This window comes from Ruegeria sp. HKCCA6837, from assembly GCF_013034475.1.
GTDB lineage: Bacteria > Pseudomonadota > Alphaproteobacteria > Rhodobacterales > Rhodobacteraceae > Ruegeria.
In genome coordinates, this window is the sequence record NZ_WQGD01000003.1 from 1 (window position 1) to 57671 (window position 57671).

At 57.4% G+C, this 57671-nt stretch carries 52 protein-coding genes and 1 tRNA gene (1 of these 53 running past the window's edge); 25 read left to right on the top strand and 28 right to left on the bottom strand.

The genetic code is table 11. From position 1 onward, the window contains the following. Positions 1-431: 431 nt before the first annotated feature. The 3 genes from GOV91_RS06200 to GOV91_RS06210 are packed head-to-tail and all read left to right on the top strand — an operon-like array spanning position 432 to position 2950. Complete coding sequence (locus GOV91_RS06200; protein ID WP_171234846.1) at positions 432-1181, top strand: allophanate hydrolase subunit 1; 750 nt, start codon at positions 432-434, stop codon at positions 1179-1181. Continuing rightward, the gene (locus GOV91_RS06205) at positions 1178-2176 is read left to right on the top strand and encodes a biotin-dependent carboxyltransferase family protein (protein ID WP_171234847.1); all 999 of its coding nucleotides are present in this window, start codon (positions 1178-1180) and stop codon (positions 2174-2176) included. Before GOV91_RS06200 ends, GOV91_RS06205 begins: the two co-directional genes overlap by 4 nt. 12 nt (positions 2177-2188) lie before the next feature. Then, the gene (locus GOV91_RS06210) at positions 2189-2950 is read left to right on the top strand and encodes a LamB/YcsF family protein (RefSeq protein ID WP_171179412.1); all 762 of its coding nucleotides are present in this window, start codon (positions 2189-2191) and stop codon (positions 2948-2950) included. An 89-nt stretch (positions 2951-3039) separates the two neighbouring features. Here the strand turns inward: GOV91_RS06210 and GOV91_RS06215 are convergent, their stop codons facing one another. Further along, a complete protein-coding gene (locus GOV91_RS06215) occupies positions 3040-4407 on the bottom strand; it encodes a D-alanyl-D-alanine carboxypeptidase family protein (RefSeq protein ID WP_171179459.1) in 1368 nt (455 codons plus the stop codon). 299 nt (positions 4408-4706) lie between these two features. After that, on the bottom strand, positions 4707-5408 hold the full coding sequence (locus GOV91_RS06220; protein WP_171234848.1) for an HAD family hydrolase: 702 nt from the start codon (positions 5406-5408) through the stop codon (positions 4707-4709). A 93-nt stretch (positions 5409-5501) separates the two neighbouring features. Here GOV91_RS06220 and clpS point away from each other — a divergent pair, with 93 nt between their 5' ends. From clpS to hemF, 4 genes are read left to right on the top strand one after another with little or no spacing between them, the layout of a single operon-like run. After that, positions 5502-5843, top strand: coding sequence for an ATP-dependent Clp protease adapter ClpS (gene clpS / locus GOV91_RS06225; RefSeq protein WP_171179408.1), 342 nt, complete (start codon positions 5502-5504; stop codon positions 5841-5843). Between the two features lie 47 nt (positions 5844-5890). Then, complete coding sequence (locus GOV91_RS06230; protein WP_171234849.1) at positions 5891-6856, top strand: class I SAM-dependent methyltransferase; 966 nt, start codon at positions 5891-5893, stop codon at positions 6854-6856. Between the two features lie 36 nt (positions 6857-6892). Then, positions 6893-7693, top strand: coding sequence for an SDR family NAD(P)-dependent oxidoreductase (locus tag GOV91_RS06235; RefSeq protein ID WP_171234850.1), 801 nt, complete (start codon positions 6893-6895; stop codon positions 7691-7693). A gap of 5 nt (positions 7694-7698) precedes the next feature. Next, positions 7699-8583 carry an oxygen-dependent coproporphyrinogen oxidase gene (gene hemF, locus GOV91_RS06240; protein WP_171234851.1) on the top strand — a complete coding sequence of 295 codons (885 nt, stop codon included), beginning with the start codon at positions 7699-7701 and terminating at the stop codon, positions 8581-8583. Positions 8584-8586: 3 nt separating this feature from the next. Here the strand turns inward: hemF and GOV91_RS06245 are convergent, their stop codons facing one another. Beyond that, positions 8587-8994 (bottom strand): hypothetical protein, encoded by a 408-nt coding sequence (locus GOV91_RS06245; protein WP_171234852.1) that lies wholly within the window; start codon positions 8992-8994, stop codon positions 8587-8589. 185 nt (positions 8995-9179) lie between these two features. Between GOV91_RS06245 and GOV91_RS06250 the strand changes: the two genes are divergently transcribed. Both GOV91_RS06250 and GOV91_RS06255 read left to right on the top strand, forming a co-directional pair. Continuing rightward, entirely contained in the window at positions 9180-9692 is a 513-nt protein-coding gene (locus GOV91_RS06250; RefSeq protein ID WP_171179397.1) for a toxin-activating lysine-acyltransferase, read from the top strand. Continuing rightward, positions 9693-10619, top strand: a complete 927-nt coding sequence (locus GOV91_RS06255; protein ID WP_348540169.1) for a Hint domain-containing protein — start codon at positions 9693-9695, stop codon at positions 10617-10619. Positions 10620-10621: 2 nt separating this feature from the next. Here the strand turns inward: GOV91_RS06255 and modC are convergent, their stop codons facing one another. The 3 genes from modC to modA are packed head-to-tail and all read right to left on the bottom strand — an operon-like array spanning position 10622 to position 13196. Then, positions 10622-11722, bottom strand: a complete 1101-nt coding sequence (gene modC, locus GOV91_RS06260) for a molybdenum ABC transporter ATP-binding protein (protein WP_171179396.1) — start codon at positions 11720-11722, stop codon at positions 10622-10624. Then, complete coding sequence (gene modB, locus GOV91_RS06265; RefSeq protein WP_171179394.1) at positions 11719-12411, bottom strand: molybdate ABC transporter permease subunit; 693 nt, start codon at positions 12409-12411, stop codon at positions 11719-11721. The genes modC and modB overlap by 4 nt, the downstream gene beginning before the upstream one ends. A 5-nt stretch (positions 12412-12416) precedes the next feature. Next, positions 12417-13196, bottom strand: a complete 780-nt coding sequence (modA, locus tag GOV91_RS06270) for a molybdate ABC transporter substrate-binding protein (protein WP_254440607.1) — start codon at positions 13194-13196, stop codon at positions 12417-12419. 307 nt (positions 13197-13503) lie between these two features. Here modA and GOV91_RS06275 point away from each other — a divergent pair. Next, a tRNA-Val gene (locus tag GOV91_RS06275) sits at positions 13504-13579 on the top strand. Between the two features lie 62 nt (positions 13580-13641). Continuing rightward, positions 13642-14601, top strand: coding sequence for a DUF6538 domain-containing protein (locus tag GOV91_RS22860; RefSeq protein WP_371732283.1), 960 nt, complete (start codon positions 13642-13644; stop codon positions 14599-14601). Positions 14602-15212: 611 nt separating this feature from the next. Here GOV91_RS22860 and GOV91_RS06285 read toward each other — a convergent pair. Genes GOV91_RS06285 through GOV91_RS06300 form a run of 4 tightly spaced genes read right to left on the bottom strand, consistent with a single transcriptional unit; the run spans position 15213 to position 19777 of the window. Then, on the bottom strand, positions 15213-16454 hold the full coding sequence (locus GOV91_RS06285; protein ID WP_171234854.1) for a membrane dipeptidase: 1242 nt from the start codon (positions 16452-16454) through the stop codon (positions 15213-15215). Positions 16455-16501: 47 nt separating this feature from the next. Beyond that, positions 16502-17680 (bottom strand): carbohydrate porin, encoded by a 1179-nt coding sequence (locus tag GOV91_RS06290; protein ID WP_171234855.1) that lies wholly within the window; start codon positions 17678-17680, stop codon positions 16502-16504. Further along, a complete protein-coding gene (locus GOV91_RS06295) occupies positions 17677-18441 on the bottom strand; it encodes a DUF3299 domain-containing protein (RefSeq protein WP_171234856.1) in 765 nt (254 codons plus the stop codon). The genes GOV91_RS06290 and GOV91_RS06295 overlap by 4 nt, the downstream gene beginning before the upstream one ends. 25 nt (positions 18442-18466) lie before the next feature. Beyond that, positions 18467-19777, bottom strand: a complete 1311-nt coding sequence (locus GOV91_RS06300) for an amidohydrolase family protein (protein ID WP_371732271.1) — start codon at positions 19775-19777, stop codon at positions 18467-18469. A 231-nt stretch (positions 19778-20008) separates the two neighbouring features. On the opposite strand from GOV91_RS06300, the gene GOV91_RS06305 reads away from it, so the two are divergent. Further along, the gene (locus GOV91_RS06305; RefSeq protein WP_171234858.1) at positions 20009-21022 is read left to right on the top strand and encodes an AraC family transcriptional regulator; all 1014 of its coding nucleotides are present in this window, start codon (positions 20009-20011) and stop codon (positions 21020-21022) included. Positions 21023-21289: 267 nt separating this feature from the next. On the opposite strand, the gene GOV91_RS06310 is transcribed toward GOV91_RS06305, so the two are convergent. Continuing rightward, complete coding sequence (locus GOV91_RS06310; protein ID WP_171234859.1) at positions 21290-23572, bottom strand: adenosylcobalamin-dependent ribonucleoside-diphosphate reductase; 2283 nt, start codon at positions 23570-23572, stop codon at positions 21290-21292. Between the two features lie 129 nt (positions 23573-23701). Between GOV91_RS06310 and GOV91_RS06315 the strand changes: the two genes are divergently transcribed. Then, positions 23702-24133, top strand: coding sequence for a DUF1489 domain-containing protein (locus tag GOV91_RS06315; RefSeq protein ID WP_171234860.1), 432 nt, complete (start codon positions 23702-23704; stop codon positions 24131-24133). Here GOV91_RS06315 and hisG read toward each other — a convergent pair. Genes hisG through hisS form a run of 3 tightly spaced genes read right to left on the bottom strand, consistent with a single transcriptional unit; the run spans position 24130 to position 27395 of the window. Further along, the gene (hisG, locus tag GOV91_RS06320; protein ID WP_171234861.1) at positions 24130-24819 is read right to left on the bottom strand and encodes an ATP phosphoribosyltransferase; all 690 of its coding nucleotides are present in this window, start codon (positions 24817-24819) and stop codon (positions 24130-24132) included. The genes GOV91_RS06315 and hisG overlap by 4 nt on opposite strands. Then, complete coding sequence (locus tag GOV91_RS06325; protein ID WP_171234862.1) at positions 24816-25904, bottom strand: ATP phosphoribosyltransferase regulatory subunit; 1089 nt, start codon at positions 25902-25904, stop codon at positions 24816-24818. Before GOV91_RS06325 ends, hisG begins: the two co-directional genes overlap by 4 nt. Before the next feature lie 3 nt (positions 25905-25907). Then, positions 25908-27395: a histidine--tRNA ligase gene (hisS, locus tag GOV91_RS06330; protein WP_171234863.1), complete on the bottom strand. Its 1488-nt coding sequence runs from the start codon at positions 27393-27395 to the stop codon at positions 25908-25910. 128 nt (positions 27396-27523) lie between these two features. On the opposite strand from hisS, the gene GOV91_RS06335 reads away from it, so the two are divergent. Further along, complete coding sequence (locus GOV91_RS06335; protein ID WP_171235041.1) at positions 27524-27718, top strand: SlyX family protein; 195 nt, start codon at positions 27524-27526, stop codon at positions 27716-27718. A 4-nt stretch (positions 27719-27722) separates the two neighbouring features. Here GOV91_RS06335 and GOV91_RS06340 read toward each other — a convergent pair whose 3' ends face one another. The 3 genes from GOV91_RS06340 to dnaE all read right to left on the bottom strand — a co-directional run bounded on the left by GOV91_RS06340 (position 27723) and on the right by dnaE (position 31942). After that, on the bottom strand, positions 27723-28091 hold the full coding sequence (locus GOV91_RS06340; RefSeq protein WP_171179368.1) for a hypothetical protein: 369 nt from the start codon (positions 28089-28091) through the stop codon (positions 27723-27725). 16 nt (positions 28092-28107) lie between these two features. Then, positions 28108-28326 carry a hypothetical protein gene (locus GOV91_RS06345; RefSeq protein ID WP_171179453.1) on the bottom strand — a complete coding sequence of 73 codons (219 nt, stop codon included), beginning with the start codon at positions 28324-28326 and terminating at the stop codon, positions 28108-28110. An 85-nt stretch (positions 28327-28411) separates the two neighbouring features. Beyond that, the gene (gene dnaE, locus GOV91_RS06350; protein WP_171234864.1) at positions 28412-31942 is read right to left on the bottom strand and encodes a DNA polymerase III subunit alpha; all 3531 of its coding nucleotides are present in this window, start codon (positions 31940-31942) and stop codon (positions 28412-28414) included. Positions 31943-32285: 343 nt separating this feature from the next. On the opposite strand from dnaE, the gene xdhA reads away from it, so the two are divergent. The 8 genes from xdhA (at position 32286) to GOV91_RS06390 (ending at position 43321) form a co-directional block, all read left to right on the top strand. Further along, entirely contained in the window at positions 32286-33647 is a 1362-nt protein-coding gene (gene xdhA / locus GOV91_RS06355) for a xanthine dehydrogenase small subunit (RefSeq protein WP_171234865.1), read from the top strand. Continuing rightward, positions 33644-36046: a xanthine dehydrogenase molybdopterin binding subunit gene (xdhB, locus tag GOV91_RS06360; RefSeq protein ID WP_171234866.1), complete on the top strand. Its 2403-nt coding sequence runs from the start codon at positions 33644-33646 to the stop codon at positions 36044-36046. Before xdhA ends, xdhB begins: the two co-directional genes overlap by 4 nt. After that, entirely contained in the window at positions 36046-36981 is a 936-nt protein-coding gene (xdhC, locus tag GOV91_RS06365; protein WP_171234867.1) for a xanthine dehydrogenase accessory protein XdhC, read from the top strand. The genes xdhB and xdhC overlap by 1 nt, the downstream gene beginning before the upstream one ends. Next, positions 36978-38495 (top strand): ABC transporter ATP-binding protein, encoded by a 1518-nt coding sequence (locus GOV91_RS06370; protein WP_171234868.1) that lies wholly within the window; start codon positions 36978-36980, stop codon positions 38493-38495. Before xdhC ends, GOV91_RS06370 begins: the two co-directional genes overlap by 4 nt. A gap of 62 nt (positions 38496-38557) precedes the next feature. Beyond that, a complete protein-coding gene (locus GOV91_RS06375; RefSeq protein WP_171234869.1) occupies positions 38558-39640 on the top strand; it encodes an ABC transporter permease in 1083 nt (360 codons plus the stop codon). After that, positions 39640-40560, top strand: a complete 921-nt coding sequence (locus tag GOV91_RS06380) for an ABC transporter permease (RefSeq protein WP_171093445.1) — start codon at positions 39640-39642, stop codon at positions 40558-40560. Before GOV91_RS06375 ends, GOV91_RS06380 begins: the two co-directional genes overlap by 1 nt. 31 nt (positions 40561-40591) lie before the next feature. Then, complete coding sequence (locus tag GOV91_RS06385) at positions 40592-41665, top strand: BMP family ABC transporter substrate-binding protein (RefSeq protein ID WP_171234870.1); 1074 nt, start codon at positions 40592-40594, stop codon at positions 41663-41665. A 657-nt stretch (positions 41666-42322) separates the two neighbouring features. Continuing rightward, the gene (locus GOV91_RS06390; protein ID WP_171234871.1) at positions 42323-43321 is read left to right on the top strand and encodes a LacI family DNA-binding transcriptional regulator; all 999 of its coding nucleotides are present in this window, start codon (positions 42323-42325) and stop codon (positions 43319-43321) included. Here GOV91_RS06390 and GOV91_RS06395 read toward each other — a convergent pair whose 3' ends face one another. Continuing rightward, positions 43322-44455, bottom strand: a complete 1134-nt coding sequence (locus GOV91_RS06395; protein ID WP_171234872.1) for a Gfo/Idh/MocA family protein — start codon at positions 44453-44455, stop codon at positions 43322-43324. It abuts the gene before it with no gap. Between the two features lie 38 nt (positions 44456-44493). Then, positions 44494-45597, bottom strand: a complete 1104-nt coding sequence (locus tag GOV91_RS06400) for a Gfo/Idh/MocA family protein (RefSeq protein WP_171234873.1) — start codon at positions 45595-45597, stop codon at positions 44494-44496. Between the two features lie 111 nt (positions 45598-45708). Between GOV91_RS06400 and iolC the strand changes: the two genes are divergently transcribed. From iolC to GOV91_RS06415, 3 genes are read left to right on the top strand one after another with little or no spacing between them, the layout of a single operon-like run. Then, entirely contained in the window at positions 45709-46689 is a 981-nt protein-coding gene (iolC, locus tag GOV91_RS06405; RefSeq protein ID WP_171234874.1) for a 5-dehydro-2-deoxygluconokinase, read from the top strand. Between the two features lie 9 nt (positions 46690-46698). After that, a complete protein-coding gene (locus GOV91_RS06410; protein ID WP_171234875.1) occupies positions 46699-47535 on the top strand; it encodes a 5-deoxy-glucuronate isomerase in 837 nt (278 codons plus the stop codon). Further along, the gene (locus GOV91_RS06415) at positions 47532-48371 is read left to right on the top strand and encodes a class II fructose-bisphosphate aldolase (RefSeq protein ID WP_171234876.1); all 840 of its coding nucleotides are present in this window, start codon (positions 47532-47534) and stop codon (positions 48369-48371) included. The genes GOV91_RS06410 and GOV91_RS06415 overlap by 4 nt, the downstream gene beginning before the upstream one ends. A gap of 15 nt (positions 48372-48386) precedes the next feature. On the opposite strand, the gene GOV91_RS06420 is transcribed toward GOV91_RS06415, so the two are convergent. From GOV91_RS06420 to GOV91_RS06460, 9 genes are all read right to left on the bottom strand, one after another. Further along, on the bottom strand, positions 48387-49166 hold the full coding sequence (locus GOV91_RS06420; protein ID WP_171234877.1) for a TIM barrel protein: 780 nt from the start codon (positions 49164-49166) through the stop codon (positions 48387-48389). Positions 49167-49192: 26 nt separating this feature from the next. Next, positions 49193-49951, bottom strand: a complete 759-nt coding sequence (locus GOV91_RS06425; RefSeq protein WP_171234878.1) for an SDR family NAD(P)-dependent oxidoreductase — start codon at positions 49949-49951, stop codon at positions 49193-49195. Continuing rightward, entirely contained in the window at positions 49948-50754 is an 807-nt protein-coding gene (iolB, locus tag GOV91_RS06430; protein WP_171234879.1) for a 5-deoxy-glucuronate isomerase, read from the bottom strand. The genes GOV91_RS06425 and iolB overlap by 4 nt, the downstream gene beginning before the upstream one ends. A gap of 48 nt (positions 50755-50802) precedes the next feature. Continuing rightward, on the bottom strand, positions 50803-51984 hold the full coding sequence (locus GOV91_RS06435) for a phytanoyl-CoA dioxygenase family protein (RefSeq protein WP_171179332.1): 1182 nt from the start codon (positions 51982-51984) through the stop codon (positions 50803-50805). A gap of 48 nt (positions 51985-52032) precedes the next feature. Next, positions 52033-52932: a myo-inosose-2 dehydratase gene (gene iolE, locus GOV91_RS06440; protein WP_171179331.1), complete on the bottom strand. Its 900-nt coding sequence runs from the start codon at positions 52930-52932 to the stop codon at positions 52033-52035. Beyond that, positions 52929-54761 (bottom strand): 3D-(3,5/4)-trihydroxycyclohexane-1,2-dione acylhydrolase (decyclizing), encoded by a 1833-nt coding sequence (iolD, locus tag GOV91_RS06445; RefSeq protein WP_171234880.1) that lies wholly within the window; start codon positions 54759-54761, stop codon positions 52929-52931. The genes iolE and iolD overlap by 4 nt, the downstream gene beginning before the upstream one ends. Before the next feature lie 153 nt (positions 54762-54914). Next, entirely contained in the window at positions 54915-55736 is an 822-nt protein-coding gene (locus GOV91_RS06450; RefSeq protein ID WP_171179327.1) for an ATP-binding cassette domain-containing protein, read from the bottom strand. Between the two features lies 1 nt (position 55737). Then, positions 55738-56844: an ABC transporter permease gene (locus GOV91_RS06455; RefSeq protein WP_171234881.1), complete on the bottom strand. Its 1107-nt coding sequence runs from the start codon at positions 56842-56844 to the stop codon at positions 55738-55740. Positions 56845-56912: 68 nt separating this feature from the next. Continuing rightward, positions 56913-57671, bottom strand: partial view of a sugar ABC transporter substrate-binding protein gene (locus GOV91_RS06460; protein ID WP_171234882.1) — the 3' portion only. Its footprint extends 162 nt past the window's final position; the window shows 759 of its 921 coding nt (coding positions 163-921); the start codon falls outside the window, past its right edge; the stop codon is at positions 56913-56915.

Here is a 57671-nt window from a genome sequence, read left to right on the forward strand (position 1 = left end):
CTAAGGTTTACTCCCAAAACCCGCAACCCAAAAAAACAAAAAATCAAAAGTTTTTTGATGCACGCCTTAAAATTATTTAAATTCAAATACTTAATGCACTCAACATGCCGTCAAATCAGAGCTGAAAAGCTATACACGTTAACAAACCCTTTCTTCGAAAGCCTCGGCCAAACCACACCGCCACTACATCTAGAGCGCCAACAGAGCGCAGGCACAAGTCGGAGCGACTCGAGCCCACGATCCGACTCGAGGATTTCACCAAATCCCGAGCCAGCTGACGAGTAAGAATCGAAGAACAGCCAAACTAACCCTGATCTTTTGACCTTACCCAAACCTCGTTCGTCTACCGCCATACCCCTCAAGACCTGTCTTGCACATCTCTTTTGGATGGGGTCTGGTTCCCGTACTTTGTTGTCACACGCAGGATCAGTATGGCCCGTCACGTTCAGTTTCCTTTGGTCAGAACCGTTGGGTTTGACGGAGCGCTCGTCACATTTGCGGATAGCATGTCAGAGAAGGCAAATTGTGCAGCGCTGGCATTCCGGTCCGAAGTAGACGGTCTGCAATGGGATGAAGTCACAGAGTCTTCAGCGTCTTTGGGCTCGACCTTTGTGCGTTTCGACACACAGCTCATTTCTCATCAGCAAATGCTTGAAAGACTTCAGCATCTTCTGGACCAAAAGGACTGGTACAACACACCCCTTCCCACAGGTCGCAAGCTGTGGCGCGTTCCAACAGTCTACGGAACCGAACTGGCGCCACAGCTGGACGACGCTGCCGCTGCCGCTGGCTTAACGCCGGAAGAGGCAATACGACGCCTTGGACAGTCGCGGGTGAGGGTTTTGACCATAGGGTTCGCGCCCGGACAGCCCTACCTTGGGCCACTGGGGGCCGAATTCAATATTCCCCGACTGCAAAACCTGACCCCGATGGTGCCAGAGGGCGCGTTGGTTCTGGCGATCTCGCAATTCGTCTTGTTTTCCGGCCCAACACCAACCGGATGGCGGCATGTCGGACAAACCGCCTTTAGATGCTTTCGCCCGGAGAGGTCCGATACATTCCCGTTGAGCCCCGGTGACGAATTGCTGTTCACGCCAGTATCCCGTGAAGAGTTGGAGCATATCCGCGCCACCAATACAGACGGTACCGGTGGTGCCATCTGTGAGGAGATCGCACCATGAGTCTGATCGTCCATCGGATCGGCCCTTCATGTACAATCCAGGATAAGGGGCGCACCGGGTATCTGGACCAGGGTTTGTCGCGTTCTGGTGCCGCCGATATATTGGCCTTGCATGAAGGGGCTGCTTTACTGGGGCAGAGCCCGAACCTCGCAGCGCTCGAAATGGCCGGACTGGGCGGTGAGTTTGAGGTCACGCAAGACGTGCGCATTGCACTAACCGGTGCGCGGATGCAAACCAGCATCGACGGCAGCCCAGTGGCCTGGAATGCGTCACATCAATTGACTGCCGGGCAACGACTGAACATTGTGGCAGCCGTACAGGGCAACTATGGCTATCTTCATCTGGGTGGCGGAATAGAGTCCGATGTTTTTCTGGGTTCGCGCTCGGCACATCTGACGGCGCGGATCGGTCGTGCGTTAGAACAGGGCGACAAGCTGACATGCGGACCAGATGCAGGCCAGACCGGGTTGAAACTGACGCCTGATGAACGGTTCGCGGGCGGAGAACTGCGTGTGGTGGCAAGCTTTCAGACCACACTGTTTGATCGCTCGACATTGGATCGCTTTGCCGCGACCACTTTCCGGCGCGGAACGCGCGCCAACCGGATGGGGATGCAAGTGGATAGCGACGGAGACGGTTTTGCGGCGTCCGGTCAGCTGAACATTTTGTCCGAGGTGATCACCCCCGGCGATATTCAAATGACCGGCACAGGGGATCCGTTCATCCTGTTGCCGGAGTGCCAGACCACCGGGGGTTACCCTCGTATTGCAACCGTTTTGCCCTGCGATATGCCGCGCGCTGCACAAACGCCTGCCGGTGGTAAAATCCTTTTCAGATTTGTCAGCATGGACGAGGCAAGCGCGTTGCACACTGCCTTCCTGTCAGAACTTGCGCGCCTGCCCTCACGGGTCGAACCTCTGATCCGTGACCCGCATGACATACCGGACCTGTTGTCCTACCAATTGATCGGCGGAGTGATCTCTGCCACCGACTAAGGAGAATTGCCGATGCCCAGCGTCGATCTGAATGCCGATATGGGGGAGAGTTTTGGCCCCTGGAAGATGGGCGATGACGAAAGCCTGTTGAAAATCATCACCTCCGCCAACATCGCCTGTGGTTTTCATGCAGGCGACCCGGATGTGATGGCGGCTACAATGCAACTTGCGACCGACAACAATGTGGGCATAGGTGCGCATCCCGGCTTTCCCGATCTGCAGGGCTTTGGCCGTAGGAACATGAAAGTGCCCCATAATGCGTTGCGCAATTTGGTGCGGTATCAGTTGGGCGCAGCAATGGGCATGGCCAAGGCGGTCGGCACCAAAGTTCGGCACCTCAAGCTGCACGGCGCGCTGGCCAATATGTGCTCGGTCGATATTGATATGGCGCGGGCCTGCTATCAGGGCGCTTTGGATGTGGACCCCGACATTATTGTCATGGTGCTTGCTGTGACAAAACAGGAAGATGCCGTGCGCGAGCTTGGGTGTAAATGGGTGGGCGAGATCTTTGCCGACCGCGCCTACAACGACGATGGCACCTTGGTGGACCGCAGCCTGCCCGGTGCCGTGATCCACGACGCTGATGTGGCTGGTCCACGCATTCTGAACATGGTCCGCGAAGGCGCTATCATCACTGAAAGCGGTAAGAGGCTAGAGACCTCCATCGACACGATTTGTCTGCATGGGGACGGACCAACTGCGGTTCAGATCGCCCGTTCCGTGAGGGAAAGCCTGATCGGCGGCGGCGTCGAGGTGACGAAGTTCGTCCGATAACCCTACACGCCTTTAATACTGCGCTGTCATGAAAAAAGGGCTGTGGAAAACCACAGCCCAGACCCAACAGGAGAGTATTTTGCCGAACCTTATGATGGTCCGATCATGAAACAGGTCACATTGCGGGCCTGTAACCGGCGGCACGCCAGATCGGCCTGCTCGCGGGTCATGCCTTGAAAAGTTGCATCGAAGCCGCGCGAGCTTTGGTTCACCTTGCGCAGCGTGCCCTCTAGCGTCGTCATTTCTGACAAAGCGGTTTTCAGCAGCACCTTCTCGGCCTCATATCGTGTGGTGTAACGCCCCACATTGACGCCCCACAGATGCCCGCCAGACGAAGAAAGTCGGGTGACCACCTCCTGCTCGGGCTCGGGCTGTTTGGCCGTTTCGGTCGACGCCAGTACCAGACCGGTCGGGCGCTGTGTCGGGCGGGTGCCCGGTGTTTGTTCAGACGTATTGGTCGGTGCGATATCCGCTTGGGCGATGGCAGCCGCAATGCCATTTGTGATCCGGTCGCGGTTCTGATCCGCAGTCGCCGCAACGGCACTTGCAACCTGCGTTGTCGCGCTTGGACGTACAACTGGGCGCAGACTTGTTTTGGGCGGTCCGCTTACACCCGCGACCTGTACGCCCAGTCCGGCATTTCCAGCATAAGCCGGGCGCGCCGGCTTGCGGATAGGCGCTCGCGATGGGGCGCGGCGGAAACCCAAATCCAACAGCTCGGCAACTTTGGCATTGCGCGATGCGCCCGACTTTCCGCCAAAGACGGTTGCGATGATCCGTTCATTTTTGCGCTTGGCCGACGCCACCAGGTTGAACCCCGCAGCGCGTGTATACCCGGTTTTGATTCCATCTGCCCCTTTGTACGCGGCCAACAGGCGACGGTTGGTATTCGGTACAGTCTTGATCCCTGCATGTGTCGATTGACGCGAGAACAGGTTATAATACTGCGGATAATCGTACAGCAGATGCCGTCCCAGCGTGGTCATGTCGCGCGCGGTGGACAAATGCCCCGACTCGGTCAGACCATGCGCGTTCTTGAAAGTCGTACGGCTCATGCCCATGGCCTTGGCAGTGCGTGTCATACGGCGCGCAAACGCGGCTTCGGACCCGCTGATGGCGATGCCGATAGCGGTTGCCGCGTCATTGGCTGATTTCACCGCTGCCGCGCGGATCAGATACCGGAAAGCAATCGTCTGCCCCGTTCGTAGACCCAACTTGGAAGGCGGCTCGGCCGCAGCCTTCTTGGTGATCCGTACAGGCGTATCCAGTGTAATCTCGCCATTTCGCACCGCTTCAAACGCGATGTACAGCGTCATCATCTTGGTCAGCGATGCCGGATGCAACCGCGTGTCAGCATTGCGCGAATGCAAAACCTCTCCGGTACGAGCGTCAATTACCATTGCCGCATAAGGTGCCGCGATGGATTTGAGTGGCGCAAACGCCAGCACACATAGCATCGCTATAAGGAATAAGCCCGTTCGGGCCGGAACTGTCCGCCGAATCTGCACGATCTTTGCCTCTGTCTGCCTCGCGCCGCCGGGTTTTCCCAGTCAGCAAAATTATTTTGATACCGACTAAGCTAACACAGACGGGCCATGAAATAAACTGAAAGCTGCGCATTTCGCGGTTTCGTCATGCGCCCGCACAAGGCTATATGTTGATGACGTTCCAGCCCTGGCCCACCAGATGCGCGATTGTGGCAATGCTTTGCCGCCGCGCGGCTCGAAATTTGCAGAACTGCGGCCAATAGGCAACATTACCTCAGGCTGCTCACCAGATCAGCCAGATCACCCAAATCGCGCAGCTCGCGGAATCGGGGGCTTTCAACCGGGGCTTCGGCGTACTCAACCTCCCACTCCAGACCGTGGGGCACGTAAACGCCCCAGCATCCGGCCTGAATCGGAGCCACCACATCCGAGCGCATGGAATTGCCAACCATCATTGCAGACGCCGGACCATCCCCGTGGGATTCAAAAATCGTCCGATAGGTATCCGAAGTCTTTTCCGAGACGATCTCGACCCCGTCGAACAAATCGCCCAGCCCTGACTGGGCCAATTTCCGTTCCTGATCGATTAGATCGCCCTTGGTGATGAGAATGACGCGATAAGCGTCAGTCACGTTCTCGACCGCTTCGCGCGCATGAGGCAGCAGCTCGATCGGATGCGCCAGCATCTCTTGCCCGGCTTCGATCAATTGCCGAATGACCGAGGCCGGAACACGGTCTTCTGTCACCTCGATGGCGGTTTCGATCATCGACAGAACAAACCCCTTTATCCCATATCCATAATGCCTGATGTTGCGTTTTTCGGCGGCCAGAAGACGCTCCATCAGGTGATCGCGGTCGGTGTGATCAGCCAGCAATTCGGCAAAATGGGCCTGTGTCAGCTGAAAAAACCGTTCGTTGTGCCAAAGGGTATCATCCGCATCAAACCCGATTGTGGTCAGTTTCTTCGTCATCTGATTTACGTTCGCTTGCTCTTTTCACCGGCTATCCCCACGTTATATAAGCGCCAAGATAAACCCCAAGCCTGAATCGGACAGTTGCACACGATGCTGGAAAAGACCTGGATGATGTCTGAGACCCCGGACGACGACGGTGACGCGTCTGTCCTGCTTCAGACGCGCCCAAAAACCAAGCGTCCGCCCTTGTATAAGGTGCTGTTGCTGAACGACGATTACACGCCAATGGAGTTTGTCGTGCACGTGCTAGAGCGTTTCTTTGGTATGACCCACGCTCAGGCGTTTGAAATCATGCTGACCGTTCACAAAAAGGGCGTGGCCGTTGTCGGCGTCTTCAGCCACGAGATTGCTGAGACCAAAGTTGGCCAGGTGATGGACTTTGCCCGCAGGCACCAACACCCGCTGCAATGCACCATGGAACGCGAAGAATAAGGCATCTCGCCTGACGCACCCTTCTCTTTTTTTTGCCGGAATTGCCCATGTCCCCACGTCTGGAACTCGCTTTGCAAAACGGCCTGTCGCTGTCGCAGCCTTTGACGGTGATTTGCCCGGTGCCAGAGCATGACCTTTCGACGCTTCCCCCCGGTGCGCAGGTGGTGCAACCGTTCAAACCCTTTCACGACTGTTTTGCCGCGCAAGGTTTTGACACAGTGCCCGAAGCAAAAAACCCCTGTCAGGATGCCATCGTGTTTTTGCCACGTGCCAAGGCGCTGGCGCGCGCGATGATCCAGCGGGCGTGTTCACGGGCTGCTGGGGTTGTCGTGGTCGATGGGGCCAAGACCGATGGGGTGGACAGCATATTGAAAGATGTGCGCAAGCGGGTTGAAGTCGAAGGCCCCCTGTCGAAAGCACACGGCAAAGTTTTTTGGCTTCAATCCGATGCCTCTGCATTTGAGGATTGGGCCGCGCCCACGGCACAGAAGGTCGGTGATTTTCACACCGCGCCAGGCGTGTTTTCGGCAGATGGAGTCGATCTGGCTTCGGCTATGTTGTCAAATGTATTGCCTTCCAAACTTGGCGCACGTGTAGCCGACCTTGGTGCAGGTTGGGGATATTTGTCAGCAGACATCCTCAAACGTGACGACGTCAAGTCATTGCATCTGGTCGAGGCAGATCACGCCGCTCTGACCTGCGCACGCAGAAACATCTTGGATTCAAGAGCACAGTTCTATTGGGCAGATGCAGTCAAATGGACCGCACCCGAGCCCATCGACACCGTCGTCATGAACCCCCCGTTTCACACCTCGCGCAGCGCGGACCCCGCGCTGGGTCAGGGATTTATCGTCGCTGCCGCACGCAATCTGACCCGCAACGGAACTCTGTGGATGGTCGCCAATCGCCACCTTCCCTACGAAGCCACGCTGAACGAACATTTCGCTCAGGTCACTGAAATTGCCGGAGACAACCGGTTCAAGGTGCTTCAGGCCTCTCGCCCTCGGCGCTAAGGCTCGCTAACCTGCCCCCAATTCAGGAGGATTCGGATGTCCTTTTCCATCGCTGGCAAGACAGCAATCGTAACGGGCGGTGCCAACGGCATCGGTCTGGCTATTGGACGCCATTTCGCTGATGCAGGGGCAAATGTCATGTTCGCCGACATGGACGAAAAGCGCCTGATCGATGAGTTAGGCGGTCAGGCCGAGGACGGCAATATCCGCTATTTCGCGGGCGATTTGCGCGAAAAGCTGACCATAGCAAACCTGCTTTCTGCTACACTGGACGCTTTTGATCAGGTGGATATTCTGATCAACGGCGCGCGGCAGGTGATCCCATCTGATCCTCTGGACCCAGATGACGACTCGGTGCGTACTCTGCTGAACCAGAACCTGATGCCCGCCCTGCGGCTAAGCCAATTGGTTTCCAAGCGCATGATCAAACAGGCGGACGGGGATGAAGAAAACCCCGCCGGGTCGATCATCAACCTATCTTCTATCGCAGCCCGCCGGACGCATCCCGACCTGATGGCCTATTCCGTGTCGACCGCGGCGCTGGATCAGATGACCCGATCCCTTGCAGTTGCGCTTGCTCCGAACCGTATTCGGGTCAATTCGATCGCACTGGGCTCGGTCATGAGCGCTTCGTTACAATCGACCCTCAAGGAAAACCGGGACTTCCGGGACGATATTGAAAAGCACACGCCGCTGGCCCGCATCGCTTCGGCGACAGAGCTGACCGAAACCGCGCAGTTCCTGGCGTCCGACGCAGCCGGTTTCATCACAGGTCAGATTCTGACAATCGACGGCGGGCGTACATTGCTTGACCCCGTAGCTGCCCCAGCCCACTAAGACACATGTTCGATACAGAAAAATCCACTGCCTCCGCCTGGTTCCGACAACTGCGCGACGATATTGTCTCTGCGTTCGAAGCCCTTGAAGACAGCCACGACACTGGTCCGTTTTCCGATGCAAAACCCAGTCGGTTCGAGGTCAAAGAAACCAAGCGCCAATCTGAGGATGGCTCGGATGCAGGTGGCGGGCTGATGTCTGTGATGCGTGGCGGTCGCGTGTTCGAGAAAGTTGGCGTCAATGTCTCGACCGTCTACGGCACATTGGGTGAACGCGCACAGCACGCGATGGCGGCGCGCAAAGGTATCCCCGGCATGACCGAGGATCCCCGCTTCTGGGCTTCGGGGATCAGTCTCGTGGCCCATATGCAAAATCCCCATGTCCCTGCGGTGCACATGAACACACGCATGTTCTGGACGCCGCACGCCTGGTGGTTTGGTGGGGGCTCGGACCTGAACCCCTGTATCGAATATGACGAAGACACACGCCATTTCCACTCCACCCAAAAAGCTCATCTGGACCCGCACGGCGTCGCACACTATCCGCGCCTGAAAGACTGGGCGGACGAGTATTTCTATATTCCTCATCGCAAGCGTGCACGAGGCGTGGGTGGGATTTTCATGGATGACTACTGCACCGGGGAATGGCAGGCCGATTTTGCCCTGACCCAGGATATCGGTCGTGCATTCCTGCCCGCCTTCTTGCCATTGGTTGAAAAGCGTCGCTTGCAGGGTTTCACAGACGCGGACAAGAACACCCAACTCGTGCATCGCGGTCTGTATGCGGAATACAACCTGGTCTACGACCGCGGCACAAAATTTGGGCTGGAAACCGGGCATGACCCGGATGCGGTTCTGATGAGCCTGCCGCCGATGGCGAAATGGGTCTGACGCTCAGAACGTGTCCATGATGAAGTTGTCGTAACAGTAGTTCTGTGCCGACGATGCCGACATGTTGGCACCGACCTTTCGAACAGTTATTGAGTATCCCGGCTTGGTATCCGCGCCGGGTGGCGGTGACAGAGAAAACTGAACTGTCCGGACACCGGGTTCATAAGCACGATAAATATAGATCCGTTGATTATTCGGCACGCCCAAAGTTCGGATCGCATAGTCGCCGATACCGCACCAGTAATTCACGGGCGCTGACGAGCCTACAGCCTTGACCTCATAAACCCCATCCGGCAGCGCCGTGATCTCTGTGCGAAATTGAGGGCGGACATACAGGCCAAAACCGACAGCCTCGGCAATTGCAGGTGCCAACACCAGAGCAGTTGAGGCAAAAACCTTAAGAAAACGCATAATCCAGCATCCCGTAAAAATGCTCCCTTCTCATTAACATAGCCAGGTCAGCGCCCGAGTAAAGCGCTGCACCCTCGAGATGAGGACGGCGTGGGCGCGGTTAAGAAATTCTTCTACCCATATCGCTGGAAAAGGGTACACTGTGATTAAGGTTTTGGTTCACATCGCAAAGTTGGCCTGTCCCGTTGAGCAAGAGCTTCCCCAAAGACTGGTTTGATTTTCCGCCCGAGAAATATGCCGATCTGGGCGCGATGTTCTATCTTGCCGGGCTGACGAAGACCCATCAAAAACGCAATCTGGCACAGGTTCTTTATGCGTTCGAAACTCCATTTCGCCTCGGCCAGTATCATATCTTCCGGCAAGACGGTTTTCCCCGTGGCTTTGTTACCTTTGCCGGGCTCAGCCCCGAGGCCGAGTACCGCTATGCGGTACAGGAAAAACCACTGAAGGATACCGATTTTACCAGTGGTCCTTCCTTCTGGATCGTCGATCTGGTGGCCCCGTTTGGACAAACAAGCCAGATTGTTGATATCCTTAAACAAGAGATCCCACATCCACGTGTGCGAACAAACCGGATGGACAGCGACATGACACGCAACCGGATCGTCGAATGGACGCGGGATCAGGCGGGCGAGGTCCATATGCGCCTGTATCGGAAACGAGAATTTGAACAGGTGTTGCAGCAAGGCGAAGGTTAAGTGGTCTCGGTAACAATCACAGGCGAATTGACCGGAAACGTGACCGGATCCCCGCCGAATGTGGCGATGGGACAGCCGACGCTGGACAATGGCACATTCACACCAACGACCCAGACCTGGACGATTGCAACACCCCCCGCCAACGGTACTGCCTCGATTGATCCAAACACTGGCGAGTGGACCTATGCGGTCGACCCGACCTTTTTTGACAGCTTGGACAACGGTGAAGTCGTTTTCGATACCTTCTTCATCAGCGTTACTGGCACCACACAAGTGGGGCCCTTTACCCTGCCGTTTTCCAACAACCCGGACCCGGTTGCAGTCACGATCAGGATCGAAGGTGTGTGCTTTGCAGCCGGGACTTTGATCGAGACCGAAGACGGTCCAAAGGTCATCGAAACGCTGGACGTAGGTCACAAGGTTGCTACCGCGGATCACGGGCTGCAACCCATTCGCTGGATCGAAAGCAGTGTGATACCTCGCGAACGATTATGCGCCGAGCCTGCGATGCGGCCTGTGCGCATTTCAGCAGGAAGTCTGGGGTCGAACTCACCCCGTCGGGATCTTCTGGTTTCGCAACAGCACCGCATTCTGGTGAAGGGCCCGAAAGTGGAACTGCTGTTCGGTGCCGCCGAGGCGCTGGTGGCTGCAAAGCATCTATGCGACTGGCCGGGTATTTATGTGGATACCTCGGTAGAGGCGATTGAGTACCTGCATATATTGTTGGATCGTCATGAAATTCTGAATGCAGAAGGGCTGCAAGCTGAAAGCCTGTTTCTGGGGGAAGAAGCGCTTTACACGCTGTCTTCCGACGCGCTTCGGGAACTGGCTGCAATCTTTCCAGACCGGCCAGCTTCGGGTCACACCGGGTTTGGCCGCGCCGCGCGTTTGATACTGCGCGAACATGAGGCGCGCGCGCTTACCTGAGATTACTGGCCCGGCGCGATACGCCCGCCGACATCCTGAGGAGCCAGGGCAACCGTCTTAATAATCGCGTGACATGGGCTGCCCACCTGCAAGTTTAATGCCGCCACTGATCGACGTGTGACGCGCGCCAGAACACTACCTGCAGGGGTCGTGACGGACACAATTGCGCCAGGCCCCTCGCCCGATCGGATCGAGGCCACCGTACCGCTGAGCACGTTCAGTGCAGACAATCCCTCGGGCTTTTGGTTTGACAAGATCACCTCTTGCGCCGGGATGCGGATGCGCAATTGCGCCCCTACGTCATGCGCAATGCGTGGCAGGAACAATCTTGCGCCGTTGGCATTCAACTCTGTCAGCCCGTCAGTGTGATGCTGCACGACCTGAACTTCCAAAACGGCCCCAACTGCGCGAACCCCGGCCGGGGCAACCGAAGGATCGGCTAAAACCTCGGAAGCGGGCCCATGGCGCACGGCTTTTCCGTCTTGAAGTGCAACAACCGAGGTCGCCAGACGCGCGACCTCGGCCGCCGAGTGGGTTACATAGAGAATAGGAACAGATACCTCATCCCTGAGACGTTCGAAATACGGCAGAATCTCTGCTTTCCGCGCCTCGTCCAACGCGGCCAGAGGTTCATCTGCAAGGATCAGACGCGGGCTCGCCAGCAGCGCACGCCCAATGGCAACGCGTTGTTTTTCGCCCCCTGACAACCCGGCTGGTCGGCGATCCAGCAGGTGGCCAATGCCCAGCATTTCGATGACCTTTTCGGGGTCTTCCCGCTGCGCCCTTTTGGGAGCAAACCAGCGACCATAGGCCAGATTTTGGCGTACGGTCAGATGAGGGAATAGCCGCCCTTCCTGAAAGATATACCCTAACCGCCGCCGGTGTGGCGGCAGCCATTGCCCGTGACCCGTGTCGAAAAGAACCCAATCCTCGACCGCAACGCGACCCGCCTGAGGTCGCAGCAGCCCGGCCACCGCATTGACGATGGTCGTCTTGCCCGACCCGGACCGCCCGAACAAGACAGTCACTCCGGGCGGTGCGTCAAAGCTGACATCCAGATCCAGATCCGACAAATGATGATGCACCCGAACGGAAAGACTCATGATCCGGCCACCCGTGCGGCAGCGCGCCGTCCTACGTATTCTGACAAAAGAAGGGCGCTCATCGCGATAACGATTGAGATAAGGACCAACCGCGTTGCAGCCGACTCGCCGCCCGGAACCTGCAAGAATGCATAGACTGCTGACGGAAGCGTTTGGGTCTGGCCCGGAATGTTAGATACAAACGTGATGGTTGCACCAAATTCACCCATTGCCTTGGCAAAAGCCAGAATGGCCCCGGCTATGACCCCAGGAAGGATCATCGGCAAAGTCACGGTCACAAAAACCATCGGGCGCGACGCCCCCAGCGTGGCCCCGGCTTGCTCTAGTTTTGGATCCACAGCCTCGATCGACAACCGTATGGCCCGGACCATTAAGGGGAATGCCATGATCCCAGCAGCCAGCGCCGCCCCGGTCCAGCGAAACGCGACAACGATCCCGAACTCTGCCAGAACACGCCCAAGAGGTCCCTGAACTCCAAAGGTCAGCAATAACAGATAGCCCGTGACAACGGGTGGCAGGATTAACGGCAAATGCACCAGACCATTTAGGACCTGCCGGCCGGGAAACCTCCAGCGGGCCAGCGCGTAGGCTACGAAAATCCCAAACGGCAACGTCGCCAGCGTCGCCCAGAACGACACGCGCAAAGACAGCTTTAACGCTTCAATTTCGGCAGGGCCCAACCAGTCCACGTGGATCACCCGCCCGGCAGGGAAAACCCCTGCTCCTGAAAAACGGACAACGCCGCAGCGCTGCGCAGATGGTCCAAAAAGGCTTGTGCTCCACCCTGTGCAGATGATGTGACGGCCGCAGGATATATTATCTCAGGATGCAGGTCGTCGGGAATGGTCGCCAAAACACTGACCCGCGTTTCCACCTGTGCGTCCGATCGATACACAATACCCAAGGGCGCAGCCCCTGCGGCCACAAGTGCCAGAGCTGCGCGCACGTTGTCGGTCTGCGCAACATGGTCCTGTAATGCGTCCCATTGGTTCAGGCCTTGCAACGCGGCTTTGCCGTAGATACCTGCTGGCACGGCATCAACCAAGGCCATCGCCAAAAATCCGCCTTTCAATTCGGCCTTTAGGTCGTGACCAGGTTGGATCTCTCCCCAACTTGCTCGGCCTGTCGAACCAATCACAACCAGCCCATTGCCCAGCAAATCCACCCGCGAATTCGCCCGGATCAAATCGTCCTGCTCCAATATGTCCATCCAATCAGGATTCGCCGAGATGAACACGTCGGCAGGCGCGCCCTGCTGAATTTGGCGCGCTAGCACCGACGAGGCCGCGTAAGAGACCGTGACACGGTGCCCCGTTTCCGTTTCATAGCTTGCAGCAATCTCGTCCAGCGCTGTCTTCAGACTCGCCGCTGCAAAAACCAAAACACCCTCGGCCCCGGCTCGGACCGGTGCCAACGCCAATACACCTAAGACCAGTGCCACCATCCAGAAACGGCGGGTGAAGGTTAGGGTCATGTACACTCCCGACCGGAAAATTGCAGTCCCTTCGGGAATATCGGAGGGTACAGTCCCCGCGCAAGCGCCTTTGAGAAATTACCGAGATCGGTGCTGCTGCGTTGCAGAAAGTCCAAAAGGGTCAAGGCGTCCATTGGACATGACCATCATCACGCCGCACATATCCGGATTTGCAACGGCACAGGATTAAACCGTGTTCAGATATCCAGACGGGCAAGGCAACACGGGATGGCCAAAGAATAGAATTCAAGAAAATCACTCAGACCCTCTTGCACCCGCCCGCAGGCTTGGCTACATGCAGCGTCACGGGTGATTAGCTCAGTTGGTAGAGCGCTTCGTTTACACCGAAGATGTCGGGAGTTCGAGTCTCTCATCACCCACCATTCCCTTCATTTTCAATGGTTTAATCAGGGTCTTGTAACGAGAACTTGGAGACCATTTGAGGATGAATGTAAGGGAATCGAAACCTCAAAACCGTGTTGGACTGCCCAGAGGATTGTTCCTTAGAGGCAAAGGGTACGCACTCAGGGTGGCTGTACCGACTGAATACCAAGACATTGTTGGCAAACGAGAGATCGTCCGAGGATTGGGAACTCAGGACCTAGCCGAAGCCTTGAAACGACGTCCAAAAGTCCTTAAGGAAATCCTTAAAGCGATCACCGAAGGGCAAATACCGTCTCAAGCAGTTCGCCCAAACATCCCGAAACAGGAGAATACTTTGAGAAATACCGCCGACAGGTGGTTAGCTGAATCGGACGGGATAAATAACAGTACAAAGGTTAGATATCGCCAACACCTAAGGACCTTTGAGGCGTACTCAGGAAACATACAGGTTGCAGACATTAACCGCTCTTTAGCGCTGGGTTTCATTGAGCACCTCAAGGCAACTCCCTCTGAACGAACTGGGCAGCCACTCTCGGGCCGCTCTCTTCAATCATGCCAATCCTGCTTGGCTTCTTATTGGCGTGTGTTAGATCACTGGGGCTTGGTTGAGCCGGACATGCGGAACCCATTTAGCTCTCTTCTAAGGCGTGTGGCAGGTCAAAGAAAGAAAAAGGACCCACGTGTCAAGAAACTGAGGCCGGTCACCAGAGATGAAGCTCAAACGCTGCTGCAATACATAGCTGACAACAGTGGCCTCAAATACCAATTCGAGATGTATGTCACAGTAAGACTGCTTTGGGTTACTGGATGTAGACTCAATGAAATTTGTTCGAGATACTTGAAGGACATTGATGACAGAGGAGATCACATCAGAATCAGCATCCCTCAGAGTAAGACAGAAGCCGGAATAAGAGACGTAATGATCGTTGAGGTTATAATCAGAGAGCTTTCAGAACTTCTTCGAAAACGTCATCTAGTTGGTAAACGAGTGACACCTAGCGTTTGGCATAGTGTTGGCTGAGAATACATTTTTAAAGCAGATTCTTAGATCACACTTCAATCCGCTAACCTTGAGTAAGCCGAGGGTTCATAGCTTAGGTCTATCTGCCCAAAACGGATTCCCTCAGCATCACTCAATAATGTTGAAGATTACTCTATAGGAGCAGCTATTTACTTCTTCTTCTCAAAATTCTTCATAGGCCACAACGCGTAATCATGAGGCTAAACATTTTGCTGGGTTTAGAGGGTCTCATGAGAAAAATAAATGCCTCTCGGAATAGGCCTGCAAGGATCGTTTCCAGCGATAATGACCGTTTATGGGCAGTTCAACTGTAGATGCCTTTAACCCCTAGGTGAAGCGCCACGTTAGTTGCTGATGCAGATAGGTTTCGGTGCATCTTTCGATAGTCGACTCAACGGCAACACACGTATTTCATGTGATTGAACGCGCTTAGTAGCAGTGGAATTCAGTGCTTTGATTAGTCGAATTGGTGGTGCAAAGCGCTGCGTTTGCACCACAGATGTGTCGGGAGTTCGAAACTCTCATCGCCCGTCATCTACCCTTCAAACTCAAGCAGAAATGCCAGCCTGACCAAACCCGGCCTAAAGAAAGTTGGCAATTACCCAGCGCATCTATCGCGAATAAAACCCTTCACGAAGCTCTTGCCGCAAGCGCAAACGCTCGGGGTATTCCTTCAAAAACTGTTCGGGTGGTTTGCCTTCCCAAACTTGCGCGTAAACCCGCATCTTGTTTCCGCCGTAGATCTTTGCAAGATCTTCATTTGAATAGCCGCGCGCCCAAAGATCGTCCGTTATCGCCGCAAGGATTTTGGCAAGTTCACCGTTACCAGTTGCCCCTTTGTTGAAGGCGTCGATCATATAGCCGCCGTCATCGTACATGCTCGCGTTTGCAGTTGCGAACTGTACGACTAATTCCAGCGAAAACATGTCGTCCGTTGCGATTCCAACATGGTCGACGCCGACAAGCTGGACATAGTAATCAATCATATCAGCGGCCTGCTCGGGTGAGATATCCTCGGGCCAAACGCCGTCCATCATCCATTCTGTGAACGTCGGGGAAACGTAGCCACCAGACTTGGCCGCGCGCAGCGCCTCATCATCGGGAATGGCGCGATAACACCCTTTTGGCGTCGCATTGGGCCCATTCGCATACAACCCTGCAGGAACCGAGTGCGTGTAGACATAGGGCACCCCGGGGTAGTTCTCATCCATGTAATCCATGGCGTCATTGGCCGTTTTCGAACCCGTATGGCTTAGGTCGAGCAGTATGCCAAACCTGACCATTTCATCAATAACTGACTTCCCCCACGGGGTCAGACCAATGTCGCGACCGTTATAGGCCGCCAACTGCCCAGAACCAGTCCGGAAAATGTCATTGTAAGCCAGGATCATACTTTTGATCCCCATATCCTTGAGCACTGCCATCTTCCTCAGGTCGCCGTCCAGAATCGTGGCCGTTTGGCTGTTCCAAATGACCGCTGTTTTGCCCTGTATGTGGGCAGCTTCAATGTCGCGGGTTTCATTCACGATGAGGTAGTTTTCCGGTTGCTGGGCCATTGCAGCACGGAAGTGGTAATGTTGATCAAGAAAGGTGTCGAAAGACATATCCGCAGCAGCCAGCGTCATCTCATGCCCAGTGATGCCGTTTTCCCGCGCACGCGCGAAGTAAGTGTGAAGCTGCTCGTCTTCAGTCCAGCCAGTGCCATAGGGGCTGGCCAACATGCCGAGGACAATTGTGTTCTGCACAAACTGCTTCGCCTCTTCTGTCGCCTCCCACGTCTTGCTTTCCTCGCTCGCATGTAACGCGCCGGCAAAAGTGATCGCTATGGCGCTTACGGCCAACAGGGTCTTCATGACAGAGCCTCCTCAGTTGATTTGTTTTGCCGCCGCATGAACCCCCCTCAGAAAACGATCCGGGTTCTGAGGCCGAACAGCGTAATGCTGTCCTGAGTGGGGTTCAGCAGCGGGTTGGAAATGAACTGCACCGATGGTGTGATCTGAAACCCCGGTGAGATTGAAAAACGGTAGAAAGCTTCAAGCGTGAACTGCGTCCCGTCGATGCCCCTGGCTTCGGCCCAGTTCAGGCCAACACCAGCCAAATCGGTATTGCGACCATAGTAGCCCAGTCCAGCAGATATCGACCGATCGTAAAGAGCTGCGGTCCCTTTTGAGGCCCCCGCCCGAAAGAACGGCATCCACTTGTTGTCGACAAACCATGCCGCAGAAAACGCCGCGCCATAGTCTTCCGCTCGGCTGCCATCGTCAGCCGCATCTGCATGCCAGAGGGTCAGATGGACATTGTCGAAATAGATACGATCAAAGCCGGAAGTGTACCCAAGTTCGAGTGATTTGAAGAGATTGCCGTCGCTGAACACATCGAAATTAGGGTCAGACGGGTCGGCGTTTGCGTCTGAAACGCTCGCTACGGCATAGACAGTCTCGCTAAGCTTCAAACCACCCGCAATTCCCAATCCTTGATTGGGTGTATTGATCGTCGGGTTGGTGTTGAATGACAGGTTCTGGAATCCGCTGTAGGGACTGACCAGCCCATAGATGTCCACGAAGTCCGTGACGTCAATCTGCCCGACTTGCAGCGTCCACGCGCCGTTCGCAGCCCTTTGGGTCCAGAACAGGTTTGTCAGCAGTAGTCCATTATCATTAAAGGCTGTGCCCGTGATCGAAAGCGCTCCACCATCCAGCCCAAGGAACTGCGGGGTCACGTCGGTATAGCTGTGCCGGTCTTCAATCTTGAATGTCAGAGAACCCAGTTCAGTTGCCTGCCAATTCCCGTAGAAACGCGCAATTCCGCTGGCCGCTTCGCCGGTTCCCAGATCAGCATTCGTGGTTTGGCCCAACGCCAAGTAATCAATGTTGAAACGAAACCCGCCCTCAGCCAGTCGGTCTTTCCACCGGAACCAACCTGGCGCGATGTTACGCGGAAAATCTGATCTGTATTGCGGATCGGTCAGGCCGTCGCCGGGCTCAAGATCAGCCCCAACAGAAGAAGGTCCGGAAAGCCCTTGCGCCGATACCGCGCCAGCAGATGCAATTACCAATGCAGCAAGCAGGTATCTGATCATTCGGACGCTCTTGCCCCGCCCGTCTTGCGATTGCCCGCCGCGCGAATGCGATCAGCTGCACGCTGTTTCCACTCCAGCCGGTCCGCCTCGGATTCAAGAGTTTCGACACTGTCCGTTTCCAGCAGGAAGGTCGCGTTCATGGGCATAACGCCGTCCACGACCATCATGTTTTGCACCGAGGGGTCAATTGTCAACGTTCCCGTCAGTCGTACGGGTTCATGGAAATAGCTGGGGGCCCAATCCTCATTTAAACGCACGCGGATCATCTGGTTGGGAGGCGGCGGAGGCATGTGACTGCACATCCCGCGTTCCGGCACCAGATACGCCACAGGTCGCCCGTCGGGATCGCTGGGGGCTGGAATAGCAAAGCCCGCGACAGTGATTGTCTGGCCGTCTAACTGCGGATTTCCGTTCGTCCCAGCCTTTCTTCGACGCTCCATCACAACTTCACGCTGATCGAGCAGCCAGTCGATATCAATGTCCTGTGCCGCCAAAGCGTCCTCAGTCTCAGCCAGCAGTTCTTGCCATTTCTGCCGTTCTTCTTCGCTGCCATGATCCTGCTGCAGCCTGCCGCGCAGTCGGACAACAAACAGAACATCGTCGAACTGTTCAGGGCTGAGATCGCGATAAGGGTCTTCAAAGATCTGCGCGGACGGGTCTGGAAGATCCGCCCAATCCAACGCGACCCCAGGCGCTGCAAAAGTGGGCGGGGCACACCACACCAACCCTGCGATGACCGCGATGCAAAACCAATGACGCATGAATACTCTCCGGCTGCGCTTTTAACTATTCCAGCGTGTTCTTGTATATCACACCATCCTTCATAATCAGGCGGATCGTTTCAGGGCTGTCCGGCCTCGGGTCTGCTCCAAACCACTGATCACCGGTTCCAACGACCGAAAAATCCTCTAGCGGGTTTCCGTCGATCAACAAAATGTCGGCATAAGCGCCTTCTTCAATCACTCCAAGCTTTCCAGCCGAATAAGGATTCATGAAATCGCCCGACAAAGCAACGACTTCGCCACCTGTCGATGTCAGCGTGACCATCGAAGTGTAGGGCCCGAAGAATTCATTGTTCAGGTGCTTTTTTTCGTAGGCAATCTGGATATTGCACGCCTCAACCGAACCAACACAGTCGGTCTGGAACCCCCTTTTCACCGGGCATTCCTTCATGTTGTCGATATAGCCCGCGAATGTGGCCGAGGCGGATTTTGCCTTGGCAAGGCTCGACGGGACGTTTGCCACCGCCGGAATATCAAGCAATCCGGGATCGAAGGCCGTCAGGTTGGTGGTGATGTATGCCCCTTTTTCGTTCATGACCTGAGCGATTTCACAGTCGAACGAGAAGCCATGTTCGATCGACATCACACCTGCCTCAAGCGCACTCAGTATCGCTTCCTTGCGATAGGAATGCGCCATGACGTAGCTACCATACTCATTGGCCACTTGCACGGCGGCCCTGATTTCCTCGGGCGATCCGGCCAATAGTTGCCATGGGTCGAAAGCTGAAACGACACCCCCGGATTGCATGAATTTCAACTGGGTTGCTCCCATACGGAAATTGTTGCGTGCAAACTTGTAAACATCATCCACACCGCTAATTTCCTGCGCCAAGTTCAGACGGCTCATGTTGGTCTCTGAACCCGGTGGAGCGGTGAAATTCGCGAAGTCAGCATGACCGCCGCGCGTTCCGATAAATGCACCGGACGGAAAGTAACGCGGGCCGTCAATTTGGCCTGCGTCAATTGCGCGGCGCAAACCACCATTGGCCCCTCCCGCGTCTCTGACTGTGGTGAAGCCCTGCATCAGATACATCTCGGCCATCCGCGCACCATGTATGGCAAAGTCCTCCCACGTTGTGTTGGCCTCCATCGCGGGCAAAGTCGGCCCCATAAGCATGAGATGCGCATGCAGCTCAATAAATCCGGGCGTCAGTGTCCGCCCTCCACCGTCAATAACCGTAGCATTAGGAGCATCGATCGCGTCGGTTGAAACGGACTTGATCAGGTTACCTTCGACCAGAACACTGGCGTTTTCCATGCGCTGCTCATTCACGCCATCGAAGACATGAACGTTGGTAAATAACGTTTGTGGCACTTCTTGATCCTGAGCCTGCGTAGCCGCCGAAAAAGTAAGGACTGACGCGACAATTGCCGTCGAGAAAAGCGACATTCGTAGACCGGACATAAGCACTCCCTTCATATTCATGTTTCCCTAACTGTAGAACGGAAATCTTTGCTCCGGTTGCCATTTTTGCATTAAGATGTTCGAATATGATTGATAAAGTGGCCACTGCTTGAACATGACTTCCGCGAAAGGAGGATGAGCTTGCCTCTCAACTCCACCTCTCAAGAGCACAACGAGGGCTTTATCCGCCTCGCCTTGGCAGCCCCGTTCTTGCAATATCTCACTGACCGCGGGATCAATCCTCAACCCGCGCTGGATCAGGTCGGGCTGAAAGCCGAGTTGCTGTCTGACCCATCTGTCTATGTCCATTCAGATTTGGTCTATGGATTGTTGAATGCCTTCTCCGAATTGTCCGGAGACCGGTATCTTGGGCTGAATGTCGGCGAAACATTTGACCTGCAAGGGTGGCCCCCTTTCGCGCAGTCCCTGCAATCAACCACGACATTGTTCGAGTTCTTTGCCCGTTTCGTTGGGCTTGTACCACAGGAAACAAACTCGGTACGACACAGCCTTGTCGTTGAAGCCAACAAGGCCACGTATCGGATCGAAAGGCAACAGGAACCCGCTGTTCCGCCCGTTCAAGTCACCGGTTTTGGGGCCGCCATCTACGTGCGCTTGTTGCAAACCGTAGTTGGAAACGCCTGGGACCCAACGCGGGTACGGTGGGAAAGCAGATATATCAATGGCCTGCCGCTTGGCTACAAGGGGATCGAGGTCAGCCTTGGAACTGATCCCGGAATGCAAGTAAGTTTTCCAGTGGACTGGTTGTTCCTGAACCATGTCTCAGTCCAGACTGCCGCGCCGGCACCCTCGGCCCGCCATGACGAAGAAGTAACGGTAGTGGCTGCATTAAGATCCGTCTTACGCGACAAGCTGGACGAAACCGACTTAGGGCCACAGGTTGTCGCTGGACTGCTGGGTATACCGCCGGAACGGTTTCTAAAAGCCCTTCAGCAGCAAAGTACAACGCTGCCGCGCGAGATTAAACGGTTGCGCATTGATGTGGCAAAGGAACATCTCCGCCGGGACAAAATGACAATTGCAGAGATTGGTCTCTCGCTTGGTTACTCGGACAAGTCCCACTTTACCCGCTTTTTCCGAGGCCAGACAGGCACAACACCAACACAATACAGACTTGGACAAAAAGAAATGTGAACGCGCCCGCGGCAGAGACGGCAGGGGGCTACCGTTCCAAAGAAAACTTGCGGCCTAAGGTCTTTGAATGCAGGAAAAAACCTGCACCTGGCCATCTTCCCGCGCCATAGGATTACCCCGTCCGCCACCACAAAAAAAGAGGCGCGATCACCCCAAAGACGCCACCTTTTCACTGCATATGCCACCGCCTGGAAAAGCGATGGCACAGCTCAGGCGGTTAAACAGTGATCCGCTTTTGGTGGTTAAAAAAACCACGAGCGGCTTGGGCTATCCGCACTTGGAATGCCCGCAACTGCGGCAGGTCATGCATCCCTCGATCATCACCATGTCATACTGACCGCAGGACGGGCAGGCCTTGCCGCGTGGTGCATCCATGTTGACGACCTGCGCCTGAGGGTCTGATTTCAATCCCATGCCCTCACCTTCGAGGAAGCCAATATTGATCATGTGCTGCTCGATCACACCGCCAATCGCCGCCAAAATGGACGGGATGTATTTCCCTTGCACCCAGGCCCCGCCACGCGGGTCGAACACGGCTTTCAGCTCTTCAACCACAAAGGATACATCCCCACCCCGCCGGAACACGGCCGAGATCATCCGCGTCAGCGCCAGCGTCCAGGCATAATGCTCCATGTTCTTCGAATTTATGAATACCTCGAAGGGGCGGCGGCGACCTCCGATGACGATATCGTTGATGGTCAGGTAAATCGCATGCTCGCTGTCGGGCCACTTCAATTTGTAAGTGGACCCTTCCAACGCCTGCGGACGGTCCAGCGGTTCAGACATGTAAATCACGTCTCCACCATCAACCTCATGCGGCGCATCCGCGCTTTCTCCGGGAGCTTTATCATCGCTTTCCGAAACGGTCAGGACCGAGCCGGTCACATCATTCGGGCGATAGGTTGTGCAGCCTTTACAGCCCTGATCCCAAGCCTGCATGTAGACGTCCTTGAACGCGTCAAAGCTGATATCCTCGGGGCAGTTGATTGTCTTGGAAATCGAGCTGTCGATCCATTTCTGCGCCGCCGCCTGCATCTTGACGTGATCAGACGGTGACAGAGTTTGTGCGTTGACGAAATAGTCCGGCAGTTCTGTGTCATCGAACTTGTCGCGCCACATCTGCACCGCGTAATCCACGACCTCTTCTTCGGTCCGCGAACCGTCTTTCTGTAACACTTTACGCGTATAGGCATAGGCAAAGACCGGCTCGATTCCCGACGACACGTTGCCCGCGTACAAAGAGATCGTCCCCGTCGGCGCAATCGAGGTTAGAAGCGCGTTGCGGATGCCGTGTTCGCGGATCGCATCACGCACATCCTCATCCATCTGAAGCATCGTGCCGCTGGCCAGATACTTCTCGGCGTTGAACAGGGGGAACGCCCCTTTTTCCTTCGCCAAGTCGACCGACGCCAGATACGCGGCGCGGGCGATTGCGTGCAACCAGCGCTCGGTCTGACGCGCCGCCTCGTCCGTGCCATAGCGCAAGCCCAGCATCAGCAGCGCATCCGCCAGACCCGTTACGCCAAGACCGATGCGGCGCTTGTCCTGGGCCTCGGCCTCTTGCTCGACCAGCGGAAATTTCGAGGCATCCACCACGTTGTCCATCATCCGAACAGCGGTGGCGACAAGCTTTTGCAAAGCCTCCTCGTCCAGATGGGCTGCGTCTTCAAACGGTTCTGCGACCAGCCGCGCCAAGTTGATCGAGCCCAACAGACACGCGCCATAAGGTGGCAGAGGTTGCTCGCCACACGGGTTGGTGGCGGCGATGGTCTCAACGTAGCTGAGGTTGTTGGCCTGATTGATGCGGTCGATGAAAATCACGCCCGGCTCGGCATAGTCATAGGTCGCCTGCATGATCTTGTTCCACAGATCACGCGCCTGAACGGTTTGATAGACCTTGTCGTCAAACACCAGCTCCCACGGGCCATCGGCCTTGACGGCCTCCATAAACGGGTCCGTCACCAAGACAGACATGTTGAACATGCGCAGACGGGCCGGATCGGACTTTGCGGTGATGAACTGTTCGATATCGGGATGGTCGCAGCGCATGGTCGCCATCATCGCCCCGCGGCGTGATCCTGCGGACATGATCGTGCGGCACATCGCATCCCACACATCCATGAAACTCAGCGGGCCCGAGGCATCCGCTGCAACGCCTTTGACGTCGGCACCACGTGGTCGGATGGTCGAGAAATCATACCCGATCCCACCGCCCTGCTGCATGGTCAGTGCGGCCTCTTTCAACATGTCGAAAATACCGCCCATGCTGTCGGGCACTGTGCCCATGACGAAGCAGTTGAACAGAGTCACCTGCCGCGCGGTACCCGCGCCCGCCGTGATCCGCCCCGCAGGCAGGTATTTGAAGTCCTCCAGCGCCTGATAGAACTCTTCTTCCCAATGCGAAGGGTCTTTTTCAACCCGCGCCAGATCGCGGGCAATACGCCGCCAACTGTCTTCGACCGTCTGATCGATGGGTGTGCCGTCCGCTTGTTTAAAGCGGTATTTCATGTCCCAGATCTGCTCGGCGATGGGGGCGGCAAAGCGGCTCATTGGTGATTCCCTGTTCTGAAAGAGGTATCCAGAGTACCCTAAATCACACCCAGACCACAACACCTTGATGATTGCGCATGACGAGCTACAATATAAAGATCGGCCTTGGGACGACTCTGTGGGAAAGCTGTGGATAAGTACGTAAACCTCATAAAACTGTCTGTCGGGTCAGAAAGCGTCGATACGCTGATAGCCTGGCAGGACAGCAGAAAGCCGCTGTATCAGGACGGCTGTCCGCGTCATGTGACCCGCATGTGGCCCAAGCGTGAGGCAGAGATTCTAAATGGCGGCTCGATCTATTGGGTGATCAAAGGCGTGATCCAGTGTCGGCAGCGCATCCTGCGATTGGATGAGGTGACCGGAGAGGACGGCATCCGCCGTTGTGCCATTGTGCTAGACCCTGAGGTCTATCGGACTCAGAACGCCCTAAAGCGCCCGTTTCAGGGATGGCGTTATCTCAAGCCTGAGGACACACCAGCTGATTTGCCCAAAAACCGCGAGCAGGACGACGCCCTGCCCGATGATTTGAACCGCGCGCTGGCAGAGATAGGCGTGCTTTAACGCAGCCGATCCAAAAGGTCAGACAGAACCGCCTTCTCTGCAGCGTCGTACTTCGCAACCCGGCTACGCCACAGCGTGGCCTGCGATTGCAGGATCAGACCGTCAGACAGGATCTTCAGGTGGTTGGCCCGCAGCGTTTCGCCGGTCGAGGTGATATCGGCGATCGCCTCTGCGGATTCGTTCATCACCGTGCCTTCTGTCGCGCCCTGGCTATCGACCAGCGTGTAATCCGCGACGCCTGAATCGGTCAGGAACTCGCGCACCAGCCGGTGATACTTGGTCGCAATCCGAAGGCGGTGGCCATGGGTTTTGCGAAACGCCGCCGCCGCGGCATCAAGATCATCAAGCGTATCAACGTCCACCCAGCAGGCTGGCGTTGCAATGATCAGATCAGCCTTGCCGAAGCCCAACTGCGAAATCTCTTCCAACTGCTGTTCCCAACGCGGCAGTTTCTCGTGCACCAGATCAATACCGGTGACACCCAGATGAATCCGCCCCGCCGCCAGTTCGCGCGGGATTTCTCCAGCAGACAGCAGAACCAACGAGACCCCATCGATCCCTTCGACCTTGCCCGCATATTCCCGATCTGATCCGCTGCGGGACAAAGCAATACCGCGCTTTTCGAACCACGAGAAGGTCTTTTCCATCAACCGCCCCTTCGAGGGCACGCCCAGTTTAAGGCTCATTGCGCGCCCTCCTCGATCTCGAGCATCAAGTCGGGCCGCAGCACGCCCCCAACGGCCGGGATTTCGGCCCCGCTGCCCAGTTGCCGCGTCAGCGCATCATAACGCCCGCCCGTCGCGATCGGAGGCAGATCGGGTCGGCCTTCGGCGTAAAAACCGAAAACGAACCCGTCGTAATATTCCATCGAGGTCCGGCCATAGGCGGCCTCGAAATCCAAGCGCGCGACGTCGACACCACGCGCCTGCAACGCGGCCACGCGCGCCTCCAGCCGGTCCAGCGCCGGGGTGATCTGCGGCAAATCCACGGCCACGTCGCGCAGTTGTTCCAACGCAAAGGGCATGGTCTCGCGTACGTTCAGCAGTGTCTCTAGGCCGACAAGCTCACTGTCAGTAATCGGCGGGGTCTCACGATCCTCGCGCAAAGCTTCGATCCGCGCCTCGATTTCCGAGGCCCGACGTTTACCGATCATCGGCGCGTCAAACACCATCGGATCAGCGGCATTCAGCAGATTAGACCGCTGTTCGGGCTCTGGCGTCCGGCCCGCATAACGGTCCAGCAAAACACGGAATCGGCGTGGCCGCCACAGGTGGCGCATCAGCGCGGCTTTGCGACGCTCGGTAGTGCGCAACCCGGCTACAGCGGCCGTCAGGATGCCGATATCCCCCGTCGCTGCACGCAACGGCAAGCCGCGCAGTTGCAGCGCAAAAAGCGAGAAGACCTCGGCATCGGCTCCGGCAGGATCATTCCGGTCAAACACCTCATAGCCGACCTGAATGTATTCATTGGCCCGGTCCGGGTCGTGTTCCTGCCGCCTGAAAACCTCACCCGAATAGGTATAGCGCGCGGGCTCGGCCCCGTCGCTCATATGCATCTGCACCACGGGCAACGTGAAGTCCGGGCGCAGCATCTGTTCGCCGCGCAGGGCGTCCGACGTCACGTAGGCGCGGGCGCGGATGTCTTCTCCGTACAGATCCAGCAGAGTCTCTGCCGGCTGCAACAGGGGCGTATCCACGACCTGAGCGCCAGCCGCCTCGAACCGGACACGCATCATTGCGGCGCGGGCCTGTATCTGGGAACGGTTGGGCATGGGTCAGTCCTGACTGCCCAGAATTTCACGCACCTTCGCGACCAGATCACCGCGCGGCACTTCGAACTGGCTGGGGCGTTCTTTCCACTCCTCCAGCGTCGCGCTTTCGGCAATCTTCGCGCCCAGGATCAGGTCCTTGATCTGCACGATACCACCCGCCTTTTCGTCACCGCCTTCGATCACCGCAATCGGAGAGTTCCGCTTGTCCGCGTATTTCAGCTGATTGCCGAAATTCTTGGGATTGCCCAGGTAGACCTCGGCGCGAATGCCAGCATTGCGCAGTTCCGCCACCATGGCCTGATAGTCGGCCATACGGTCGCGATCCATCACGGTGACAACCACAGGCCCCTGAGCCTGCACGCCGATCCGGCCTTTTTCGCGCAACGCGGCCAGCAGACGGTCAACGCCTATCGAGATACCGGTCGCAGGCACTTCCTGCCCGGTAAAGCGTTTGACCAGATCGTCATAACGCCCGCCGCCAGAAACTGACCCGAATTGCCGTTTGCGGCCTTTCTCGTCGAAAATCTCGAATGTCAGTTCGGCTTCGTAGACCGGGCCGGTGTAGTAACCGAGACCACGCACGACCGAAGGGTCAATCTCGATCCGGTCCGAACCATAGCCACCTGCATCCAGCAGCGCGCCAATCTGTTCCAACTCGGCGATGCCATCCGCGCCGATCTTGCTGTTGCCCACAGCGGCGCGCAGGTTGGCCAGCGTTCCGGCAGTATCCGCAGCCTTTGAGGTCAAAAACGCGATCACGGGCTCGGCCTGATCGTCGCTCAGACCCACGCCGTCGATAAACGCACCTGAGGCATCCATCCGGCCCTTGGTCAACAGCTCGCTCACGCCAGCCTCACCCACCTTATCGAACTTGTCGATGGTGCGCAGAACGTTGTCGCGGGCAGCGGCGTCCTCGCCCAGGCCCATTGCCTCAAGTACACCGTTCAGAACCTTACGGTTGTTGACCCGGACCAGATAGTCGCCACGCGGAATACCCACGGTCTCCAGCGTATCCGACAACATCGCACAGATTTCAGCGTCTGCAGCCATCGAGGCCGTGCCCACCGTATCCGCATCGCACTGATAAAACTGACGATACCGCCCCGGCCCCGGTTTTTCGTTGCGCCAGACCGGACCCATCGCATAACGGCGATAAGGCGTCGGCAGGTCGTTACGGTGTTGCGCGTAAACCCGCGCCAAAGGCGCTGTCAGGTCATAGCGCAGGGCCATCCAATCGCCATTGCCGCCTTCGTCAAACTCCTGCCAGGCAAAGACGCCTTCGTTCGGGCGATCCACGTCAGGCAGGAACTTACCCAGCGCCTCGACAGTCTCGACCGCGCTGCTTTCCAAGGCGTCAAACCCGTAACGATGATAGACACCCGCAATCGTCCGCAGCATCTCGGTGCGCTGCGTGACTTCCTCGCCGAAATAGTCGCGGAACCCTTTTGGCGTTACGGCCTTTGGGCGGGGCTGTTTCTTGGGCTTGGCCATGTGGGGCGTCCTCGGGAGTGTCCTTGTTCCGCGCGCGGTCTATCCCATGGCCCGCATCGGGGCAAGGCGCGCTTTCTCTGGCCATGGCGGCACAGGGTCGCTATGACCGGCGCATCAAGGAGAACCCCATGCAGCATCTGGAAGAGCAGATCGCCCATCTGACCCGTACCGTGGAAGAACTGAACACGGTTGTGACAAAGCAACAGTCCGAGATCGATCGCCTGACCCGTCGGGTCGAAATGCTGTTGCAACGCGAAGCAGAGCGCGCGCAAGAAGGTTCAGGCGGCGTTGTCTTTGGTGACGAACGACCGCCGCACTACTAAAATCCTACAGTCCCAGCGTCGTCTTGACGGCGTTGTCCACGACACCACCCAAAAGCGCGTTTTCATCACCGGCGCAGCCGTCTTTCAAAGCTGCCAAAAAAGTTTCGCGCAGCGCGGCCTTATCCTCATCCGACGCGGCATGTGCCTCGATATCGACCTGACGGTTGTACAGCGACAGGGCCGTCATTTTACCAACAACCTCCAGAATGTATTCTTCGTTCCCGTCGGCTTCTTCAATGACCGAGGTACAGGTGTGATACATAAGCGGCAGCGCTTCTTGCATCATCTGTTCAGCCTCTTCGTCGGCGAAAGCCATCCCGGGGATTGTGAAGATTCCGGCGGCGACAATCACTTTAAGCGAGTTAAAACGCATCTTTTTGCTCCTCCACTCACTTGGAATTTGCGCCAATCAGCGCACCAGCCACCGCGCCTGCGGCGGCGCCCTTGCCGTCACCAATCAAGGCACCGACACCCGCGCCGATTACAGCGCCCTTGATCGTGTTTTCTTTTTTCTTGTCATCCGCCAAGCTGGCTGAGGCTGAAACCAAAGCCAGCGACGCAGCGGCACCAAATACAACTTTTCTTAACGTGAGACCAGCAATCGCCATATCAACGCCCTCCCGTAGCATGACTTAAAGACATCTCTGTCAGTTCAGCCTACCCAGACGCCAACTATCTGGCAACAAAACGGCGTCAGATCTCTTCGACGGTCATAACGCCTTCCAGGGATTTGATCGCGCCCTTGATCTGTGGGTTGATCGGGAACGCGCGCCCCAGATCCATTTCAACTTCACCCGGCAGGCTTGGATCCATCAAAAGCAACTGGATTGGGCCCCGCGCAGCACCTTTGGTAGCGGCGGCTGCGTCTTCCAACACCTTGGCGACGGTTGGTACAGCCTGCGCTTCGTCGACAAAGATACGCAACCCGGTTGCCCCAGCCTCGGCCACAAGAGAATCCGCAGGTCCCACCGAACGCCCCAGCAGCTTAAGCTGATCAGCTTCCATCGTTGCCTCGGCGGTCAGCACCACTTGAGCGCCGGTTTCCAGAAACTCGCGACATTTCTCCAAGGTGTCGGAAAACAGTGTGACTTCGTAAGCCCCGGTTGGATCTGAGAGCTGGGCAAAAGCAAAGCGGTTGCCCTTTGCCGATTTCCGTTCCTGCCTTCCGGCGACAACACCGGCCATCTTCACGCCCATCATTCCCCTTGCTCGGACAGCATTAATCACTTCATCCAGCGTCATCACCTGTTTTCGCTTCAGCGCGGGCATATAATCGTCCAACGGGTGTCCCGATAGGTAGAATCCAATCGCCTTGAATTCCTCGCTCAACCGTTCAGCAGGCAGCCAATCCGGCGTCGGCGAAAGGCGAGGTTCAGGCAGGTCATCACCGGCTTCACCAAACAGAGACACCTGGTTCGAGTTCTTTTGTTCATGAATCGCCGCCGAATACTGCACCAGACGATCAAGGCTTTCGAACACACGGCGGCGGTTTTTGTCGAGCTCGTCAAACGCCCCGGCCCGCGCCAACATTTCCAACGGGCGTTTGCCGACTTTCTTCAGATCCACACGCCGCGCAAAGTCGAACAGGTTGACGAACGGTTTTTCGCTCTTTTCATCCTGCGCGCCTCCGGCGCGACGCCCCTCGACCACAAGGTTCATCGCCTCGACGCCCACGTTTTTCAGCGCGCCCAGCGCATAAACCAATTCACCGTTCACTACATCGAACGTCGCGATGGAACGATTCACACATGGCGGCACGTAGGGCAGTTCCAGCCCCTTGCGAACTTCTTCGAAGTAAACCGCCAGCTTGTCGGTCAGATGGATATCGCAGTTCATGACACCCGCCATGAACTCGACCGGGTGGTTCGCCTTCAGCCAGCCGGTCTGATAACTGACCACCGCATACGCGGCCGCGTGGGACTTGTTGAAGCCGTAGTTGGCGAATTTCTCCAGCAGGTCGAAAACCTCGCTGGCCTTCTTGGCGTCCACGCCATTCTCGCCCGCGCCCTTCTCGAATTTCGGGCGCTCGGCATCCATGGCCTCTTTGATCTTCTTACCCATTGCGCGGCGCAACAGGTCAGCACCGCCCAACGAGTAACCCGCCATGACCTGCGCGATCTGCATCACCTGTTCCTGGTAAACGATGATGCCCTGCGTTTCCTCAAGGATATGGTCGATCAGTGGGTGAACCGAAGTGATTTTGCGAAGACCGTTCTTAACTTCGCAATAGGTCGGGATGTTTTCCATCGGACCCGGACGGTACAGCGCCACAAGGGCCACGATATCCTCGATACAGGTCGGCTTCATACGCTTGAGCGCGTCCATCATGCCCGAGGATTCCACCTGGAACACTGCCACCGTCTTGGCTGCCGAGTAGAGCTTATACGTCGCCTCATCGTCCAGCGGGATAGCGTTGATCTGGTTCTCAGCCCCTTCAGCGGGTTCGTAAAGCTCGGTGCCATCAGCAGCAATGTGCAGAGGGCGACCGGACTTGAAGATCAAATCCATCGCGTTCTGGATCACGGTCAGCGTTTTCAGACCCAGAAAGTCGAACTTCACCAAACCGGCCTGTTCCACCCATTTCATGTTGAACTGGGTCGCCGGCATGTCCGAGCGCGGATCCTGATACAGCGGCACCAGCGCATCCAGAGGCCGGTCGCCGATCACTACCCCGGCGGCGTGGGTCGAAGCGTTCCGCAGCAACCCCTCGACCTGCTGGCCATAGTTCAGCAGACGATCTACCACCTGTTCGTTGCGCGCCTCTTCCCGCAGGCGCGGTTCGTCTTTCAGCGCCTTTTCGATGGAGACAGGTTTGACGCCTTCAACCGGGATCATCTTGGACAGGCGATCCACCTGCCCGTAAGGCATCTGCAACACCCGCCCGATGTCGCGCACGGCGGCCTTGGACAGCAATGCGCCGAAGGTGATGATCTGCCCCACCTTATCGCGCCCGTATTTCTGCTGCACGTAACGGATCACCTCCTCCCGGCGGTCCATGCAAAAGTCGATATCGAAATCCGGCATAGACACCCGCTCGGGGTTCAAAAACCGCTCGAACAGCAGCGAATAGCGCAACGGGTCAAGGTCGGTGATCGTAAGCGCATAAGCCACCAGCGAGCCCGCACCCGAGCCCCGCCCCGGACCAACCGGAATGTCGTGATCCTTTGCCCATTGAATAAAGTCCGCAACGATCAGGAAGTAGCCGGGAAAGCCCATTCCTTCGATAATGCCAAGTTCGAATTCCAAACGTTCCTGATATTCCTCTGGCGTCACAGCGTGCGGGATCACAGCCAGACGTTTCTGCAACCCCTCGTTGGCGATACGGCGCAGTTCGGCCACCTCGTCATCTGCAAATTTTGGCAGGATCGGATCCCGGCGATAGGCCATAAAGGCGCAGCGTTTGGCGATCTCAACCGTGTTCTCGATCGCTTCCGGCAAGTCTGCGAACAGAGTCACCATCTCTTGCTGCGACTTGAAATAGTGCTGCGCGGTCAGTCGGCGGCGGCCTTCTTGCTGATCGACATAAGCCCCTTCGGCGATACAGATCAGCGCATCATGCGCTTCATACATATCCGAGGTTGGGAAATAGACGTCATTGGTAGCAACCATCGGCAGGTTTTTGGAATAAGCCATCTCAACATGGCCACGCTCGGTCAGCCGTTCTGCTTCCGGCTGGCCATCTTCACCCGGATGACGCTGAAGTTCGATATAAAGGCGATCCGGGAACATGCCCGCCAACCGATCCACCAGCGCCTCAGCCGCCGGACGTTGACCCTGTTGCAGCAGCATCCCAACCGGTCCGTCTGGACCGCCGGTCAAGCAAATCAAACCGTCCGACCGATCCGCAAGCTCGTCCAAAGTGACCTGCGGCAGCTGTCCGCCCTTGTCCACGTAAAGGCAGGAACTCAGCTTCATCAGGTTTTCATACCCAGCCTCGGACTGCGCCAGCAAAACCAAAGGCGCGGGTACTTTGGGCTTTTCGCCGGGCTGAGCCTGCACGTAAGTCAAGTCAACCTGACAACCCATGATCGGCTGAACACCCGCCCCGCTTGCCGTGACCGAGAACTCCAAGGCCGAGAACATCGAATTGGTGTCTGTCACGGCAACGGCGGGCATCTCCATCTTCTCGCAAAGCGCAGGCAGCTTTTTCAGCCGCACGGCGCCTTCCAGCAGGGAATATTCGGTGTGAACGCGGAGGTGAATGAATCGTGGGGAACTGCTCATGACCCCTACGCTATCTCAGCCAGGCGCGCCGCAAAAGCGGTAACCGTGGCTTTGGAATGCATAAAAAATCGGCGCTGATTATTCGGCTTTTTCAGAAGGTGCTTCGGGATTGAGTGCCCGTCGCATTCAAAAAGCACTTTATTTACAAGCGCCTGCCTTTTACACAAAAGCAGGAAAAGCATGCTGCGCGTTCCAAATGGTACATCATATAGGCAGTTTTTCTTGCCAGATAAGCCGCGCTGTTTCTAACATCTTACGGCAAGCACTTCGCCCGCCGCTCTTTCTACGTCGCATCGAAGGAGGGTCCAATGGGCGCAACAGGGTAACGCGACGGGTTTCTCGAATGAATATCACGTTTCTTCTGAACGGAGAGACAGTGGAGCTGGCGGATATCGATCCAACGGCGACCCTGCTGGATTGGCTACGCGAGGATCGCGGCCTGACCGGCACCAAGGAAGGCTGCAACGAAGGCGATTGCGGGGCCTGCACCGTTATGGTCACGGATGAAGTCGGCCATAAAGCCCTGAATTCCTGCATTCTGTTTCTGCCGCAATTGCACGGCAAAGCCGTCCGCACCGTCGAAGGTGCCAGGGGCCCGAATGGCGAAGCCCACCCGGTACAACAGGCGATGGTGGACCTGCACGGATCTCAATGCGGGTTCTGCACCCCCGGCTTTGTAATGTCGATGGTCACCAGCCATGCAAATGGCGCAACAGATCACGACACACAGCTTGCAGGGAACCTGTGCCGCTGCACCGGTTACGCTCCGATAGTCCGAGCAGCAGAAGCCGCCGAAAAACACCCAATACCCGTTTGGGTTCAAGACAAACCGATCGAACCGGAAACCGGATCACCCATGTTGCCCCGCTCTTCCGACGAACTGGCTGCGGTCTTTGCTGAAAACCCCGATGCAATTCTTGTTGCTGGGGCAACCGATGTGGGTCTTTGGGTCACCAAACAGCTGCGCAATCTGGACCCGGTCATATTCCTCAACCGCTGCGAGGATCTGAAAGAGATCACGATCACCGATACCGAAGTCCGCTTTGGTGCCATGGTGGATATGAACCGCATGGGAGAGGCGCTGACCAACCTGCACCCTTCCTACGCCGAAATGATCCGCCGTTACGCCAGCGTTCAGGTCCGCCACGCAGCGACCGTTGGTGGCAACATCGCCAATGGTTCGCCCATCGGCGACAATCCACCTGCACTTATTGCGCTGAGTGCAACCTTACACCTGCGCAACGGTGATGAGCGGCGCTCGGTCCTGTTGGAAGATTTCTTCATTGACTATGGCAAGCAGGATCGTGCTCCGGGTGAATTCGTCGAAGCCGTCAGCTTCCCGCGTCAGCCTGACAGGCTGAAGGCATACAAGCTCAGCAAACGGTTCGATCAGGATATCTCGGCCGTTTGCGGCTGTTTCAATATCACTGTTTCGGACGGCACCGTCACACAGGCGCGTATCGCGTTTGGCGGCATGGCCGGAATTCCGAAACGGGCAACCCATGTCGAGGCCGCACTGATCGGCAAACCCTGGACACGCGAGACCGTTGCGGCCGCGCTGCCATCTTTTGCCGAGGACTATTCACCACTCACGGACATGCGCGCCTCGGCCAACTATCGTCTGGAAACGGCCAAAGCGATGCTGGAACGCTATTTCCTCGAAGACCAGGGCGAGATCACCAACGTGCTGGAGGTGTCGGCATGAGCGTGACCAAACCCCTCCCCCACGACGCGGCACCGCTGCATGTGTCCGGCTCGGCGCGATATGTGGATGACATCCCGACACCCAAAGGCACGCTGCATCTGGCATTTGGTCTCAGCCCGATTGCCAAGGGTAATATCACCGCAATGGATCTGTCGGGAGTAAAGGCCGCCGAAGGTGTTGTGATGGTGATGACGGCCGAGGACCTGCCTTTCGCCAATGACGTCTCGCCCTCGATCCATGATGAACCACTGCTGTCGGACGGCACGGTTCACTATATTGGTCAGCCGGTGTTTTTGGTTGTCGCCACCAGCCATCTGGCCGCGCGCAAGGCCGCGCGCCTGGGCAAGATCGACTATGCCGAGGACACACCGATCCTGACGGTTGAAGACGCGCTGGCCGCGGATAGCCGGTTCGAGGATGGCCCACGTGTTTACGCCAAAGGCGATGCGGATGCCGCCATCGCAGGTGCAGCACATGTGATCGAAGGCACGTTCGAACTTGGCGGGCAGGAGCACTTCTACCTCGAAGGCCAGGCTGCACTGGCCGTGCCAAATGAAGGCGCGGATATGTTGGTGCACAGTTCCACACAACACCCGACAGAAATTCAGCATAAAGTAGCGGACGCTTTGGGTGTCCCCATGCACGCTGTCCGGGTTGAAACCCGCCGGATGGGCGGCGGCTTTGGCGGCAAGGAAAGCCAAGGCAACGCGCTGGCTGTCGCTTGCGCCATTGCCGCGCGCGCCACAGGCAAAGCCTGCAAGATGCGCTATGACCGCGACGATGACATGATCATCACCGGCAAGCGCCACGCGTTCCGCATTTCATATGAGGCCGGGTTCGATGAGCATGGGCATATTCAGGGCGTCTCGTTCCTTCATTACGCCATCTGCGGATGGGCGCAGGACCTGTCTCTGCCCGTCGCCGACCGCGCTATGCTGCATTCGGACAATGCTTATCTGCTGCCCAACGCGCGGATCGAAAGCCACCGACTGAAAACCAACACCCAATCCGCCACCGCCTATCGCGGCTTTGGCGGCCCTCAGGGGATGGTCGGGATCGAGCGCGTGATGGATCACGCCGCGCATGAACTGGGGCTGGACCCGGTCGAACTGCGCCGCCGGAACTACTATGAACCCGCGCATACGGTTGCTGAGGTCGCACCAACAGAGAAGCCTCTGGGCCACCCCGACCCGCATGAGGACCTGACCAGCCGCGGCGCGGTGGAAACCGGGAACGCGCCGGTGCGCGCCCTTCCTGCTGGTGGCAACACGACGCCCTACGGCATGGAGGTCAGCGATTTCGAACTGCACGAAATGACCGATGCACTGATGAAATCCAGCGACTACGCCGCGCGCAAGGCGGCTATTGGTGAGTGGAACGCCAAAAACAGCGTTATCAAAAAAGGCATCGCCTTCTCTCCGGTCAAGTTCGGGATTTCCTTTACTCTGACCCACCTCAATCAGGCGGGTGCGCTGGTGCATGTATATCAGGACGGCTCGGTCCACCTTAACCATGGCGGCACCGAAATGGGTCAGGGACTGTTCCAAAAGGTAGCGCAAGTCGCTGCATCTCGCTTTGGCATCCCATTGGAGATGGTGAAAATCACCGCCACCGATACAGCCAAGGTGCCCAATACCTCGGCCACGGCGGCGTCCTCGGGCAGTGACCTGAACGGCATGGCAGTGAAAGCCGCTTGTGATACGATCCGCGACCGGATGGCAGACTATCTGGCGGAACGGCATCAGGCTGATCCATCGATGGTCAGTTTCTCCGATGGTCACGTTATGGTTGGGGAAGAAAAGTACACCTTCGCCCAAGCAGCAGCGCTGGCCTATCAGGGCCGGATCAGCTTGTCGGCAACCGGATTCTATAAAACGCCCAAGATCGAATGGGACCGGATCGCAGGGCGCGGACGCCCGTTCTTCTACTTCGCCTATGGCGCGTCCGTCACCGAGGTTGCCGTCGATATTCTGACCGGTGAAAACCGCATACTTCGCACGGACATCCTGCATGACCCGGGCGCATCGCTGAACCCGGCGCTGGATATCGGGCAGGTCGAAGGCGGTTACGTGCAAGGCGCGGGTTGGCTGACGACCGAGGAACTGGTCTGGGATGACAAGGGCAACCTGCGCACACATGCGCCCTCGACCTACAAGATCCCTGCCTGCTCCGACCGGCCTGACATTTTCAATGTCGCGCTTTGGGATGGCGCGAACCGCGAAGACACGATCTATCGCTCGAAAGCGGTTGGCGAACCGCCCTTCATGTTGGGCATCTCAGCATGGCTAGCCCTGTCCAACGCGGTCGCGGCATGTGGCGATACCTACCCCGCGCTCGACGCACCTGCCACGGCCGAAGAAGTCTGGCGCGGTGTTCAAAGGATGAAGGGAGGCATCTGATGGGATTTGACCTGGAGGCTTTGAGGGAGGCGGTCGAAACCCATGGACGAGTGGTCCGGGTGGTTATTGCCGGGATCAAAGGATCGTCCCCGCGCGAGGTTGGCGCAGCCATGCTTGTCTGGAAGGACGGACAGTCCGGCACCATCGGCGGAGGGACGCTGGAATACCAGGCGGCCGAAGCGGCGCGGGCGCAAACCCGGTCTTCGCGTCTAACCCACCACGCGCTTGGGCCTGAGATGGGACAATGTTGCGGTGGCGCGGTTTCGCTGCTCAGCGAGGTCTATGACCGCGCGGCGCTGGAAACGCTGGATGAAACACTCATTGCACGTGCCACATCTGGCGAAGAGATGCCTCTATCGGTCAAACGAGTGCTGGCAACCGCGCGTGGTCAGGGGATAACACCTGAACCCCAGATGGTTGACGGCTGGATGATTGAGCCAGTGCACAAACCAAACCGGAACCTTTGGATTTGGGGTGCCGGTCATGTCGGACGGGCTTTGGTGGATGTTCTTTCACCGCTGCCCGACCTTGCAATCACCTGGATCGACACCGGCCCGGATCGGTTTCCTGACACGATTGCCGCCGGAGTTACTTCGCTTCCAGCCACCAAACCGGCCGAACTGGTTCGACACGCACCGACCGATGCCGAGCATCTTGTGCTGACCTATTCACACAATTTGGACCTGGAGCTGTGCAACAGGCTGCTTTTGCATGATTTCCGCTTTGCGGGGCTGATCGGCTCGGCTACGAAATGGGCGCGATTCCGATCGCGGCTGGCGGCCCTTGGGCATTCGCCCGAGCGGATCAGCCGGATCACCTGTCCGATTGGTGATCCGAACCTGGGCAAACACCCGCAGATGATCGCCGTCGGCGTTGCCGCGCAAATGTTGCGCCCGGCCCGGCAGAACGAGTTGAAGAAGGACCTGAGCGCGTGACCACTCCACTTCTGAGCCTGCAAGGGCTGACCAAAGCCTATCCCGGCGTCGTGGCCAATGATCAGGTGTCTTTTGACATCGGTGAGGGCGAAGTTCACGCCCTGCTGGGGGAAAACGGCGCGGGCAAATCCACGCTGGTCAAGATGATCTACGGGCTGGTGAAGCCCGACAGCGGCACGATGCTGCTGCGAGGTCAGCCTTTTGCGCCGCCCGAGCCGCGCGCCGCGCGGGCGGACGGGATTGCGATGGTGTTCCAGCATTTCTCGTTGTTCGACGCTTTGAACGTGGCCGAAAACATCGCTCTGGGGATGGAGAACCCGCCGCCGATGGGCGATCTGGCCTCGCGTATCCGCGAAGTGTCCGAAACATATGGCCTGCCGCTGGATCCATATCGCACGGTTGGCGATCTGTCCGCGGGTGAGCGTCAGCGGGTCGAGATCATCCGTTGCCTGTTGCAGGACCCCAAACTGCTGATCATGGACGAACCGACGAGCGTACTGACCCCGCAAGAAGTCGAGATCCTGTTTGAAACGCTGAACAAACTGCGATCCGAAGGAACGTCGATCCTCTATATTTCGCACAAGCTGGAGGAAATCCGAACGCTGTGTGATCACGCGACGATCCTACGGCTGGGCAAGAATGTGGGCGAATGCGTACCCGCCGAAACTTCAGCGCGGGACATGGCCGAGATGATGGTGGGCTCGACACTTCAAACGCCTGAACGTTCGGGACGTGAATTTGGTGAAGTTGCGCTGGATGTCAGTGGACTGTCTGTCCCGTCGCCCTCGGAATTTGGCACCGCGTTGAAAAACATCCACATGACCGTCCGCAAGGGTGAGGTTCTGGGCATCGGTGGCGTTGCCGGGAATGGGCAGGATGAATTGCTGGGCGTGCTGTCCGGGGAAATCCTGACCGCTGCGGATGCGATCAAGTTCAACGGCCAGCGGATCGGCAAGCTCGGCCCCACCGCGCGGCGCAAGTTGGGTGTGCTGACGGCCCCCGAAGAGCGGCTGGGTCATGCGGCAGCCCCGGATATGAGCCTGACGGAAAACGCTTTGCTGACTGGATCCGTGCGGGAAGGGCTGGAAAGCAACGGTTTCCTCAAATGGGCCGAAACCAAGAGCTTTGCCGAAAAGATCATCAGCGCTTTTGACGTTCGCACGCCGGGTCCTGAGAATGCCGCCCGGTCATTGTCTGGCGGGAACCTGCAGAAATTCGTGATTGGTCGTGAAGTACTGCAAAACCCCGACATTCTGGTTGTGAACCAGCCCACCTGGGGCGTGGATGCTGCTGCGGCGGCGGCGATCCGCCAGGCCATTCTGGATCTGGCCGCCAAAGGGACTGCCGTGGTCTGCATCAGCCAGGATCTGGATGAGCTGATGGAAATCTCGGACAGCTTTGCGGCTTTGAATGAAGGACGGCTGAGCGCACCGCGCCCAACAACGGGTCTGACGGTGGACGAGATCGGGCTGATGATGGGTGGAGCCCACGGCATGGAGGTGGCGCATGTGTGACGCGTTGAACCGCCTCCGGCGGCCGTATTTGCAACAAGAAGAAGAGTTGGGGGTGTGAGCAGATGATTGTGTTGGAGAAACGGCCACAGCCGTCCAAGGCGTGGTCTTATGCCACCCCTTTGGTTGCGGTGTTGGCGACGATGGTGTTTGGCGGCATCTTGTTCGCCATTCTGGGCAAGAACCCAATTGAAGCCATTGGCACCATTTTCTGGGAACCACTGTTCGGCGAGTTCGCCTTCTACTACCGTCCCCAATTGTTGGTGAAAGGCGCGCCGTTGGTTTTGATCGCCATTGGTCTTTCGCTGGGCTTTCGGGCAGGTATCTGGAACATCGGGGCCGAAGGTCAGTACATCATGGGTGCCATCTTTGGTGCTGGTGCTGGTCTGGCTTTTTATCCTTTGGATGCGTTTTACATCTTCCCGATCATGGTAATCGCGGGCGCGTTCGGCGGCTGGCTTTGGGCGATGATCCCGGCCTTTTTGAAAGTGCGCTTTGGCACCAATGAAATCCTGGTGTCGCTTATGCTGGTCTATGTGGCCGAGCAGATGCTGGCCTCGGTCTCGCTGGGTCTGCTGAAGAACCCAGAGGGCTTTGGCTTTCCCGGTTCGCGCAATCTGCAGCAATATGACAGTGCGCATAATGCCGAGTTGATCGCCGGGTCAGGTATGCATTGGGGCGTCGTCACTGCACTGATTGCCGTGATTTTTGCTTATGTCCTGCTGAACCGGCACATGCTGGGTTTTCACATCCGTCTAACCGGCGAGGCACCACGTGCAGCGAAATTCGCGGGGGTGAATCCGGCGCGGCTGATTCTGTTCTGTCTGGGCCTCTCCGGGGCACTGGCCGGGCTGGCAGGGATGTTCGAGGTCTCAGGGCCTTCGGGCGTTGTCAGCATCGATTTCAACGTTGGCTATGGCTTCACCGCGATTATCGTTGCTTTTCTGGGCCGCCTGCATCCGGTGGGTATCTTGCTGGCCGGGGGTCTGATGGCGCTGACTTATATCGGCGGGGAAATCGCGCAATCGCAGCTGGGCCTGCCTGCCGCCGCGATCCAAGTCTTCCAGGGGATGCTGTTGTTTTTCTTGCTGGCTTTCGATCTTCTGACCAACTACCGCATCCGTGCGGCGCGTAGCGAGGTAGCATAATGGACCTTGGTGAAATCAATCCCGTCCTTCTGGTCGCCTCGCTGATGGTGGCCGCAACCCCCCTGCTGCTGGCCGCGATCGGGGAGCTGGTCGTTGAGAAAGCAGGTGTTCTGAACCTTGGCGTCGAGGGTATGATGATCGTGGGCGCGATCAGTGGCTTTGCCATCTCGGTCGAGACCGGGTCGCCCTGGCTGGGCTTTGTCGCGGCGGCCATTGGCGGTGCGGTTCTGTCTTTGCTGTTTGTTTTGTTGACACAGGTGGCCTTGGCCAATCAGGTGGCAAGTGGCCTTGCCCTGACCCTGTTCGGGCTGGGATTCAGCGCACTGATGGGGCAGAGCTATGTGGGCGTCAAACCCCCGAGTATGGGCGACATCCATATCCCGGTGATCAGCGATATCCCGGTCATCGGCCCGATCCTGTTCCAGCATGACCCGATCCTTTATGTCGGTATCGCTTTGACCGCAGCGGTCTGGGCGACGCTGAAATACACCCGCGTCGGTCTGATTCTGCGCGCGGTCGGCGAAAATCACGATGCCGCACACGCACTTGGCTATAAGGTCATCAAGATCCGCATCATGGCGATCCTTTTCGGCGGGGCCTGTGCGGGTCTGGGTGGCGCCTATATCAGCTTGATCCGCGTGCCTCAGTGGACCGAAGGGATGACCGCGGGTGTGGGCTGGATCGCTCTGGCGCTTGTGGTGTTTGCCAGCTGGAAACCATGGCGCGCCTTGCTGGGTGCTTACTTGTTTGGCGGCATCACTGTGTTGCAGCTTAATTTGCAGGCAGCGGGCGTTGCCATTCCTGTCGAGTATCTGGCAATGTCGCCTTATATAATCACGATCCTTGTGCTTGTGATCCTTTCGGCCGACAAGAGCAGCGCACCTGCCTCACTGGGCCGGACCTTCCATGCCTCGCACTAGGGGCCAACTGAACCAACTTGGGGAGTAACACATGAAATTCACTACACTTCTGGCAAGTGCCGCCATGGCACTGGGCCTGGCCTCGGGGGCCATGGCCGAAGACAAAACCAAGGTCGGCTTCGTCTATGTCGGCCCGGTGGGCGACGGCGGCTGGACCTATGAGCACAACAAGGGCCGTCTGGCCGTCGAGGATCACTTTGGCGACAAGGTTGAAACCGTCTTTGTTGAATCGGTTCCCGAAGGTCCCGATGCTGAGCGTGTAATGACCCAGATGGCGCTGGAAGGCGCTGATCTGATCTTTACCACCTCGTTCGGCTACATGGATCCAACCATCAATGTGGCTAAGAAGTTCCCGAACGTAAAATTCGAGCACGCGACCGGCTATAAGACAGCCGACAACGTCTCGGTCTATTCAGCACGTTTCTACGAGGGCCGCGCTGTTCAGGGCCACATCGCGGGTAACATGACCAAGTCGAACATCATCGGCTATATTGGTTCGTACCCGATCCCCGAAGTGATCCGTGGCATCAACTCGGCCTATATCCACGCCAAGAAGGTGAACCCGGATGTCGAGTTCAAGATCGTTTGGGCCTACACTTGGTTTGATCCTGCGAAAGAAGCTGACGCCGCCACTGTTCTGATCGAACAGGGTGCAGACGTGATCCTGCAGCACACCGACTCGACCGCGCCGCAGGCGGCTGCACAAGAGGCTGGCAATGTTGTCACCTTTGGTCAGGCGTCTGACATGAGCGAATACGCTCCGTTCCCGCGCGTCTCGTCGATCATCGATGATTGGGCGCCCTACTACATTGCCCGGACCCAAGCCGTCATGGATGGCACATGGGAAAGCGCCAACACTTGGGATGGCATCCGCGAAGGCATGGTTGCAATCGGCGAAATTTCAGACGCCGTACCGGCTGATGTGAAGGAAGAAGCCCTGGCACTGAAAGCCGCCATGGCGGCGGGCGAGTACCACCCCTTTACCGGTCCGCTGAAAAAGCAAGACGGCAGCGACTGGCTGGCTGAAGGCGAAGTGGCCGATGATGGCACGCTGGCCGGCATGAACTTCTATGTCGAAGGGCTGGAAGGCGAAATTCCGCAGTAAGCTGCAGGTATTATTCAAAGAAAAGGCCCGCCGAACGCGGGCCTTTTTTCATCGCAGTCTCCAGAAAACGCAGGTCAGGTGTACCGTTCTGAAATCTGATGAAGGGCATGGGCCCAGATCACCAGAATGGGATACGCAATAGCCGCGGGTATCACCCAACAGCCAGCCGAAGGAAACGGCTTTTCAATATCGCTGGCTTTTAGCGCACGTGCCGCCTCTTCCACCTCAATCAACGTTGTTGGAACGACAAGGCCCGCCGCATGCAGAGCGGTCTTGTTGCACTACAGTTTTAACATGAGCCAACTGAAAGAGTTATGCTGTAACTTATCGGCCCTGTTTTGCGGTTGTTTCTTCATATGAACCCTTGGAACCAATGGCTAAGCTCTGGCATGCGGATTCTCCGCCAATCGGGTAGGCCACCGCAAATGTGAAGGCGTTGATGGCAAATTGAGCCGACGCAAACGAACAGACAATGGGATATGATTGTCTGCACTGGTTCAGATCAAGGTGTTCAAGTTCCATCAAAAGATTTACTCATTTCGGGTCCGCTCTGCGCTGCTTTGCAACCGGTTGCGGGAGTTGGCCGAAACTGCATAATGAACTGGCAATGAAAACCACCTCGAAATCCCTTTCCTTTTGCCGTTGGAGACGCCACCCGTGAGCGTGACCTTAAAAGACGTCGCTGCCCTTGCAGGCGTATCGCGATCTGCTGTCTCGCGCACGTTCACCGAAGGCGCTTCGGTCTCGGCAAAAACACGCAGCAAGGTCGAAAAAGCAGCCCGCGAACTTGGCTACAGCCCGAATGCACTTGCCTCGTCGCTGACCACCGGGCGCACCAAACTGATCGGGTTGATTTCGAACAACTTTCACAACCCCATTTTTCTTGAAGTCTTCGATCAGTTCACGCGTGCCTTGCAGGAACGCGGCCTGCGTCCGTTGATCGTGAACCTGACGGACGAGACCGAGCCCGCCAATTCGGTCCGAATGCTGCGGCAATATTCAGTGGATGCGGCCATCGTGGCGTCGTCGACGCTGCCACCCAGCTTTGCCAAGGCGTTTCATGATGCCGGCGTGCCCGTGGTGCATACATTTGGACGCTCGGCCACTTCGCCCGAAGTGCATGTCGTGGGCATCGACAACGTGGAATGCGGACGTATGGCCGCCCGCGAACTTGTAGCGCGTGGGTACACGCGTGTCGGTTATCTGGGCGGGCCTGAGGATGCAACATCGGCCCTGGATCGGCATCGCGGTTTCATGGAGGAACTGGCAGACCACCCGGAGATTGAAGTAAGCTATTGCTTCGCAGGAGCTTACTCTTTCGAGGCGGGGCGGACCGAGATGCTGGGGCTGTTGGCCAATAATCCGGCCCAAGCTTATTTCTGTGGCGACGACATCCTGTCGATTGGCGCACTGTCAGCGTTGAAAGATCACAGTTTGCAGCCGGGCAAAGATGTCGGAATCATCGGCCTGAACGACATGGAAATGTCGCGCTGGGAAAGCATCGATCTGACGACGATTCACCAGCCGATCAAGCAGATCATTACCTCATCCGTCGATCTGGTTGTCGAGATGTTGAAAGAGCCCCAGCGCTATCCCGAGGCCCGTATTTTCCCTTGCCGGGTGATTGAGCGGGGCACGTTGCGGCCCCGCCCCTGATCAGCGAAACATTGGTGGACGGGCATCCTGCCACGCACCATCCGCTTTGCCCGAAGCAACAGCCGCATGGACAGCTGCGATGGACCTGACACCATCTGCGGCTCCGGGCAAGCCATCCCGGCTTTCACCGCGAATTGCATCGGCCAGATCGCAATAGATGTTGGCTACGGCCAAAGGGAACCCTTCTGGGTGCGCGATTGCGACCCGAGACAAGCGCTGAACCTCGTCGTGAAGACCGCCCTCGCCCTTTTCGATGATCTGGGTACGCCCACCCACCGGGGTATAGATTAACTGGTTGGGTTGCTCGGACGCCCAACGCAGCCCGCCGGTTTCCCCAAAGACCTGAATGTCAAAGCCATGTTGCCGCCCGATTGCCACCGATGACGTCCAGAGGCGTCCAACCGTGCCGCCCTCCATCCGGAAGTTGATCATTGCATCGTCTTCCAGTTCGCGGCTGGCAATGGTCGAGGCCAGATCGGCGGAAAGGGTCTTCACCTCGTCATCGCAGATAAAGCTGGCCATATGCAGCGCGTGGATACCGCAATCTGCGAACTGCCCCGAGACACCTGCCATCGCAGGATCATAGCGCCAGCGCACACGCGGGTTGTCTGCGTCGGCCGCATCGCCATGGTGGCCATGGCTGAAGTTCGTCACAACCAACCGCACTTTGCCGATGTCGCCTGCACGCACCATCGCACGCGCCTGACGCACCATTGGGTAAGCGGAATAGCAATAGTTCACCGCGCAGATCTTGCCCGAAGCTACAGCGACGCGGACGATCTCTTCACCCTCTTCCACCGTCATGGTCATCGGCTTTTCGCACAACACGTTAAAGCCCGCCTCAAGATACGCCTTGGCGATCTCGAAATGAGTCGAATTTGGCGTGGCGATAGTCACCAGATCAATTCGATCATCCCGGTCTTTCTCGCCCGCCAGCATCTCTTGCCAGTTGCCATAGGCGCGATCGGCAGCAACGCCCAGTCGTTGCGCATACTCGCGGCCCGCTTCGGGCCGGTGATCCAGCGCGCCAGCAGCAAATTCAAACAGTCCGTCAGCCTGAGCACCCAAGCGATGGGCAGGCCCAATCTGGCTGCCTTCACCGCCCCCGATCATGCCCCATCTCAACTTAGCCATGGTCATCGTCTCTCTTTAGAATTTCATAGATTGAGCGATCAGAAATCGCTGATGTCTTTCCATTGCCGCTGGTCTGACGACGCCAAGGCGGCGGCCAGAACGCGGTTTACCTCATGCCCATCACGGAAGGTTGGCCAAATCGCTTCTCCGGTATGGATAGCCTGAAGGAAGTCCTTAGCCTCGATGATGATCTGGTCCTGATAGCCGGTGCCATGACCAGGGCCCTGACAGAAAGGTTCATAGTCCGGGTGCGCAGGACCTGTCAGGATCTTAGTGAACCCGCGCGCAGCTTCGGGCCCCTCTCGCTTATACAGCCAAAGCGCGTTCTGGTCTTCTTGATCGAACCGGATTGCGCCTTTTGTTCCTGATATTTCATAGGCATAGCCCATCTTTCGGCCTGTCGCGACGCGGCTGAAATACAGGTTGCCCATAACGCCGTTTTCGAACCGGCACATCATCTGGGCATGGTCGTCATTTGTGACCTCACCTCCGGGTCGAATTTTATGCACGGTTTCCACATCGGCCATCACCCGCGCAATCGGGCCAACCAGAGCCATCGCTCCGTTCACCATATGCGGCGCAAGATCTCCTATTGTGCCATTGGCCATGCCCGTTGTCCGCCACGTGGCTGGTGCCTGCGGATCAGCGTAAAAGTCCTCGGTATGCTCACCCCGGAACCACGTGATGTCGCCGATCTCTCCATCGGCGATCAGTTGGCGGGCAAACTGGCTGGCGGGTGTGCGAATGTAGTTGAACCCAACCATGTTCACGGCGCCTGCGGCTTCGGCCGCCGCAACCATGGCCTGACTGTCTTCAAGCGATGCACCCAAAGGCTTTTCACACAACACGGGCTTGCCCAGACTAAAAGCTGCTTCGGCGATCTGACGATGCGTGGATTGCGGTGAAGCGATCACAATGGCCTCGACCCTCGGGTCTTCAACCAAAACGCGCCAATCGTCGGTCGCGCGCGCAAAACCATAGGCCGTCCGGTAACGTTCAGCGCTTTCAGGGCTGGATGCACAAATGACCTCAAGCCGGGGCCGTAATGCGGTGTTAAAAACCGCGCCAACGGCCGCCATGGCAACGGAATGGGCCTTGCCCATATAGCCGCCACCCACAATTCCAATTCCGATTTCAGGCATCTGTAACGGCTCCGAACATATTATTTGCAACCGGTTGCAAAATGAGTATCGTGTGAATCGATTCAACGCAAGGTCCAAACTTTGCCGACCCACTTTGCCGGAGGACATGACTTGAGCGCTCTGATAGACGGTATCAAAGGAAACCGCTTTGCCGTTCTGGGACGCGCAGGAATGGACCTGTATGCAGATCCGATCGGCGTCAAAAGCGAGGATGCCGACACGTTCCATGCCGATCTGGGTGGTTCATCCGCGAACATTTGCGCCGGATTGGTTAAACTGGGCAGTCAGGCCTCTCTGATCACGTCAGTCTCAGACGATGCCGTCGGTCGCTTCTGCCTGAACCGTCTGCGCCACTATGGCGTGGACACCTCTTACATTCGCGTCTTAGGCGGCGAATACCGCATGTCTTTGGCTGTGTACGAAAGCCGGATCGAGAACTTTCAGAATGTCATCTACCGCAATGGGGCTGTCGATTTTCAGGTCACTGAAGAGGACATGGACAAGGTTGATTATTCGTCCTTTTCGGCAGTCATCTCAGCAGGCACAGTCTTTGCCTCCGAGCCATCGCGCAGCGCCACATTCCGTGCGTTCGAAAACGCCCGAGCCGTTGACCTGCCAATCATCTTCGATATCGACTACCGCCCCTACAGCTGGCCTTCGCCCGAGGTGGCCGCCGAGGTCCTGTCACGGGCCGGTGAAGCCAGCGACTTGATCGTCGGCAATGACGAAGAATTCGGGTTCATGGCTGGCGGTATCGACAAAGGCTTTGCCAAGGCCAAAGAGCTGGCGGAAAAACCCGGTCGGATCGTCATCTACAAGATGGGTGAAAAAGGCGCTGTCACTTTGACGGACGGGCAAGAGATCGAAACCGGCATCTATCCGGTCACCGCTGTCAAACCCAATGGGGCAGGCGACAGTTTTATGGCGGGACTGTTGGCATCAATTGCTGCGGGGCATGACCTGAAGGATGCTGTCATGCGCGGCTCGGCCTGCGCATCGATTGTGGTGTCTCAACCGGGCTGTGCGCCCGCCATGCCCACGACCGCTGAACTGGACGCGTTCCTTGCCTCACACCCCGGCCCGACCACATAGGAGACTCCCGTGCACATCGCGCCCTTTGACAATCAGAACAAACCCATCGTTGACATCGATGACTCAACGGTCCCGTTGAACTATTTCAACATCGTCAAACTGAAAAAGGGCGAGGCTTTCGAATATCAGGTTCCCGGCTATGAGACCTGCATCGTGCCAGCCACCGGCAGCGTCGATGTCGACGTCGAAGGCGTTGCCTTCCCGAAGCTGGGCAACCGGGGCGAAGATGTCTGGGATGGAGAACCCGAGGGCGTTTATGTGCCCGTCGGTGCGAAAGTGCAGATGGCCTGCGTGTCGGATGAAACCGAAGTGTTCATTGCCGGCGCCAAATACGACAAGGTCCTGGACCCGTTCGATGTGCGTGATCATGACCTTGTACAATACGGCAGCGACGACACCAAAACACACCGTAAGATCAAGCACATACTAGGCCAAAAGCAACACGACAAAGTCGGTCGCCTGTTGGTGAGTGAGCTGTTTACCGTCGGTCAGGGCGGCTGGTCGGGGTTTCCCAGCCACAAGCACGACACCAACCGCCTGCCGGACGAAACGCGACACGACGAGACCTATAATTTCCGTTTCAAACCCAACTGGGGTTCGGGGCTACAGATGCTGCAACGCGAGGACAACGAGCCCGGCGACGCCTATCACATCGTCGATGGCTCCACGATCTGCATCGACAAGGGCTACCATCCCTGCTGCGTTCTGCCGGGGTATGAGATGTATTACTTCACCATCCTCGGCGGGCTGAGCCAACGCTCGCTGGTGCAGTATTTCCAACCCACACATGCCTATCAGATCGAAACGATCCCAGGCATCAAAGACATGATCGCGAAGTTCAAATGACCCTGGTCACACTGAAAGACGTCCTGCAACCTGCCTATGAACAGGGTTACGCCGTCGGCGGGCTGGTTACACTCGGTTGGGAGGACATGCGCGCTTACGTGGCCGCTGCCGAAGCCGAGAATGCGCCAGTGATCCTGCAAGCCGGACCCAGCTGTCGCGAACACACACCACTGCCCATTCTGGGCAAAATGTTCCGCTATCTGGCCGAAAACGCTTCGGTTCCAGTCGTTGCGCATCTGGACCATGGTTACACATATGAAGACTGCAAGATCGCGCTGGACAGTGGGTTTACGTCCCTGATGTTCGATGGGTCGCGCAAGCCGCTTCAACAGAACATCGACGAGACCGCCGCGATTGCCGAAATGGCCCATGCGGCAGGGATTTCCTGCGAGGGCGAAATCGGCTTTGTCGGATATTCTGGCGGCGAAGGATCGAACGGAACGGACCCCGAGGAAGCCGCAAAATTTGCTCGTGAAAGCGGGGTGGACGCGATGGCGATTTCGGTCGGCAATGTTCACTTGCAGCAGAACAAAGAAGGGGGCTTGGATGAGGCGCGCATCGCCGAGATCGATGAAATGACCCAAGTGCCGTTGGTCATTCACGGCGGGTCCGGCGTGCCGGTAGAACAGCGCATGAAACTGGCGCGAGAGACCTCGATTTGCAAGTTCAACATCGGAACGGAACTGCGCATGGCGTTCGGTCACGCCATGCGTGACGCCGTCAATCGTGATCCTGAAAGGTTTGATCGGGTCACCATACTGAAGGAAACCCACGACCCGGTCGAGGCCGCTGCCCGCGCCGTGATCCGTGCCTTTGGCGCGCCACCTCAAAGATAAAGCGCCCAAACATGCTTAGATTGTAAAGGCAGCCCGGAAGGCCTCAAGCGCCGTTTCCGGGTCGCCCGCCGCAAAAGCCTCCAGACCGACAGGTCCGCGATACCCCATGTCATCCAACGCCCGTGCAACGGCGGCATAATTGATCTCACCGGTTCCGGGTTCACACCGGCCGGGGTTGTCAGCAACCTGAACTTCACCGATCCATGGCAGGCATTTCTTGCACCAACGGACAAGATCCCCTTCACCGATCTGGGTGTGATAAAGGTCCAGATTGATGCGAAGACGTGGATGATTGACAGACGAAACCAGTGCCAGAACGTCTTCGGTCGACCCAAAGGGACAACCGGGATGATCCAGCAGGTTTAGGTTTTCCATTGTGAAAACAACGTCTTCCTGCTCTGCCAGATCACAGATGCGTTGCAATGTGTCCCTTGCCTTCAGCCACATATCTCCGGTCACGACCTCGTGCTGCCGGATTGGAATTCCACCATCTCCCAAGCCTGTACCGTGCAGGTTCAGACGATCCACGCCCAGGCGCTTACCGATCTGAGCTGTCTCGCGCGCGGATCGCAGCAACATGTCAGCGCCTTCTTGGTCCGCAAGGCGACCCTGAAGATACCCGTTCATGATCGTATAGTTCGCACCAACGCGTTCCAGCTTGCCCAGATCCCAATCTGGCCAGTTCCAAAGCCCCACACCAAACCCCATCTCGGTCAGGCGCGCGGCACGCCAGTCCATGGGTTTGTCCGGCCACAGCATCTCGGCACATGCCGCAAGCTGAAAGGGTTGAGACATGTGAACGCTCCAATTTCCCAAAAGGTTCAGATCGAACCGCCCTCGACCATGAAGTTCCCGGCGCTGCACATGGCTGCGTCGTCTGAAGCTAAAAACAGCACCATTCGGGAGACATAAACCGGTTCAATCGGGTCCGGCAGGCACTGCCGGTCCACCTGCTTGGCCAGCGCTTCGGGCGTGACCCACAGGTCTTTCTGACGGTCGGTCATGATCCAGCCGGGCACGACCGCATTCACGCGAATGCGGTGATCCCCCAACTCGCGCGCCATGGTCCGTGTCAGGCCGTGTACTGCGGATTTGGCGGTGGCATAAGCGGGAAAACCCGCTCCGGCCTCCCACCATGAATTCGACCCGATATTGATGATCGAACCCGCACCCTTCGCGATCATGCCGGGAGCCACCGACTGAATGGCAAAAAACATGTGGCGAATATTGGTCGCCATACGCTCATTCCAATACTCGGGCGTCACATCGCGCCAGTCGTGGCGGTCATCATGGGCGGCATTGTTGACCAACACATCCGCTTCGCCCAACTCTTCGACCAATTGCCCCATTGCGGCGTTCATCGCCTCAATGTCGCGCAAATCGCATTGGGCAAACGCGTGCTCGCCCTCTAGATCCGACAACAAGGCAAGTCCGGCATCCGCATTGAGATCCAGAAACCCGACCTTTGCCCCTTGTTCGGCAAAGGCCCGAACAGTTTCCGCACCAATCCCCCCGGCCCCTCCTGTAATGAAAACCGTCTTTCCTGCAAGGCATGGGTAATTAGCGAAATCTTTGCTCATCCGTCACGCTCCATGATCCATTCGACCTCGGGGGCCGGTACAAATCGCCATTTCCGCAGAGGTCCCGCCATGACGTTCAGATAGTACATCTCAAACCCATAGGGCGCGCCGCAAGGGTGATGACCGCGCGGGACAGTCACAACATCGCCATCTGACACCGCCATTGTCTCATCCAACTGTCCGTCATCGGTATAAACCCGCTGTATCCCGAACCCGTTCGCAGGGTTGAGCCGATGGTAATATGTCTCTTCCAGATAGGTGATCCTGGGGAAATCATCCTCGTCATGGCGATGACTGGGGTACGAAGACCAGTGCCCGTTTGGTGTGAAGACCTCTGTCACCAGCAGGCTATCGGTATAGTCCTCGTTCTCCATCGCGATGTTGTTGATATGTCGCGTGTTCACACCCTTGCCACGTTCGGTGAGCGTGATGCCATCAGGCCCGATCCGGCGCGCTTGATGACCGCCCTTGCCCGGCGCTGAGCAGACGGCCAAAACGCAATCGGTCTCGGCGACAGCTTCCCATTCGGTGCCGTTGGGCAGGTACAGACAATGCGGTGGCGTCTTTTCGAATACGTTCATCCGCTCGCCCAACACACCCCAATCCTGCCCGGCACCAGTGATTTTCGCCTTGCCTTCGACCATCACCAGAATGACTTCGCGGTCCCCCGTGACCTCGGCTGCCCGGTCCCCGGCCTTTAGGTGATACAACCCAAAACCCACGTACCGCCATCCGGCGCTGGCAGGCGTGATGTCATGTACCTTGCCACGGGTTCCGAAAGGTTTCTTGAGCAGGTCAGCCATTCTTTTTCTCCTTATTGGGGCGGGCTTTCAGGCCCGCCCGTTTAGGCCTTAGGCGGCCTGTCGTGATTGCAAGGCGGACAGCGCGTCAGACAGCTGTGCCTTGGTCCAGCCATCCGATACAGCTTGGTGCAAAATATCAGCCTGACTGTCGGGCGCGTTGCCGCCAACCGGTGGGTCCGTGTCCAGGTTGGTCGGAAACGGATAGCCCTCAGCAGTTGCGGCAATCGCTGCATCCAACTCTGCCGTGCCCAGCTCTCCTCGTTGCTTCAGAGCGGCAAGGGACGAGAACACTGCCAGCGACATGGCATGCCGATCAATCATCTCCATCGCGCGCCCGAAAGGGGATGATATCTGCAGAAGGTTCGCCATCCGCTGAATATCCGCGCTGCTGTTCTCACCCGCCGCATGAAACAACGCCGGGTTGAAGAAAACGGCGTCACCCTTTTCAAGCGGCAACTGAATGTAGTTTTCCTCGAAATATGCGCGGTGAGCTGCGTCGTGAAAAGCCAGGTATCCCGGTGGGTAAAGCTGAGAGAACGGCAACAGTTTGGTTGGTCCGCTTTCCACTGGCATGTCACAATGCGCAACTGCCCCCTGCAAGGTCAGCGACGCTGTCACCAGATGGGCATGCGCCGGATACCGCGCAGCGCTCTCGGCCGTTTGGAAGCCCAAATGGTAATCCCGATGCGCCTGCTGTGCTTTACCGCCCGGGCGCACCTGATTGACCTGCGCGGTCACTTGGTAATTTGGCCCCAGCCATGCTTCACAGGCCGCAGCAATGGCCACATTCCCGAAATAAAGTGCAAAGCCTTCGGGGTCGCGAAAGCACTGTTTTTGCAGCGCATTCCAAATTCGGTCATTTGCGCCCGAGGCCGCAAAATGGTCACCTTCCCCACCCGCGCCCTGACGTTCTTCTTCAATAATCTGTTGGAAAACGTCAGTCGCCCGATCGATCACGGACGTGTCCGCAAAAGCGCCCTTAAGAACAACTACGCCCGCCGACTTGTCCAGCACGCGCGCCCATTCTGCCAGCAGAGATCTTCTTTCATCCGCCCTCTCCAACGCAGGACGCAGAGCGTGCATATCGTAGACTGGCACGTTCTTTTCCACCGACGCCGTGTGTGGGACCGCATCGGCTGTCAGGTTTTGTGAGGTCAACACCTTGAATTCATCCAGATCGCAGGATTCCCGGTCGAAATAGCCGACATACCCAAGTTCTTGATGGACCATGACATACTCCTCTCTCATGGCTTCGGTGTTGCCCCGTGGGGCGATGATTTAAGCGCTGATTTCCAAACCTGCTTTGCCGCAAACCTCGACGATGTGATCGTATCCCATTTTGGAGTACTCGTAGGGCGGCGCCTTGGCGGGGTCTTGTTCTGCCTCGACCACGATCCAACCGTTGTAATCCATCGCTTTCAATGCATTGGCCACAGCCTGAAAATCGATGCAGCCATCGCCGGGTACCGTAAAGGCACCTGCGATCACTGCATCAAGGAAGCTGCGGTTGTTCTCACGCGTGTCCTGCACAACGTCAGGGCGGATGTCTTTGAAGTGAACGTGATGCACCCGGTCACCCCAGCGGTTCAGCGTAGCCATCACGTCGCCACCGCCAAACAGCAAATGGCCGGTATCGAAACACAGCTTCAGTTCGGGACCCGAGCCTTCCATCAGCCAGTTTACCTCATCCTCGCTTTCGATGATCGTGCCCATGTGATGGTGATACGCCATCGGCATACCCTGATCTGCCGTCCACTTGGCCAACTCGCTCAGCTTGGCCGCATAGGCCAGAACCTCGTCTTTGGACAATCTGGGGCGGGCATTAACCGGCGTTCCAATCTGCCCCTGAACGGTATTGGAGCATTCGGCATAAACGATGCACGGGCTGTTCAGCGCAACAAACTGCTCAACTTGCTCACGAACAGCCGCAACCTCTGCATCAAAGTCGTTGACTAAGGTTGCGCCCGAACACCATCCGCCACAAAGCGCGATGTCGTTGGCGTCCAGATAGGCACGCAAGCCTTCGGTGTCGCCGGGCATCCGCTGGCCGCGCTCGACGCCGGTATAGCCAATCTCGCGCGCTTCTTTCAGCGCCTGCTCCATCGTATAGGCCGCAGTCAGATCAGGCAGGTCGTCATTCTGCCAAGCAATCGGAGAGATACCGATCTTCACGCTCATTTCGTGTTTCTTTCCTTGATGGCGACCTCATAAGCCGCGCGTTTTTCATTCACTTCGGGTCGGATGCTGACCTCGGGCACAGCCACTTCCCACCACGTTCCGCCATATTCGGTCGAGGGGTACGGGTCGGTGTCGATCACCACAACGTATGGGCCTTTGACGTCTGAACGTTTGGCCAGCGCGTCCTCAAGCTCGGCAATCGAGCTGACCTTGACCGAGGTCGCCCCCATCGCTGCCGCATGGGCTGCAAAGTCGATGGCAGAAGCCGTTTCGTGGACTGTGTGGTCGAGAAGGTTGTTAAACTCCGCCCCGCCCGTGCCCATCTGCAAGCGGTTGATGCAGCCGAAACCTCGGTTGTCGGTAACAACAACGGTGAAGGAAATCCCCATCATCGCCGCCGTCGCCATTTCGGAATTCGCCATCATGTAAGTGCCGTCACCGGTAAAGCAGATCACATCCCGATCCGGCTGGGCCATTTTGATCCCCATCGCGCCCGCGATTTCATAGCCCATGCAGCTGAAACCGTATTCCATGTGATAAGCCCCAGGGCCCGGTGCTTTCCAAAGCTTGTGCAACTCGCCCGGCATTGTGCCTGCGGCACACATCGCAACGGTGTTTGCATCGGCCGCCCGCTGTACCGCGCCGATCACCTGCATATCCGTCGGCAGCGCGTTGCTGTCCTTTGGTGCATCGGTCAGCGCATCAACCTTGCCAAACCAATCGGACTTCAACGTCGCAGGCAGGTCCGGCGCACGATGGTTACCCAGCGCTTCGGCCAGTTCATTCAGACCAACGCGCGCGTCAGATTGCAGCGGCATCGCCCCGTGCTTTTCGGCGTCGTAGGCCGCGGTGTTCAAACTGATCAGAGCCCGCTCGGGGTTGGCGAACAAGCCCCAAGACCCGGTGGTGAAATCCTGAAATCGAGTACCAACGCCCAGCACAAGGTCAGCCTCGGCGCAGATGTCGTTGGCGGGTTCGCCACCGGTCACACCAATGGGTCCGACGTTCAGCGGATGATCCCATGCCAATGCGGATTTCCCCGCCTGTGTTTCGGCCACCGGGATGTTGTGCGCTTCGGCAAAGCTTTGCAGCGCGGCGGTTGCGTCCGAATAATGCACGCCACCTCCCGCGACGATTACAGGGCGTTTGGCCGCCTTGATTGCCGCCACGGCCCGCGCCAGTTCACCCTCATCCGGGCGAATGCGACGCTGATACCAGACGCGGGGCTCAAAGAAACTTTCAGGATAGTCATAGGCCTCTGCCTGCACATCTTGGCAAAAGGCCAGAGTGGCCGGACCGCAGTCCGCCGGGTCCGTCATCGTGCGAAACGCACGCGGCAGGGCCGTCAGCAGGTGTTCCGGGCGCGTGATGCGGTCGAAATATCGGCTGACCGGTCGGAAACAATCATTCGCGCTGATGGTTCCATCCGAGAATACTTCGGGTTGCTGAAGCACTGGATCGGGCCCACGCGTTGCAAACACGTCGCCGGGCAGCAGCAAAACCGGAAGGCGGTTCACATGGGCCAGAGCTGCAGCAGTAACCATATTGGTCGCCCCCGGTCCGATCGACGAGGTCACAGCCATCGCACGTTTGCGGCCCAGTTGCTTGGCATAGGCAATCGCGCAATGCGCCATGGTCTGTTCGTTATGGCCACGATAGGTGGGCAGGCTGTCTTTCACACCATGCAGCGCCTCACCCAAACCGGCAACGTTGCCATGGCCGAAAATGGCCCAGACACCTGCGATAAAGGGCTCTCCGGCCTCGTTCATCTGCGCCCCAAGATAGCGCACCAGAGCCTGCGCCGCGGTCAGTCGGACTGTCTTGCTCATCATGATCCCTTTCAACTTGAAACCGCTGCCAGCGGCCCACAGGTTGCTTTTTTACGAAGATGTCAGGCCAATGCCTCAAGCCTGAATTGAGTGTGAGCTCAGGTGTCACCGCCCGGTCGGATGCCCCCCGAGGGGCATCCAGGTTTTCAAAGTTTAGACTGTACCGCCCAAAGACCCTTCCAGCTCGGCCATTTCCTGACCACCGGCCATCAGGTCCTGCAACTGTTCGGGGGTAATCTCACCACGGGTCGCCGTGCCCAGCGTTTTGCCGCGATTCAGCACGGTAAACCGGTCACCCACCGCCAAAGCGTGGCGCACGTTATGGCTGATGAAGACCACACCAACCCCCTGGCTGCGCACCTTGTCGATGGTTGCCAGAACATTCGAGGTTTGACGCACCCCAAGGGCCGAGGTCGGTTCGTCCAAGATTAGAATCTTGGCACCGAAATACACGGCTCGGGCAATGGCGACGGTCTGCCGCTCGCCACCTGACAAGGTGCCCACGGCCTGATCCGGTCCACGCAGGTTGATGCCCATTTTGCGCATCTCTTCCATGCAGACATCATTCGCCTGTTCGACATCGAACCGCTTCATCAGGCCTTTGCCTTTGGTCGGTTCGCGACCCATGAAGAAGTTGCGCGTGACGCTCATCAGCGGGATCATCGCCAGATCCTGGAACACGGTCGCAATGCCCGCCTCCATCGCATCCCGAGGCGTGTCGAAATGCAGCGGCTTGCCTTCAAAGAAGATCTCGCCCTTGGTGGGTTTGTGCACGCCCGACATGGTCTTGATGAAGGTTGATTTACCTGCACCGTTGTCGCCCAGCAGGCAATGACATTCACCCGGTTTGACGTCAAAGCTGACGCCCGCCAAAGCGATGATGTTGCCAAAGTGCTTTTCGATGTTCTTCATTTCGACGATGGGCGCCACATCCGCTGCCGCATCGCCGTGGTGGAACTTGGTATCTTCGGTCATATCAGCGCTCCCCGGTTACGCGTTTACGGATCGCGTTGTTGAACAGAACCGCAATCAACAGCATCGCGCCAAGGAAAACCTGGAACCAGTCCTGATCGAAGTCTGTATAGGTCAGACCGATGACAACCATACCGAAGATGATCGCACCAAAGAACGCACCAATGGCCGAACCATAACCGCCTGTCAGCAGACAGCCGCCGATCACAGCTGCGATAATCGCCTCAAACTCTTTCTGGAAGCCACGACGTGCGTCGGTCGAGCCTGCGTCGATCACGGTGATGATGGCGACCAGTGCGGCACAGCAGGCGGTCAGCATGAACAGCGAAACTTTGACCCGGTTCACAGGCACACCAGAGTTTGACGCCGCAGTGCTGTCGCCACCCGATGCGAAAATCCAGTTCCCTGCCGGAGTGCGCAGCAGCACGTAAGTTGCTGCAAGCGCCAGCACGATGAACCACAGGATTTCGACTGGAATACCAGGCACCTTGGGCGCACCACTTTTGAAGGTATCGATCATGCCTTTCTCGGCCAGCCAGGTAAACAGGCCGCCGAAAGCCTCGCCTGAAAAGAACGGAGCCAGCCAGTCGTTCTCAACCACGTCACGAACGCCACGCAACTGGGTCGATCCTCCGGTGGCGGCTTTCAGGCCAACCAACGACAGACCGCGCAGAATGAACAGGAAAGCAAGCGTCACGATGAAGGATGGCAGACCTGACCGGATCACGATGTTTCCGTTTATTGCCCCGACAAAAGCTGCAAAGACAAAAGTCATTGGGATCGCAACGATCAGTGGCAACTGCCAAGTGACCACACAGACGCCAAAGAACAGGCCCGCAAACGCCACCATCGAGCCGATGGACAGGTCAAACTCCCCTCCGATCATCAGAAGCGCGGCACCGATGGCCAGAATTCCCAACTGCGCCGCAGGTGTCATGAAGTTCATGATCCCGGCCAGGGTAAACATCGAGTCGTCTGCTGTGATGGCAAAAAAGATAACCACCAGGACAACGCCGGCCATCGCACCGAGTTCGGGCCGTTTCATGAGTTTGGTCATGAAGGGTTCTTTTTTGACCCTTTCGTCCCCGGCGACTTGAGCTGAGTCACTCATCGTTTCCTCCCATTTGGGTGGGAACGGCGCTGCTGCGCCGCCCCGATTTGTTCAGGTTCCGGAATGGATCAGCGAATGCCCTGCGAAGACAGTTCGATCACCTGAGCGGCCTTGTCCTGAGTCACCAGGTTGGGACCCGAAGGAACGTTGCCGCCGGGCATCAGGCCATATTTCGCGTGCAGACCCATAAAGTTCACCGACAGGTACCCCTGCAGATACTGCTGCTGATCGATGGCAAATGCTGCATCGCCGTCCGCGATCGACTGCAGGAAGTTGGCCGACAGGTCAAAGGACGCAACATTTACATCCCGGCCCGAGCCTTTGACGGCTGCAACGGTCGGCTCACCGGCCGAGCTTGCACCCAATGCCATCACAGTATCGACCGCTTCGTTTGCAGCCAGAGCAGCGGCAACTTTCGACTCGATTTCCGACGGGTCGTTCGAGGTCGGAAGAACTTCGACATCACCACCGAAACCTTCCGCAAAACCTGCACACCGCAGGTCCAGCGCAACGTTGCCCACTTCGTGGTTCACACAGATCGCCGTTTTGCCACCCATTGCTGCCAGTTCTTCACCAGCGGCCTTGCCGGCGTCAAATTCGTCCTGGCCCACATGCAGCAGCGCACCCAGGTCTTTCGAGACATCCGAACCCGAGTTGATCGAGATCACCGGGATACCGGCGGCAACCGCGCGTTCAATTGACGGGCCAAGCGCATCCGCATCCGGGATCGAAACGATCAGGCCATCAGGCTCCTGGTTCACCGCCGCATCGATCAATTGCGACATGGCCACCATGTCAAAGGTTTCCGGCGCGCGATATTCCACATT

Bases quoted from the DNA above. Each gene is read 5' to 3' on its own strand.
- iolD (WP_171234880.1), bottom strand. From the start codon at position 54,761: ATGAGCAAGACAGTCCGACTGACCGCGGCGCAGGCTCTGGTGCGCTAT.
- GOV91_RS06425 (WP_171234878.1), bottom strand. From the start codon at position 49,951: ATGAGCAAAGATTTCGCTAATTACCCATGCCTTGCAGGAAAGACGGTT.
- GOV91_RS06230 (WP_171234849.1), top strand. From the start codon at position 5,891: ATGTCCCCACGTCTGGAACTCGCTTTGCAAAACGGCCTGTCGCTGTCG.
- dnaE (WP_171234864.1), bottom strand. From the start codon at position 31,942: ATGAGCAGTTCCCCACGATTCATTCACCTCCGCGTTCACACCGAATAT.
- GOV91_RS06450 (WP_171179327.1), bottom strand. From the start codon at position 55,736: ATGACCGAAGATACCAAGTTCCACCACGGCGATGCGGCAGCGGATGTG.
- GOV91_RS06395 (WP_171234872.1), bottom strand. From the start codon at position 44,455: ATGGCTAAGTTGAGATGGGGCATGATCGGGGGCGGTGAAGGCAGCCAG.
- GOV91_RS06245 (WP_171234852.1), bottom strand. From the start codon at position 8,994: ATGCGTTTTCTTAAGGTTTTTGCCTCAACTGCTCTGGTGTTGGCACCT.
- GOV91_RS06340 (WP_171179368.1), bottom strand. From the start codon at position 28,091: ATGCGTTTTAACTCGCTTAAAGTGATTGTCGCCGCCGGAATCTTCACA.
- GOV91_RS06455 (WP_171234881.1), bottom strand. From the start codon at position 56,844: ATGAGTGACTCAGCTCAAGTCGCCGGGGACGAAAGGGTCAAAAAAGAA.
- GOV91_RS06385 (WP_171234870.1), top strand. From the start codon at position 40,592: ATGAAATTCACTACACTTCTGGCAAGTGCCGCCATGGCACTGGGCCTG.
- GOV91_RS06380 (WP_171093445.1), top strand. From the start codon at position 39,640: ATGGACCTTGGTGAAATCAATCCCGTCCTTCTGGTCGCCTCGCTGATG.
- xdhB (WP_171234866.1), top strand. From the start codon at position 33,644: ATGAGCGTGACCAAACCCCTCCCCCACGACGCGGCACCGCTGCATGTG.
- GOV91_RS06335 (WP_171235041.1), top strand. From the start codon at position 27,524: ATGCAGCATCTGGAAGAGCAGATCGCCCATCTGACCCGTACCGTGGAA.
- GOV91_RS06200 (WP_171234846.1), top strand. From the start codon at position 432: ATGGCCCGTCACGTTCAGTTTCCTTTGGTCAGAACCGTTGGGTTTGAC.
- GOV91_RS06400 (WP_171234873.1), bottom strand. From the start codon at position 45,597: ATGCCTGAAATCGGAATTGGAATTGTGGGTGGCGGCTATATGGGCAAG.
- GOV91_RS06345 (WP_171179453.1), bottom strand. From the start codon at position 28,326: ATGGCGATTGCTGGTCTCACGTTAAGAAAAGTTGTATTTGGTGCCGCT.
- GOV91_RS06210 (WP_171179412.1), top strand. From the start codon at position 2,189: ATGCCCAGCGTCGATCTGAATGCCGATATGGGGGAGAGTTTTGGCCCC.
- GOV91_RS06375 (WP_171234869.1), top strand. From the start codon at position 38,558: ATGATTGTGTTGGAGAAACGGCCACAGCCGTCCAAGGCGTGGTCTTAT.
- GOV91_RS06310 (WP_171234859.1), bottom strand. From the start codon at position 23,572: ATGAGCCGCTTTGCCGCCCCCATCGCCGAGCAGATCTGGGACATGAAA.
- iolB (WP_171234879.1), bottom strand. From the start codon at position 50,754: ATGGCTGACCTGCTCAAGAAACCTTTCGGAACCCGTGGCAAGGTACAT.
- GOV91_RS06415 (WP_171234876.1), top strand. From the start codon at position 47,532: ATGACCCTGGTCACACTGAAAGACGTCCTGCAACCTGCCTATGAACAG.
- GOV91_RS06220 (WP_171234848.1), bottom strand. From the start codon at position 5,408: ATGACGAAGAAACTGACCACAATCGGGTTTGATGCGGATGATACCCTT.
- GOV91_RS22860 (WP_371732283.1), top strand. From the start codon at position 13,642: ATGAATGTAAGGGAATCGAAACCTCAAAACCGTGTTGGACTGCCCAGA.
- GOV91_RS06290 (WP_171234855.1), bottom strand. From the start codon at position 17,680: ATGATCAGATACCTGCTTGCTGCATTGGTAATTGCATCTGCTGGCGCG.
- hisS (WP_171234863.1), bottom strand. From the start codon at position 27,395: ATGGCCAAGCCCAAGAAACAGCCCCGCCCAAAGGCCGTAACGCCAAAA.
- GOV91_RS06215 (WP_171179459.1), bottom strand. From the start codon at position 4,407: ATGCTATGTGTGCTGGCGTTTGCGCCACTCAAATCCATCGCGGCACCT.
- GOV91_RS06435 (WP_171179332.1), bottom strand. From the start codon at position 51,984: ATGGTCCATCAAGAACTTGGGTATGTCGGCTATTTCGACCGGGAATCC.
- clpS (WP_171179408.1), top strand. From the start codon at position 5,502: ATGCTGGAAAAGACCTGGATGATGTCTGAGACCCCGGACGACGACGGT.
- GOV91_RS06420 (WP_171234877.1), bottom strand. From the start codon at position 49,166: ATGTCTCAACCCTTTCAGCTTGCGGCATGTGCCGAGATGCTGTGGCCG.
- xdhA (WP_171234865.1), top strand. From the start codon at position 32,286: ATGAATATCACGTTTCTTCTGAACGGAGAGACAGTGGAGCTGGCGGAT.
- xdhC (WP_171234867.1), top strand. From the start codon at position 36,046: ATGGGATTTGACCTGGAGGCTTTGAGGGAGGCGGTCGAAACCCATGGA.
- GOV91_RS06325 (WP_171234862.1), bottom strand. From the start codon at position 25,904: ATGCCCAACCGTTCCCAGATACAGGCCCGCGCCGCAATGATGCGTGTC.
- iolE (WP_171179331.1), bottom strand. From the start codon at position 52,932: ATGAGCGTGAAGATCGGTATCTCTCCGATTGCTTGGCAGAATGACGAC.
- hisG (WP_171234861.1), bottom strand. From the start codon at position 24,819: ATGAGCCTTAAACTGGGCGTGCCCTCGAAGGGGCGGTTGATGGAAAAG.
- modC (WP_171179396.1), bottom strand. From the start codon at position 11,722: ATGAGTCTTTCCGTTCGGGTGCATCATCATTTGTCGGATCTGGATCTG.
- GOV91_RS06295 (WP_171234856.1), bottom strand. From the start codon at position 18,441: ATGCGTCATTGGTTTTGCATCGCGGTCATCGCAGGGTTGGTGTGGTGT.
- modA (WP_254440607.1), bottom strand. From the start codon at position 13,196: ATGACCCTAACCTTCACCCGCCGTTTCTGGATGGTGGCACTGGTCTTA.
- GOV91_RS06285 (WP_171234854.1), bottom strand. From the start codon at position 16,454: ATGAAGACCCTGTTGGCCGTAAGCGCCATAGCGATCACTTTTGCCGGC.
- GOV91_RS06205 (WP_171234847.1), top strand. From the start codon at position 1,178: ATGAGTCTGATCGTCCATCGGATCGGCCCTTCATGTACAATCCAGGAT.
- hemF (WP_171234851.1), top strand. From the start codon at position 7,699: ATGTTCGATACAGAAAAATCCACTGCCTCCGCCTGGTTCCGACAACTG.
- GOV91_RS06235 (WP_171234850.1), top strand. From the start codon at position 6,893: ATGTCCTTTTCCATCGCTGGCAAGACAGCAATCGTAACGGGCGGTGCC.